This window comes from Desulfosporosinus sp. Sb-LF (assembly GCF_004766055.1).
Lineage (GTDB): Bacteria > Bacillota > Desulfitobacteriia > Desulfitobacteriales > Desulfitobacteriaceae > Desulfosporosinus.
On record NZ_SPQR01000013.1, the window covers coordinates 1 to 57,671 of the forward strand.

Below are 57,671 nucleotides of genomic sequence, written 5' to 3' on the forward strand. Positions count from 1 at the left end.
TCCCATACCGAACACGGAAGTTAAGACCTTCAGGGCCAAGAATACTTGGGGCGCAGGCCCCTGGGAACGTAGGTCATCGCCAGGTAAACAAGCAAAAGGACTATCTCTAACGAGGTAGTCTTTTTGTGTTAGAACGAACAATTTTCAAGCATTTAAACGTCTATGGGGTCGAGGTTCCACCCCTTCGATCCACACGGTAAGTACATTACGAATAAGAGGTGTCTACACATTGGGTAGACACCTCCTTTCTCGCTCCAGTCACGAGATGAATAAGAAACCTTATATCGTCTAATTACTTCTTAGATCGCAAGGCTTGCTCTTTAGAAAGGCCATGGCCATCCCTGGAGTCCATACTCGGTTGATTGTCAGGTGGATGTGGAATTGGTAGGGTGTTTGGATTAGGATTTTTTTCGGAAGGCATCTTCTTAATCAAAGTTGCGTCACATCCTTCTTAGTAATAGCTCATGATAGTCGCAAATATTATTCTGCCCTATTTACAAGCAGGAATACTACGTTAGAATAATCTTAGACTAGGAATAAATGATAATATTTACCATTAAATTAGTGCGACTGATAAAAAATAAGAAAGATAGAGATAGAGTACAGAAATAAGCGGTGGAGAGAAGGATAAGCCTCTAAAGGCCTAAAGGCCGAGTTGACGGCACAACATATAGTGTGGTTAAATTTTAAACATACTATATGTTGGGGGTGAAGCTGTGCACTGTCCATTCTGCGGAAACGGGGATACGAAAGTTCTCGATTCACGTCAGGTTGAGGAAGGGACGGCGGTTCGTAGGCGCAGGGAATGTGATCGTTGTTTGCGTCGGTTTACTACCTTTGAAAAGTTCGAGGATTCTCCGCTTGTTGTTGTAAAAAAAGAAGGGCGACGCGAGGAATTTTCTCGTTCTAAAATGATGGTTGGTATGATAAGGGCTTGCGAAAAGAGGTCAATTTCTACAGAACAAATCGAAGATGCAGCTTACGCAATAGAAAAGATATTGCGTAATAATCATGAACGTGAAGTCTCTAGTGCTGAAGTAGGAGAGGCTGTGCTCCAACAGCTCTTTGGCTTGGATGAAGTGGCCTACATTCGTTTTGCGTCCGTCTATCGTCAATTTGGAGATATACAACGCTTCATGGAAGAGTTACATGAGCTCATCGAAAAGCGAGGGACGATCGAGTAGAAGTGTTAGTTAATAAGTAATGAAGGAAAGTTGGGGATTCACGTTGGGATTCGAAGGACAAGCACCAAAAAACTGGCCGAGGGCTAATGTAACATCTAATGCGCGCGTTGTGTTGGAAAAACGGTATTTAAAACAAGTGGACGGGCAAGTGGTAGAAACTGTTGAGGATATGTTTTTTCGTGTTGCTAGTGTGATTGCGGAAAATGAATCGGATAAATATAGCAAAGGCAAACAAGAAACTCAAAAACTAGCCAAAGAATTCTATACCATGATGGCGAATCTCGAGTTTATGCCGAACTCGCCGACGCTAATGAACGCTGGTCGGGATCTCGGTCAATTGAGTGCTTGCTTTGTCTTGCCAGTTGAAGACAGCATGGAGGAAATTTTCGACGCGATTAAAAATGCGGCGATTATTCATAAATCTGGTGGTGGGACTGGCTTCAGTTTTTCCCGTTTGCGTCCGAAAAACAGCATGGTTCGTTCAACGGGTGGTGTAGCCTCAGGTCCGATTTCCTTTATGAAAGTTTTTAATTCAGCTACAGAAGCTGTTAAGCAGGGTGGAACCCGACGCGGAGCGAATATGGGAATTCTTCGCGTGGACCATCCAGATATTGTGGATTTCATTCAGTGTAAAGAGGATAACAAAGAGATTACGAACTTTAATATTTCCGTTGGGATAACTGAGGAATTTATGCTGGCTGTTCGTGAAGAACGTTCCTATGACCTCGTAGATCCTCATACAGGCGCATCAGCAGGTCAGTTATTTGCACCAGAAATTTTTAATAAGATTGTGGAGCATGCTTGGCAGAACGGGGAACCAGGAATCGTTTTCCTCGACCGTTTAAATAAGGGTAATCCCACTCCTCTGCAGGGAGAGATTGAAGCTACGAATCCTTGTGGTGAGCAACCCTTGCTCCCGAATGAAGCTTGTAACTTAGGCTCTATTAATCTCAAATTAATGGTGACTGAGAAAAATGGAAAAATGGTTATCAACTGGGAACGCTTGAGTTATGTAACCCGATTGTCCGTGCGTTTTCTGGACAACGTGATTGATGCTAATCAGTATCCACTGCAGATTATTAATGATGTAGTTAAAGGGAATCGCAAAATTGGCCTTGGTGTGATGGGCTTTGCGGATATGCTGATCTTACTGCAAGCGTCTTATGCTACGGAAGACGCGGTGGAATATGCGGAAAAAGTTATGAAGTTCATCCAGACTGAAGCTCGTATTGAGTCCCAAAGACTAGCTGAAGAACGGGGAACTTTCCCTAATTTTGAAGGTTCCATTTATGATGGGGTTCTGAAATTGCGTAATGCCACTCTGACTACGATTGCTCCGACTGGAACTATATCCATGATCTGTGCCGCTTCCAGTGGGGTAGAACCCCTCTTTGCGGTTGCTTATACTAAAACCGTCATGGATGGAACATCGTTAGTTGAGGTCAATCCGCTCTTTGAAAGGTTTGCCAATGAATATGGTTTCTACTCCCCGGAACTTATGCAAAAGATTGCCGAGAGGGGGACCGTCCTGGGTTTACCTGAAGTCCCTAACTGGGTTCAAGAAGTCTTTACTACAGCTCAAGAGATCGCGCCTGAATGGCATATTCGGATTCAGGCGGCCTTCCAAAAATTTACGGATAACGCGGTCTCCAAAACGATTAATTTTTCGAATGCTGCGACACGCGAAGATATTGCAGAAGCATATCGCTTGGCGGATGAACTAAACTGCAAAGGATTAACAGTCTATCGTGATGGTAGTCGAGAAGAACAGGTGCTTTCTACAGGGATTGCAGTGGCTGCTCAGGCCGATAAAAATATTGAAGTACAGGTTCCGACGGCATCTGAAAAGGTTATTGTTCCTAAGGCACCATTTGTTCCAGAAGTGAATACTGTCGTTCCTCGTCCACGGCCAACCACTACCATTGGAGTTACGGAGAAAATAAAAATTGGGTGCGGAAACCTCTATGTCAGTGTCAATGCGGATGAAAAAGGAATATGCGAAGTCTTTACTAATACAGGACGCGCAGGAGGATGTTCCTCTCAATCTGAGGCAACCGCTCGCTTGATTTCGATAACCCTACGTTCAGGATTGTCTGTCGATGCTATTACCGAACAGATCAAAGGGATTCGCTGCCCAGCTTGTATGCGGCGTGAAGGAGTCAATGTTACATCTTGCCCGGATGCTATTGCCCGCGTGATTAAGAAGTATAACGAGGTTGGTATTAATTTTTCTAATGTTAAAACCAGTGCGCAGGAAACAGCTCCAATAGCGAAAAGGTCAAGCATGGTCGCAAAAGAGATTGCCGCTGCAGAGAAAGCAACTGTTACGAAAGTGCGAACGGGCGTTGCACCTGCGAATGCTTGCCCAGAGTGTGGCAAACCGATTAATCATGAAAGTGGTTGCGTGGTTTGTACTCATTGCGGATACTCAAAGTGTGGGTAAGATGATGATATTCATCCAGAATAAAGTTGTTGAATTAGGGAATAAAGTTATTGAAAAACTTTGATCTTTGCTTCAGTTGTTCATCAGTCGACGATAAAGTGTTTATGCATCTATTACCCCTCACACGTTTTCAAACGTTTAGAGGGGTTTTTTGATTGAAGGAGGAAATATACCTTTCAACTTCACAGGTCACCCTGGTAACGGTAATATGACTATAACGAATATAGCTCTTTTGTCGTAACAAGGCACGTTAGTGTTACTTTTATTGTGAGTATTTATGGGCTTAGAGTTCAATCAATAATATTTAATGCGTTGGTAGAGAAAATATAAATTTTCACGCCAACGCATTTTGTTTTTGTGTTGAAGAGCGGGATGAGGAAATTATCCTCAAAGTTTTTAATTTTTAATACTAAAGATGTCTCAAATTGGAACTTTAAGCTTTAATTTAAGGGTTCCTCTCGTTTATGGTTTTACCTGTATTGAATACTAAGTAAGTTCGCAATAACTGAGTACGGATTGCAGAATAATAATTTTTTTTTGTTGAAAAAAGAGGAATCAAAAGTCTTTAAGTAGAAAACTGTATAAGACTAATTTATTGGAGTTAAAAGTATGTTTAAAGACTTATTTCTTAATGCAACAACTATTATTGCTTTCTTTAGCCTAGCAAACCGAATTCTTATTAATGAGGAAATAACACCTGATTCACCCTGGAAAATAAGAATATTCTTTAGTTCAATGAGTGGTATATTAGGGATGCTTTTAATGATTTTTAGTGTTCAAGTTATGTCTGGTGTAATTTTAGATTTTCGGAATATGGCGATAATTTTATCTGCAACGTACTGCGGTCTTGCACCTGCGATTATAACAGGCTTAATAATCGGGATATTCCGATTATATTATGCTGGTTTAACCTTTTCATCAATGATATCTGCATTAACAGCAATCATAATTGGTGTTGGTTGCGGATTTATATCTGAAATTAATATAACTAAGTTACACAAATGGTTATTTATGACTTTGGTGGTTTTAATAATTCCATGTATAACTTTGTCTATCCAAATTAATAACCATTTGTTATTAATTAAAACGATATTCACTTACTGGTTTGGACTAGCCAGTGTTTCCGTATTTATTTATTTTTTTGTTGGATATATGGATTTATTGAAATCAGCTTATAAGAAATATCAATTTGATTCTTCAAAAGACCATCGTACTGGTCTTAATAATGTTAGACAGTTTGACAAAGAGTTTAATAAAATTGTTAATAGATTAACTGAAAACAGTATGATTACTATGTTTTTTATTGATATTGACTTTTTCAAGAAGGTTAACGATGTTTATGGGCATCAAAATGGAGATAGAGTTTTAGAGGAATTGGGTAAAACTCTATTAAGTTCCACTAGTTCAACAGACATTGTATCCCGAAATGGAGGAGAAGAATTTTCCGTGATGATGACAGATTGTCCGAAAGATAAAGTCTTGGAAGTAGCAGAGAGGATTAGAAAAGTAGTCCAAGAACATAAGTTCTATTTAATTGATGGTCAGATAATAAATATTACTATTTCAATTGGCGTTGCAATCTATCCCTATACGGTTAAAGATATTCAAGAGATCGTAAAAAAAGCAGATTTAGCACTATACGAAGCAAAAAGAACGGGCAGAAATAAAGTTGTTATAGCTAAATTATAGAAAGAAAGAAGTATAACCGGCTCTTAATCTATCAGTTGTATCCAGCATCCCTTTTGAGTTTTACTTAGGAATCGAAAACTAATTTATAGCTCTTTTTGGCGTGACGATGCACGTTGGAGTTACTTCATTGTAAGTTTGTTTATGCCTAAATGCTCCCACGGTCAGTTTAAAATATTTAATGCGTTGGTTGAGAGATCGAAATTTTTACACAAATGCATTTTGTTTTTTGAGTTAAAGAGTGGGAGGAGGAGAAAATAGAGGAGTTAATCTTCAACTCCCTATATAAAGCAGTCTTAGATGATATGAGGAGAGAACTTGGGGGTGAAAAGTCGATACAAATGTACACTAAAATGCCTCCAAAAAGTATATTTTTAGAGGCATTTTAATTTTAGAATGAGAAATGATTAATGCCTACATCCGTCTGAGACCACGGAATAATACCCGTTGACCTGCGAGACCTTGAGCAGGGAGTGGTTGAGGCTGAAAACCTTGGTTAACTACTACGTTTTCCGTGGTTTGTTGATAATAATGCTGGGGAACATCTATAACATTTTGGCGATTGATATTCACAATTGGATGAATAACAGGGACAAATCGTTGGGTGTAATAATCGTGTACGCAATATTCAGGGGGACAACAAATTGGTTTAACACAACCATACATCACAAAAAACCTCCATACAACTTGAATTTCCTGATAAGAAATCTCTTAGAAGATCACACCTAAAGCGATAAGAATCAGAATTGCAATAGCAATAATTCCTACGCCGACGCAACAACCTGTGCCAACAGGGGCGACAGGAGCTGGACAGCAACTTACTGGGGGATGACAGCATGCTCCACCCATTCCACCATAACCCATTCCATACATAAGAAGTTCCACCTTTCTAAATTTAGAATACGATTCCCAATGCGATCAGAAGAAGAATAATTACTACAACTGCAGCGATTCCTGCACCAAAGCCACGTCCTGTTCCACAACCACAAGCAGCCCCATCAACACCACCGAATGCCATATCGATTTCCTCCTTTGTTAAGAGATAGTGTATAATATGAATATTGTGGTGGAAATGTAACAATATGGAATTAAAAATCAAAATCTATATAGTACAAACACAATATTTTCGCAATACTATATATTATGGATGCTTTTTTTGTACTTTTTGCCGATAAGAGTTGAATTTCCAATTCCTTACGTCTCGGGATTTGTTGGTTTTGCAGTAATGTTAGGGTTTATTCAGCAAAATCCGGGTTATTTAAATTTGGTCATGGTATTACTTAATCTGTGATTTCGCAAATCATAACATTTGGCATATGGTTTTCAGTTTCTGCATTAATTTATTGAATTTATAATAATAAACTTCCTGCTTGAATTAAATTATTCATAATAATTTTAATTTAAGAGATGGCATGGCGGGAAATTAAAATTACATCGCATTGGTACCTATAAAACCCTTGGTCTTAGCCATTAAACTGCTAATTATTCTTGTGCACCCACAGTTTAATTAATTAAAAATGGTAGTAACCATTGCCAAGGCATAAAAATTAACGTTAGCTGTTATCTTCTAAAAAAGAAAAATATAATAGGAATTTCTGTTTGGAAATATACCTGTTTTTGGTAACCCATCATGCCATCGAGAGAGGATCTGTATGCTCAATCCATTTTCCGAACATGATGGTAAAAATGTTCGGTGAGGACATTAACGAAATAAATCAACATGGTTTCAAAGCCACTGATCGGCTTTACTGAATTTTTAACGAGTCCATGCAGAACTCAGAGGTACGTTAAATAACTTTAAAATAACTTACATTGAAGTAAATCAACGCACGTGGAGTGCTTAATAGTGCTATATCAGGGTTGAGTGAAAGCCTTGATATGGCGGGTTTGAGAAGGTATATAGCCTTTTTATAGCGACAGAGTGTGAGTGGGAACATATTAAGCTAGATGGTCCATAAAGGACGATCTAGCTTTTTCTTTTAAGCTTTTTCCAAGACTTTTTGCCCTCTTAAATACCTTTTGAGTGTATCTTTCTTTAGAACATGCGGCAAAACCTGCAAAATATTGATTGTAGTAACTAATGCCAAAGGTGTCGTACGTACTTGTGGGCTGACAAGTTTGTACCTAATTAGATGCAAGAATACTCACATTCTAAAGTGTTAAGTTGTTATACATACGGATAATCATGTGCTTTGCGTAATCTAAAGGTAAACCATGGACCTGTGAAAGGACCTCTTCGTTTGTTACTTCATTATATCCTATTGTGTTCGGTTTACTGTTGGCTTCTAATAACCATAGTTTGCCGTCTTCATCCAAAGACACGTCGAGCCCAACTTCTCCCAAAGTTCCAAAGGTCGCTTCTAAGGCAAGTAACATGTCGTAAGAAAAATCCCTAATCATCTTCCAGCTTAATAAGGAGTGGGGCAGTTAATCATCAGGAGCAAATATAGCCTCTCGGGCCCCTGCAACGTGATTAGTTACTATTGCTCCTTCGGAGGCGATCCTACAATTAATTGTAGATATCACCCAAGAAACAATAGACCCCCTGTGATAGAATGAAATATCTAGCATAGGGAGGTATTCTATGGACACTATTAATTTAACTCTCAAGCTGAAGGAGGTAAGGGCATGGCAGAAGCCTTGAAAGCCATTTACAATAAAGAGTTTCTACGTCACTTTGGCGAGAAGGTACATGCTGTTCACGGCACTTTCGATACGGAGAGCTTCGTCGCAACTGCGATGGATGAGCCATGGGATGGGCTTGAGCTAAAAGCTCGGATGCGGCGAATCGCCGAGACACTCAGGACATATTTACCGATTCGGTACGAAGAGGCTTTGGACGTGCTATTTGCAATAGATGAGACCTGCGTTGGGTTTCCGTACCTTTTCTTTCCGGATTTCGTGGCAGCGTACGGCCAAGAAGAGGAACACTGGGAGCTTTCTATGAAAGCGCTAGAACGGTTTACTCAAAAATCGTCCTCGGAATTTGCCATAAGACCATTTTTGCTACATGATCCGGAGCGGGTGATATGCCAGATGACTATCTGGTCGAAGCATTCAAATGAGCATGTCCGACGGCTTGCGAGCGAGGGCTGCCGCCCCCGTTTGCCGTGGGGGGGAGCGCTTCCGATGTTCAAGCGTGACCCAACTCCGGTGATTGCTGTACTTGAACAATTGAAGGCAGACCCGTCTCTTTACGTGCGCAAGAGTGTTGCCAACAATCTAAACGACATTGCTAAGGATCATCCTTCGGTCGTGCTCGAAACAGCTCGTCGCTGGACAGGTGTGTATCCGCACACGGACTGGATTGTACGGCAGGGTTGCCGAACTTTGATCCGCAAAGCCGATCCCGAGGCCATGGAATTATTCGGCTACACGAAACCGACAGACATTGTGTCACTTACGACCTGTGCCTCATTATCGGTACTACCGTCCAGACTGGTGATCGGCGAGAGTTGCGAGCTGCAATATGAGCTTTGTATCCTTGAAGGGCAGCCGGTACGCATCCGCATCGAATATGGGATCGACTTCGTGAAGGCCAGAGGAAACACATCACGTAAATCGTTCCTGCTGTCTGATAAAACGGTATCTGGCGGTACACGTCTCACTGGCACACGGATGCACAGCTGGGCGGATTTGACGACCCGCCGCCATTATCCGGGCGAGCACAGGATTGCACTGTTGGTGAACGGGTGCGAAGTTGCTTATGTGGTATTGCAGCTTGAGGTTTAGGTAACATTATCGATCATCAAAAAAATGGCAGTTTTTTTTAATAACGGCTAAGGTGCCTTCTATTCGATTTGCCAGTCGATTGGCTTTCTATTCTTAGAAATTAAGAACTTATTTGTTTGAGAAAAAGGTTTACTGCCAAAGAACCCTCTGCTAGCGGATAGGGGACTCGGGTGAGCGGATTCAATCACCATATGATGGGGATTGGTAATGAGTTTCTTCTTGGAACGGGCGTTATTACCCCATAATATAAAGACCACAGGGTCGGGCTTCTTATTAACTAAAGAAATAATCTTATCGGTAAAGATCTCCCAACCCTTGTTTTGATGAGAATTGGGCTTTCCTTCTTCTACGGTGAGTGCGGTATTGAGGAGCAATACTCCTTGTTCTGCCCATTTTCGAAGTGAACCATGTTTAGGTATTGTACAACCCAGGTCGGATTGGAGTTCCTTAAATATATTCTGGAGCGATTTTGGCAAGGGTACTCCAACATTTACGGAAAAACTAAGACCCATTCCTTGGCCTATATTGGGATACGGGTCTTGCCCTAAAATGACGGTCTTAGTATTTTCGTATGAGGTAAATACTAAGGCGTTAAACACATCTTCCTTTTTAGGAAAGATGTGTTTATTTCTATATTCGTTTTTTACCCATTCTAACAGTTTAATATAATATTTCTCTTTTATTTCATCATCAAGAAGTCTTTTCCAATCAGCTTGAACTGCCATGAGAATTCTCCTTTCCTTGGTATTAATTAATATTGTCACAAATTTTGACGTTTGTCCAAGGATAGCTTAGAATTTAAGCTGAGTATAGCAAGGATGAAATATGTTGGTTTTGAGGAAGGATATCCTATCAATATGCCGAACTAATTAATACTCGATATAAGCTTAAAGTGGCATTTGAAAATCAACAGGAGGAACAGAACTTGAACAAGGTTTTTTTTATGAAGGATTCATATCATACTAAGGAAAACACCCCCCGTTTGTTTATTGATAGATTAATGGTCAATGCGCGTTTGTTTTTTATGTCTAAATACTTTTCTATCGTACTGAAATCTCGTAGTTTAGCTCTAAAAGACCAGTATGATACACAGGCTTGGGCACTATCGTCATATGATGTTTTCAAGTTGATTGAGGGCTGTGGGGGTAGGTTTCATATCACGGGGCTAGAGAATTTACATAAGTGCCAAGGCCCTGTTGTTTTCATTAGTAACCATATGAGCACGCTTGAGACAATGGTGTTTCCCTGTATTATCGCTCCACTCATGAATGTAACGTTTGTTGTCAAAGATAGTCTTGTCAAACATCCGTTTTTTGGTCCTATCATGCGTGCACGAAATCCGATTGTTGTAAGCAGGCAAAATTCTAGAGCAGATTTTCAAATAGTCATGAAACAGGGGCAGGAACTATTATCCAATGGAATATCGATTATCGTGTTTCCGCAAAATACACGGACTGTAGAATTTGTACCTAAGGAATTTAACACGTTAGGCGTAAAGCTGGCAAACAACGCTAAGGTTCAGGTTGTCCCCATTGCAATCAAGACCGACTTTTGGGGAAATGGGAAATACTTAAAGGATCTAGGGCCTATCAATCGCAGAAAACCTATTCATATGGCTTTCGGAGAACCCTTATCCATTAACGGTACAGGAAAAGAGGAGAATAAGGCGATTATCGAATTTATTAGCTCTCATCTAGAGAAATGGAATGCTTAGCATATAACACTTTTCCAGAGGATGCGGGCACGGAACAGGAGGGAGATTCTAAATCTGCTGCTCATGCCAGTGCTGTGATGAGTTTTTAAAGCGGGCAGACAAGGCAGTATTTCAATTAAAAGCAATGGTAAAAACAGAATTGAAGTTTACAGAAAGCAATACCCATTAATTGTATAAAATCGTATTTGATGAAAAACCAGACGCCCCTAACGAGTGAGGACATCCTCACTCGTTAGGGGCGACTAACGTGGATTGTATCTTGCCGAACGGAATTTCCACCCACTAAATTACACGACCTATGCTCGGTCCCGCCCAAAAGTTGAATTATTATATTACCCGATTTTGTTTTTGGGGTTCCTAAAAGAATAGAAGAACCAATGTTATTCTTAAAAGTCACAGTCACCTAATATTTGGGCGGTCAAATTTTCAGCTATTTGCTTGCCTGAGTGATTGAGATTCTGCATATGTTCGAGAAACAGTTCATCCCAATGATCATGAAAGTACCGGTAAACCAAAGGATATCTTTTCCGCAGATACGTAATGCCTTCTACGAACATCTCGTCAATTTCTAGATTTGCAAAAGCTGGGTCATTGATAAAAGACAGCATGCCGTCACGAATTAATCGAAGTTCTTCTGGCGACCAAAAGTCGTGGTAAAACCATTCTAAGGCGTGAAACGTTAAGGGTGGAAAGTTATTTTCATCGCATTCCAATTGCTTGATCTCTTTCTGCACCCGCGCCAACTCGTGAGTTTGGCGGTGTTGCTGGTGTATCCGTGGGTTGGCCGAATCAATGTAATATATAAGATCAATAAATAGTTCTGCTTCTCGAAATCGACCTACGTCAAAATATTCTTCGTGTTCATGTTGTAGGGCGTCGATGATCATAAGCTTGTCGTCTTCGTTTGTAACAGACTTTAATAACTTACGAACACGTAGCTGAATCTTGGATTTGAAACTCCATTGTTTCTGGTCGAACATGCTATTAAGCCAGTAAATAAAGATCATGATATCCTCTGGGATTTCATTCCATGGGGCTGGCACAAAGGTCAAAATTAGTTTCCATAAGTCCTCGCCACGGTCTAAATCCTGATAAGCGTCTGTATATAGACTAAGTAACAGGCGAATCTGTTCCGGATAGCAAGATCGAACTTCATCCAAAACCTGAATGGCCTCTTCAGGGTGTCCTTCTTGAAGCAACATTCTGGCTTTTACTACCAATATCATAGGTTTATCGTTATCGGGTGCTATATCCTCGACTATGTCGAATTGTTCTTGAAATGTCACTAGATCGTTCTTTAGTAATGCAATATAAGCTCGGAAGAGATGGAGATTGAGGTTATCCGGCATGAGCGCAAAGGCTTGAATTATCAACGTTTCAGCTTTTCCATAGTGCTCGCTTTCCACATATCCCCACACATCTTCCATAATCTTTTCGAGCTTACCGCTATATTTACGTATTAAGTCATATTCCCGCCGTTTAATCGGATCGCGTAGTGTTTCATAAGCCCGGCAGATTTGTTGGAATTTTTCCGGATGGGTGTCGGGTGGGAAGGACTCGACAGAATCTAGATACTTCTGTTTGATTGAAGCTTGGGTAGCATTGACTCTCACGCCCAAGTTCTTATAAAAATCTTCAGGTTTTGATTTCCGTGATCGACGCTGGGAAGGTTTAGTTGTTTCCATGTCGTTCCTCCTAAACTTATAAATAACCAAAGAGAAACCATTTTAATGGATGCTTGTGTGTTACTATTCGTTACCCTTTGATATTTCGAGATTCGTGAAAATTATCACTAGAAAATAATTTCTAAAGCGCCAAGATCACACCCAATGCTTTGCATGACTCAAAATTAGCTGGCAATATTTAAACGATCCTGGATAGTAACGTCAAAAATGCAATTCTGGACGACTTCATACCAACCATGAAAATTCGCTTAATTCCTCTCCTATCAAAATATATCCATCTTAATAAGCCTCAATCAAAACAGCCGCGCCTAATCCACTCCCCGCACAGCAAACTGCCAGACCTATTCGACCGCCGCGTCGTTTTAATTCATGAGTGAGTCGTACTAACTGGATAGTTCCACTAGCCCCGAAAGGATGCCCGTAGGCAAGTGTTCCGCCATTTACATTAACCTTCTGCCATTCCCAATTGAGCTCTTTTCCTACGGCTAACATTTGGGCTGCAAAACACTCCGTACACTCAATAAGATCAACATCAGCCAAACGATAACCTGTTTGTTTTAAAACTTTTCTAATTGCTCTCACCGAGGCTAGGCCCATTTTCAACGGTTCAACCCCCACCGTTGCATAACCTTTAACTTTTGCCAATGGTTTGACCGCTCCTCTAAGCGCTCGTTTCGAATCCATTAAAATTGCGGACGCCGCACCATCCGCGGGAATGCTCGAATTTCCAGCCGTCACGGTACCACCAGACATAAAGACAGGTTTATAACGAGCTAGGGTTTCTAATTTCATATTATGATGGGGCCCCCCATCACGAACAACCAATTCTTTGGTTTCAGAACCGTCACATTGCAAAGGTTTTATGTTCACAATTTCTTCACCATATCCATCTGTTGCCATGGTTTGAACTGCTTTGCGATGGCTGTTAAGAGCAAATAAATCCTGTTCTTCTCGGGTGAGACTGTAATCTTGTGCTAATTTCTCAACTGTCCAACCAACTCTTTGTTTGAGAATAGGATCTGTTAAAACTACGTCAACCATATCAAGCATCATCGTTCTTCCGTTTACTTTACTGGTCATCATAGGGGTCTGACTGACATTCTCCGAACCACCAACAACGACAACGCTCTCAGCTTCTGCTTGAATAGACTGAGTACCTAAAATAACCGACAACAAACCTGTGCAACAAAGATTGTTGGGGGTGAATGCCGGAACAGATGCAGGAAAACCAGCCATCAGTCCGGCAACCCTAGCTAAATAAGAATGTTCACCTTGTTGTAATACACACCCAATGATAATCTGACCCACTTTACCAGCTTTAATTCCCGCTCTAGTTGTTGCTTCCATAAGTGTTAAAGCAGCTAAGTTCTCAGCGGGAGTGTGCGTGAATTGGTGGTTTACTCGGCACACTGGTGTGCGAACAGCAGATACTAAAACTACTTCCTTCAAGTTTTCTACCCCCTTAAAAACATTATGAGTTCAAAGATGACTTGTTATTACTGCGATATAACCAAAGAATACCGACATTTCCGATGAGTACACAGTCCCTATGAACGTGTTAGTCAACATTCCTTCAAATCACCCGCCTCCAACAGCATTACCGGTGAACATTCACCTCCTATACGATCGGTTAGGTTTATAACCTCTGAGGATGTATAAGTAGGGTAGTTTTAGAATACATTCTGAATATCTTAGTCACATTCAAGCTACCTAATATTTCGATGTCATTTAGCTATTGTTAGCCTTGTTATTGCTTTGCAAGAAGTTTGCAAAAACTCACAAGTGATGTCCGTTTTATTATTCTTTCATTTGCATTACAAAAAAGTGATATATAGCCAAGAGCGAATCAAACACAAAGAGCCAAGTCCTTGTTAAATAGGATTTGGCTCTTTGTGATAAAACGTATTATATGGCACTTTTTGTTTGTAAAAGAAGATCCCTCGTTACTGGTTGATCTCCACGGAGGTCAGCATTGATTAATTGAGCGCTCCCAGGGAGTAAAGGTTACTCTGCGAGATCAAAAATGCATCGATTTGTAGTTTCTTCCCAAGTTAGGCAGAGCCTGGTGATATCTTCTTCCACTAAATTGATTCCAGATTGAACTTCAATGAGCTCTAAATCGGAAACAGCTTTTAAACCATGTTTGGTTCCACCCGGTATATGGAGGACATCACCGGACTTGACGGGATAGATGGTACCATTACAAGCAAAGAGACCATTCCCACTGGTGATAGTCCATACTTCTGTCCGCATGTCATGAGCTTGATAGCTTAAGTTCTTCTCTGGAAGTAAATGAAGTTTCTTAGTCAGTATTTCGTACCCGTCCAATGATTGAGCATAGTCTAAAACGTGATACCACCCCCAGTGCCTTTCTTCGAACATCGGACGTATGTGCCAATCGGTCGTATATTCTTTCAAGTGTGGGCTTGCCTCTTTGTCAGCAACAAGGATTCCGTCGGGGCTAGCGGCTATCACTAGATTCGATGCACCCAGGGTTAGAATGGGTATATCAAGTTCATTAATAATGTGGGTATTCAAAGAGTCGGGACTCATGAGTCCTTTACCAGAGATAGGCTCTAACTTCGTGGCTAAAGTATTCCAGGTACCGAGATCTAGCCAGCTTCCCTCGTACTTAACAGCAACGATGCTTGATGCTTTTTCTAAAACTTCATAATCAAAGCTGGTCTTCGGCAGGGAATTGTAACTACGGCGCAGTTCTTCATACTGGATAGGGAAGCCGTGACCACGTAACCAGTTCAGCATAAAACCTAATTTGAAAGCAAATACACCACTGTTCCACAAAGCCCCTTGCTCGATTATCGCTTCGGCATCTGCGGGTTGGGGCTTTTCCACAAAGCGATCAATTCGTAAAGCGCCTAAAACATTTGATTGTGCAAATGGAACCATATAGCCAAAGGAAGAGGACTGCGTAGTTGGTGAGATACCAATTAAACCGACTTTGCCTAGCCTCCTGGACAAGAAGGATGCCAAGTCTTGGTAACAGTCGTAAAATGCTTCATCGACATAAGAATCTATAGGAGCTACAATAATTACTTCGTCATCATCCAGCTTTTCCCGACTATGAAGGTAGGCGCAAGTTAGAGCAATGGCTGGAAAGGTGTCGCGTTGCTCTGGTTCACTAACACATCTCACTTCTGGGCTTAGCTGCGAAGAAATATTATCTATCTGCGCCTCACAACATGATATCATGGCTAATTCAGCAAGACCGGTGGCCTTTAGTTGACGCCATACACGCTGGGCCATTGACTCGGGTTGGCCTGCCGGATTTTTGAGTATTTTAATGAACTGTTTGGCTCGAGCTTGATTGGAAATAGGCCATAGCCTCTTGCCAGCGCCACCTGAAAGTAGTACTAATCGCATTTCTTTATTCACCATACTTTTTCAATAAACTTATTCAATGACGAATTTATAGCCGACACCTCTTAAAGTTCTAATGAAGGAGGGTTGGCTTTTACTTTGTTCAATTTTCTCTCGTAAGCGACTAATTAAAACAGTAACGGCATCATCATTACCATAATAATCAGTTTGCCAAATCTGATAGAGCAATTGTTTACGGGTAAAGACTTTGTTTGGATGCTTGACGAGAAACCAAAGAAGGTCGAATTCTTTGGCTGTCAGCTCTATCGGAACATCATCAATGAAAATTTCCCTTGTGGCCGGATTGATGCGAAGCCCTCTATGCGAAAAGGTGGGTGAATCTGGATCGAGGGTGCTCTGTTCTTGGCGAGTTCGACGTAAGACGGCCTTTGCTCGCAGACAGAGTTCTACAGGGCTAAAAGGTTTAGATAAATAGTCATCTACACCCAGGTTGAAACCTAATATTTTGTCAAGTTCTTCGTTACGTACGGAAAGAATGATGATAGGGATTGAGGAGGTCTCCCGAATTGTACGACAAACCTGAAAACCATCCACATGGGGGAGCATTAGATCCAGAATGACCAGATCAGGTTCTTGCCGGTGAAATTGCTCGATTGCCTGGCTCCCGTCGAGGGCTGTGATCACTTCATAGCCTTCCCGTATGAAGCAGTGTTCCACAATTTTAAGAATTTTGGGTTCGTCATCGACGACCAAAACCTTTGGCATATTTACCCCTCCATTTCTATTGTGGGTTTAGAGTTTAAGTGAGCAAGAATAGGTAATGTGAAATGGAATGTGCTTCCTTGGCCCAAAACACTTTCAACCCAAATCGTTCCACTATGAAGTTCTATCATCTGTTTTGCTACTGCTAGGCCCAGTCCCAACCCGCCAAATTCCCGGTTGGTACCGGAATCTACTTGAAAGAATTTTTCGAAGACCTTGTCCAATTTACTCGCTTCAATCCCACGTCCGGTGTCGGAGATGGATACCTGGATCGTTTCTTTGTCTTTATTATAAAGTACTTGGAGGTGGATGCTTCCACCCGAGGAAGTGAATTTGATGGCATTGGACAACAGATTCATGAGGGCTTGTTTGATTTTGTTCTTGTCTGCTTCGATCGCAGGTAAATCTGAAGGAACATTAATAGAAAGGTGAAGATTGTTATTTTGAATGAGTGGACGGAAGATATTCACGAGAATCGTAGTAATCTCAGAGAACTCAAAAAATGTAGGATGCAAATTGACTTTGTTTTTTTCTAGGTTGGAAAAATCGAGTAAATCTCTGATCAGATCGAGTAAATGATGGGCACTTTGGTATATATCGAATGAATATTCAGAGGATTCCGAAACACCTATCCCTTGTTGCATCAAAATTTCGCTGTAGGCAATGATGGAAGTCAGAGGAGTCTGCAGTTCGTGGCTCATCAGGGCAATAAACTCTGACTTTACTTCACTTGCCTTTGTTAATTCTTCATTAATTTGACGTAGGTTTTCTTGATGAATATTCAGGGCGTAGTTTGCACTGCGTAATTCTTTCGTCCGCTCGTCAACCCGAGATTCCATTGTCTCGCAAAGAATTTTTAGATTATTAGCCATAGCATGAAGATTATCCTGCAATACTCTAATCTCATAATTATCTGCAATGGTTGTATCGGGAATGTCTAGATCCCCTTTGCCAAAGCGAGTGGCTAAGTCAGCCATGCCTTCAAGCGGTTTGACCACTTTGGAACGAATGGATAGATAGACTGCGACAGTAAGACTTAATAATAGGATCAGAGTAGAAAGAATATCACGTATGAGGCTAGTGCGTAGCTCTTTGTAAGTTTGCTCGAGCGGGGCCGTAATACTGATAGCGCCGGCGAAGTCCCCCAAATGTGCTCCTTCTTTAGGGTATCCTGTAATATCAATGGCCCCTGCGGGCCCGCCATGGCAACTCAAACAATCCTCTTCAAAGTAGAGCGGTACCATATAACGGTAGGATTTATGATCATTTACTGTATCGACGGATGCGTACTCAGCTAAATTGCGATCTAGGGAGAATTTCTCTAAGATTTGTTGCTCGTATTGGTCAGGTGCGTTGACTGAATTTCGGACTTGGAGTCGGGTTTGCTTAAAGGTGTAGCCTAAAGTCCCGTTGAAGATCTGTGAGATACCCCGTATGGCCACTGAAGGATTAAGATGTTTGAAATTGCTGGTACCGTCCCTGTCTAAGTTGATTACGTCTTGCTTTTCAGCGATGAAGATACGGGTAGCAATCAGTTCCTGAGCCAGCATTGACGTGCTATTATGCAAGTCTTTAAAAGCTAACTGATATTGATTGTAACTGCCCCAACCAATATCCACACTCATTAATAAAATTACTGTAATAGCTACGATCAAAATGATTTGCGTATTTAAATGCTTCTGATGGAATGTTTTAAGTAGTTTCAAGATTGCCCTCCTATAAGTCCTAAATAAAGTGAATAAAAGAACAACCTTTGAATTAGAAAGCTTAGATCTAAAGTTAATTTTCTTCATTGTAACCAAGCCCCATAAAACAGTCAACCGTCGCATAACATAGAAGCCTTACACTAGGGCGGAATGATTAAATCTATGATCCAAGAGAAAAACCGCTTGATAAGCGGTTTTTTTGGTCAGTGTGAATACTTTAGGAAGGCGTGTAATCTCTTTGCAAGAATCGAGAAAGATTGATGCAAGAAAAAGGTAGGTAAAAAGTTATCAAAAACAACCCTGCTGCAAGCTAAATTGCAACTTAGCGTCAACGAAAGATAAAGAATTTGTTAGGTAACTAGAATCGAATTGAAATTTTCGAATTATATAATAAATTTGCCCTATAGGGATACCCCATCCTAGGCGGGGTAGAAGTTATTAAAAGGAGGAATTGTGTTGAAGGTTCTGCGTAATGTATTTGATGCACATTCGCACATTGGTCCGATGGCTCCCTGGAAGTATTATGATCTCGAGGAAGCGGTGAACCCTACGGTGCTAGAGTATCCCGATACGGAATCCTACTTGGCCCACATGGACAAGTATGGTATTAAAAAGGCACTTGTTTGCCCGAACTACGGCATTCCTGTTCATGAACAGCCTTTTAGCCTTAATCCCCTAGTAATTGAAGCTGTAAAGAAGTCTGACCGAATCGTCGGTGGTATCTGGGTCTCCAATGTTCCTCGTAATAAAGAACTCACCAGGGCGGCCCTTAAATTTGCGGGTGAACCAGGTATAGCTTGTCTGAAAATGACCTATTTGTTAGGTGGTAATCCTGATCCAGATAAATACGACGCAGAAGCAGAAGAGCTGATGGAAGAAATCGTAAGTACTTGCGAAAAATATGACCTTACGTTACAAACCCACTCCAGTTCGGGCGGAAATTCTGACATAAGTAACTACTATAAGTTTGTCGAAAAATATGGAAAACGCATTCGTCTCCATATCATTCACCTCGGTGGCGGTGTGAGCGGGCACATTAAAATGGTCCCCAAATTCATTAATTGGGTCAAAGAGGGTTATCAAGTCTACACGGATGGCTGCTGGGCAGTCGGCTTTGGCGTACGTTTCTTGTTAGATGAAATTGCGAAAGCCGGTGTTGGTGAAGATCGTATTCTTTGGGGTTCTGATGAGCCATGGAGTGATCTGCCTTCCGAGTATTGGAAATGGGAAGGCGCCGATATCTCCGATGAATTTAAAAACAAGATTTTCTGGGAAAACGCTGAACGCGTGTATGGGTCCAAGAAGAAATAAGGAGGAGAAAGCACATGTCGAAAGTTCAAGTTGGCGATAGTCTTTATACTAAAAACAAAATGTTTCCTGATTATAAGGCCGAACCCGGTCAAAAAGCTTTAGTGCAAATCCACGGAATGTTTACCGAGGCTTCAGTAACCCTGATTGCGCTCTTAACGGCTACCCGTCTCCAGCGTAAGGGATTCGAGACATCAATTCTGCTTTATGGACCGTCCGGTGTACTCGCGGCCAGTGCTACTAAGGGCTATCCAAAAGTTGGGGATGAATTCTATCCTGGTCATCTGGCACATACTCAGCGCCTTCAACAATTCATGAAAGAAGGCGGTAAGGTATATATCTGTCAGTTCGGACTGGGCGCCACCGGTTTCCGTGAAGAAGATCTACTTGAAGGTGTAATCGCTTTCGATCCACTTGATACACTTGATTTGGCACTTGAACACTATAAAGCAGGTGCTTTTATTATGGGAACTTGGATGTAAGCTTTTGTTTTAAATAGCTGAATGACTTTTACATTTCCCTCCCTTACCTTGGCAAAGTTGCCAGGGTAAGGGTTCTATCTCTAAACGATCGCAAAGGAGTAGCGGAACATGGGTAGTTCGTTGAAACCCGAGGAATTAATGGTGGAATTACAGAGCAAAGGAATTAGACTCGAACAAGGCTCGGTGAAGGGCCGTCAAGGTGGCGCAGGCCCAGCCAATGGCAAAGGAATGGTGTTTGGAACATTCCAGATTACTGTTCCCACGACAGGTGAGTGTGCCATGAATTCCCACTATTCTCTACATGAGGATGGGGAGAGAGCATTTATTCTCGAGGATGGTGAAGTCATAAGTGAAGTCGAGTTAATAGGTAAGCCTCAATTTTATGCTTTGCACACTGCGGACGGGGTGCCTTACAACAAAATCGCGCTTCTCCACGGACGCGATTGTTTGGCCAGCACAGTTATTCAAACCTGTTCGCGTTGGCATGGCGGGGAACGTTGTCAATTTTGTGGAATAGGTACAAGCCTAAATGACAATAACACTATGCCTGTAAAAACTCCAAAGCAACTGGCAGAGGTTGCTGAGGCTGCAGTTCGTTTGGACGGGGTAACACATGTGACTCTAACCGCCGGAACAACAGCTAACCCTCTGCATGGTATCAAACACTTGGGAGATTGCGCTCGGGCAATCAAAGAAGCAACAGGGTTACTCGTGCATGTTCAATTTGAGCCTGTCGAGGATCTAAGCATCTATAGTCAGCTGAAAGATTATGGTGTAGATACCGTAGGTATGCACCTCGAGAGTTTTGATCAAAAGGTGAGAGAACGTATTACTCCTGGGAAGGCAAAATTGCCTGTAAGTAAATATTTTGAGAGCTTTGCCAAGGCAGTAGAGGTTTTCGGCCGGAATCAGGTCAGTACCTATATTATTATTGGATTGGGTGAGAGTCTGGCAGATACTCTAGCAGGCTGTGTTCGCTGTATCAAGATGGGAGTCTATCCATTTGTTGTACCCCTTCGGCCAGTGAAAGAGACAGCCTTTGCCAATATGGCTCCGCCGGAGCCGAAAACAATGGTTGAAATATACACTGAAGTTGCAAGGGCTTTAGCAGACAAAGGACTGCGAGCTGCCGACAGTAAAGCAGGCTGTGTTCGATGTGGAGCTTGTTCGGTTTTGCCCGCCTTTGAGAGGTGAGGGTACCATGGCAAAGTTTGTGCTTAAAGTTGCCGAGAGCGAGGATGAACTGAGACAGTATAATTCTGTACGAAGAGAAGTTTTCGTACATGAACAAGGTATTTTTGAGGAAAAAGATGTTGATGAACACGATACTGTAGCATTACCGATCATTGGTTTGGATACTGCGAGTGAGCAGGTTGTCGGAGTGGTACGATGCTATCCTTTAGGAAATGGTGATTGGATGGGTGGACGACTTGCCGTTTTACCTGCCTTTCGCGGGCGATTAGGTGCACTCTTGGTACGCAAAGCAATGGAAGAGGTGCAAAGTCGTGGCTGTCGAAATTTTTATGCCCATATTCAAGAGCAAAACGTTATGTTTTTCCAAAGGCTAGGCTGGTCACTAACTGGGAAAAGTTCTGTATTCAGCAATGTTGTCCACTATGACATGGAAGTGGTTTTTGATAATTGAAAGTAATCAGCATGGAAGGATGAGAGTATGTCTTGGCTCAATGATCTTGTCGAGAATTGGCTTGCGACTGGCGCTTTACATCAGAAGCAGGATATCCAGACCGTCTCAAATAGCTTACCGCTTAACCCTTTGGTGGATGGGCAACCTGTCTTATTAGGGGATGACGCGGCCGCTATCACTGTGGATGGGGGTTATCTGCTTTTAGCGGCCGAGGGAGTGTGGCCACCCTTGTTACGAGCCAATCCTAAATTAGCTGGTAGGTGCTGCGTCTTAACCAATGTTAGCGATATATATGCTATGGGCGGCCGTCCTACGGCAGTTGTGGATGTTCTATTTGCCTCGGACGACGAACTCGCTTCGCAGGTGCTCAGTGGGATGCAGGAAAATGCAGAGCGTTTCGGGGTACCCATCGTTGGCGGGCATTATACCAAGAACAGAGATACCTCAGCTTTGGCTGTAGCGATACTAGGTCAGGCCAAAAGGTTACTTACGAGTCATACAGCCCGACCGGGTGATCAACTTATGCTTGTTTGCAAACTAGAGGGAAGGTTGCACGATACCTTTGATTTTTGGGATTGTTCGAGCATGTGTTCACCGGAGCAACTGAGATCTGATTTGGAGTTACTCCCACTTATAGCGGAAACTGGTCTTTGTGATACGGCTAAAGATGTAAGTATGGCGGGAATTCTGGGGACAACCATCATGCTGTTAGAGACTTCAGGATATGGAGCTAGGGTAAGCTTGGACGAGATTCCTTGTCCACTCGGAGTAAATATCGAAAGGTGGTTGCGTGCCTTTCCGAGTTACGGCTTTATCTTATCTGTACGTCCACAGCAGGTTAACAATGTTCGATTAATATTTGAGGAGCGCGGTTTATGCTGTGCTTCATATGCAACCGTTCTAGAGGGCCCAGCTGTGACTGTGCACGGTCGCGGAGAAAGTAAGGTTATCTGGGATTTAAAAACACCTTTAATGGGTTTTGTCCAATCCTGAGATTTGAGGTGAAGTATGAATAAAGCATTAGAACAGCAATTGGTTGAGCTTCTAGGCTTAGATTCGGTGTCAACTGCTGACATTGAACGAATGCAATATGCCCATGATATGGCCCCAGTGCCGAGAATTTTAGGGTTAGTCTGGAAGTTCATGCCGGATGCGGTTGTACGACCGAGTTCTGCACAGCAGTTACAGCAACTAATGAAATTTGCTACTAAAAATTCTGTGCCAGTAGTTCCCCGAGGTCGATCTACGACCATGATGGGTGGCGCTTATCCAATTTATGGTGGGATATCTGTCGACATGACAGCTCGTCGAGGTATCGTCGAGCTAAATGAGTCTGCTTTAACTATTAAAGTAAAGTCTGGAACGTACTGGGAAACTGTGCTAAAATTCCTTGAAAAACGAGGGCTTACTTTGTATTGTTACCCGACCAGTGCTCCATCCTCTACTATAGGAGGTTGGATGGGCAATAGCGGAGTTGGGCTTGGCAAAGGTGGGTTGGGCATTGGTTCCTCCCAATATGGCTATGCGGCTGAAACGGTAGTTGATCTCAGCGTGGTTTTGCCAACAGGAGAATATCTAGAATCGATAGCAGCGACGCACCTAAAGGTCAAAGATTTCATAGGAAGTGATGGTGTCCTGGGTATCATGGATACAATTACTTTAAAGGTTCGTAAACTTCCGGCACGGCAGGAACCCTTTAGCTTTAATTTTAAGGATATCGAGAAGCTATGCTCAGCAGTAGAAGAGATCGCCTCACTTAAACCCTTCTTCCTGCTTATTGAAGACGAGGTTATGCTTGACTTCAAGAAACTAGCAGGGCTTCATGTGCCACAGGCTCAGAATTTGTTAACAATCATATTTGAGGGTGACGGAGCTCCATTAGAATCGAATATCCAAAAGATGCGCAAGATTATTGGTGTCTATGGAGGTCAGGAATTATCTAAAGAGATTGCTGAGCAAGAGTGGCAGGGACGTTATTATGCCATGCGTCATAAGAAAGCGGGACCAAACCTCTTAGGGGGAGAATTCAGTGCACCTATAAGTAGTTTGAAAGAGGTCATCAGACGAGTCAAGAAACTGGGAACCGCGAAAAATATCCAAATTGCCATACATGGTACGCTTGGGGTAAACGAGGTACTAGTCATGCCCCAAGTACTCAGTGATGAACGGAAAAAATTCCGTTACCTAACCATGATGTCTTTGGTCAAAGAATTAAATGACCTTAGCATTAAGTTAGGTGGTATACCGTATGGAGTAGGTTTATTCAATGCTTTTTACGCCAAAGAGATCCATGGAGCAAAATTGGCCGAACTGGTTCGGCTTAAAAAAATACTTGATCCACGAAATATTATGAACCCCGGCAAGGCTACTCATTGCTCGACCAGATTTAGGATAACTCTTCCTAAGTTTGCTTACGGCATGGGTATGCGGGGGTTAGGCCTTTTTGTAAAGCACGGCAGATAGGGGGAGAACGATTTGCTTCAAGAAAGATTACGGGCAATTGAACACAATATCTATACCTGTGCACAGTGTGCATTTTGTACTGCTACTTGCCCAGTTGCTGAACAAAAAGGGTGGGAGACGTATGGACCGCGGGGGAAAATGTATCTTTTAAAACTTTTAATTCAAAATGATATTCAGGCCAACGAGGAGATTAAAGAACGCTTCTATGCCTGTACCACGTGTAGCCGTTGCGCTAAAGTCTGCCAGACAGACTTGGAACTCGTGGAAATCTGGGAAGACGTGCGTTCTTGGCTTGTTGAAGATAATCTAGGTCCCTTAGAAGTGCACAGGGGAATAGAGGCATCTGTGGCCCAAAGCCACAATACGTACCGTGAATCTGCCGCCAAGAGAGATGCTTGGGCAGGCGATTTAAAATTGAATAGAAAGGGTAAGATTGCATTTTTTGTCGGTTGTACCTCGTCCTATAGAATGCAGCAACTTGCTCAAGATACGATGAAGATTCTACAATCCATGGGCGAAGAGATTGCGGTTTTGGGCGAAGATGAATGGTGCTGTGGTTCAGTGTTATTGAGGACAGGTCAACGACGGCAAATCAAAGAAATTGTCGAGCATAATGTCAAAGCTCTGAAAAACACCGGGGCTGAAATTGTAGTTGCCTCGTGCACGGGATGCTTTAAGACCATAAGTGGCGATTATCCGCCGATCTACGGGAGCGAACTGCCGTTTAAGATGATGCACATTTCACTGTATCTAGCTCAGCAAATCGAAAGCGGCAAGCTCAAATTTACGAAATCAATCAATGAAAAAGTAACTTATCATGATCCTTGTCACCTTGGGCTACACGCAGGGGAATATGAGGCTCCCCGAGCTATTCTAAAGGCAATTCCAGGTTTGGAACTGATTGAGATGGATAATATTCGTGAGGAATCGCGCTGCTGTGGAGCCGGAGGCGGTCTCAAGGCAGGTATGCCTGATGTTGCCTTAGCAATTGGACAAGTTCGGGTTGATGAAGCGGAAGAAACTGGGGCGAGCATTCTAGCGAGCTGCTGTCCATTCTGTAAAACAAATTTATCCCAAGCTATTGAAGCCGGGAACAAAAACTTAGTGCAAAAAGACATCACGGCGCTGGTCGTAGAGGCGATGGGTCTTGATGCTTAGGGAAGAACAACCGGTGCAGGTAAAGGCGATATGGCAGCAAGGGTACCAAGTCGAACTAAAAGCCAGGGAGCATATCTTTATCGTCGATGAACCGACGGATTCGGGCGGTCTAGATCATGGCCCGATGCCTACGGAACTTTTATTGGCCTCTCTGGCGTCATGTCTTACCTTAGCCATTCGTCATGTGTGCCTGAAGAAGCGTCTAGAACTTTTGCAACTTCAGGTTGATGTGCAAGGTGGATTCGACCGCACCAGCTTTAAGTGCGTACAATTAATGGCTGAAGTGACTTCAAGTCTTGCCCCAAAGCTTTTAAAGCAAATAGTGGACAAAGCAATAAAATACTGTTATGTAAGCAACACATTATATGACGGTTGTCAGATTTCATATAGGATTAACAATAATTAACGGATCAAATTATTTAAAAGCTATACCCAAAAAGGAGGCATAATCTTGGCGAATAGTCCAAAAAAGATAGCCGTAGTAGCGTTCGGGGGGAACGCATTATCACCTGAAATGCAAAAAGGAAGTTTTGAAGAACAGCAAGCGAATGCCGATGCTGCTTCCGAGGCAATCCTGGGAATTGCGTGCAGTGGTTATGAAGTTATTTTAGTGCATGGCAATGGACCACAGGTCGGGCAATTATTAGCTCAAAACGAGGAGTCAGCTGCCAAAATACCAATGCTGCCCTTGGATGCCTGCGTAGCAGCGACTCAGGGGACGATTGGTTTCATTCTAACAACCGCTTTACGGCAGACCTGTAAACGGCTCGGGATCGACAAAGATACGGTCACGGTGTTGACTAATGTTGCCGTTGACCCGGCCGATCAAGCCTTTCAAAATCCCACGAAACCGATTGGCGGATTTATGTCAGCGGAAAGAGCTCAGGAAATGAAAGAAAACAAGGGCTGGAAGATTATTGAGGACAGCGGCCGCGGATATCGCAGGGTGGTTCCATCGCCCGAGCCTAGGAGAATTATGGAAAGTAAAGCAATTCGCGAACTTGCTCTGGCTGGCTATATTGTAATGGCCTGTGGTGGGGGTGGAATTCCCGTTGCGAAGGTTAACGATCGATTTACGGGACTAGAAGCGGTAATCGATAAGGATTTGGCCTCCAGCCTGCTGGCAGCAGAAGTTGGCGCAGATCTCTATATTGTGCTTACAGGAGTACCACAAGTTGCCATTAACTTTGGCAAACCGAACATGCAATTGTTAGAAAAGATCACCGTGTCAGAGGCGGAAAAATATATGTCCGAAGGGCATTTTCCACCGGGCAGTATGGGGCCAAAGATTAGTGCGGCCTTAAAGTTTATTTCCTGCAGTGCGAAAGAGGTCTTAATCACTACAGCAGAAAAGCTGGAGGCTGCTTTAGAAGGACAAAGCGGTACTTACATTGTTCCTGATGCAAAATGATCGTAAGGAGGAATAATTAATGGCTACCTATGAGTTGTTTTCTCAAAAATTAAAGACGGTTAACATAGGGTTACCTTCCTTTGGTGAAGACTTAATAACCCAGGAAGTGGAAACAGTTTTAGTCGATTGGCAAATCCCAGCAGGGGGTAGTACCGAATTGGTGAATGCCCTTAAAGTTATCGAGAATGCCGAAGTAGAAGAAGCAAACAAACTGACAGTAGAAAGAATGCTCAGCGGGGAACCTGTTCTGATTGGTATGGAGCGGGCACAGGATGTAATTCTCGGAATGGGCCCCCGGAGTATCTTTCATTCTGGTCCACCATTAACTTGGGAACGGATGTGCCCAGGGGTACAGCGTGCGGTACTGGGAGCTATCATTTTCGAAGGATGGGCCAAGGATCGGGAGTCCGCACTAGAGGTCGTAAAGAATAATGAAGTGGAATTTTCCCCGAATCACTTCCATGGCGCTGTGGGACCTATGACAGGTATTATTTCCCCATCGATGCCTGTATGGGTAGTTGAAAATCGTACATTTGGCAATCGAGCTTATTCCACCCTGAATGAGGGTAAAGGAGTAACCCTGTGGTATGGTGATTTCGATGATAGCACGATTGAAAAGCTTAACTGGTTTAGAGAGGTATTTGGACCCAGTGTGAAAAAGGCCTTAGACAAACAAAGTGGCACTATTAATCCTTTTAATCTGGTTGCTCAAGGGTTGTCAATGGGGGACGAAGTTCACGTACGTTGCCAAGCAACGACCGCCTTGCTCATTAAGGAACTTGTTCCGCTTTTAGCCGACGCTGGAGTCGAAGGTTCAGATATAGCAGCAATGGTGCGTTTCATGGCTAGGAATAACACCTTTAGCTTGAATCTCGCAATGGCCGCATGTAAGTCCGTAATGGATGCAGCTCATGGTGTGCCGAATAGCACGATTGTAACGGCCATGACTCGTAACGGTACCGATTTTGGCCTCAGGGTTGGTGGATTAGGTGATCAATGGTTTATCACAGATGCTCCTGCTTTAGAAGAATGCCTCTATTACGCTGGCTTCAGTGTTGAAGACGCAGTGGCTGATATTGGAGACAGCTCTATTATTGAAACCACCGGTTTTGGTGGGATGACCTTCGCGAGTGCACCAACCATTGCTTCTTTTGTTGGAGGCGGTGTTAAAGACGCTATCGAATTGAATAAACAGATGGCTTCCATAACCTATGGTAAAAATAAAAACTTTGCTATTCCAAACATGGATTTTGCCGGTTCACCTACGGGGTTGGATATTCGTAAAGTTGTAGGCTCGCGGATTGTACCGATTATTGATACTGGAGTCATTCATAAGGATGCAGGTATCGGGCAAATTGGGGCCGGCGTGGCACATGCTCCGATAAACGTTTTTGAACAGGCAGTGCTGGCTATGGCCAAAACGATGTCTACGAAACAATAAGGGGTGGCAACATGAGTGTTAAAAATTTAATTAAAACAAATAGTTATCAAGACTCTGTGCGTTTGATGCGAATTTCTGGGCAATTGAAGAAAGTAGCTGGGGTTGTGAACGCCTCAGTGATGATGGCTACCGATGCAAATAAGCGTGTTTTGGAAATGGCAGGTTTACTAGGCCCTGAGGCAGCTGCGGCTGGAGCCAACGACTTGGTCATCGCAGTTGATGCGAATACAGCCGAGGCGATCGACGAAGCGATCCAAGCGGCTGAAAATGCTTTGGTGGAATCCTCTAGCGGAGGATCGGTTGAAGTCCAGAAGGCTAAGAGCTTAGAACTAGCTCTCGAAGAAATGCCGAGCGCAAACATGGTCACGATATCGGTTCCAGGTGCGTTTGCTAAAATCGAGGTAGCTAAAGCGCTATCTAAGGGTTTGAATGTTTTTCTCTTCAGTGACAATGTCACGATTGAGGAAGAGGTTGAACTGAAAAAAATGGCCCTTGATAAAGGTCTGCTCATGATGGGGCCGGATTGCGGCACATCGATTATTAATGGTGCATGTCTAGGTTTTGCTAATGTAATCAACCGTGGCAATATCGGAATCGTTGGTGCTTCCGGTACAGGTGTCCAGGAAGTGACCTGTCAGATTGAACGCTGGGGTGGCGGCTGTTCTCAGGTTATCGGAGTCGGAGGACGTGACTTAAAGGAAAAAGTAGGCGGACTTATGTTCCTAGAAGTTATGCGCAAACTGGACGAAGATCCAGCTACAGAAGTCATCGTCTTGATCTCTAAACCACCGGCCCCATCCGTTATGACCAAAGTACGTGAAACGCTTAGCCAACTGAAGAAACCAGTGGTTGTCAACCTCTTAGGAGGAGAACCGCCAGCTAATCCAGTTCCTAATGAACATTTTGCTGGAACGTTGGAAGAAGCAGCAGCCATGGCTGTAGCTCTGGCCAATGGCACAAATCCGCTTGCTTGGCTCGATGACGTAGCCAAAGTGGAAATGGATATCGTAATGAAAGCAGAGGATATATCTTATAGCTTTAGCCCTGAACAAAAATATGTGCGTGGGTTATTTTCAGGCGGCACTTTATGCTATGAGGCTATGCTTCTCATGCAAAAGGTCATTGGCCCCATTAACTCCAATGTGCCATTGAAACCAGATCAAAAACTGGCTGATTCTCTTATTAGTGTGGGAAATACTTGTATCGATCTAGGCGAAGACGAGTTTACAGTCGGACGGCCGCACCCGATGATTGATTTTCAATTACGCAACGAATGCATTTTAATCGAAGCTGCTAAACCTGAAACCGCGGTTATTTTACTTGATGTCGTATTAGGTTATGGATCGAATGCCGACCCTGCAGCAGAATTAGTGCCGGTCATTAACGAAGCTCGTTCCAAAGCCCGGGAGAGTGGGCGTAACCTGCAATTTGTAACTTATGTATGTGGGACAGATAAAGATCCACAAGGAATGGAAGAGCAAGTTGAGAAACTTCGGGAGTGTTGCGCGGTGGTGCTTCCTACGAACGCTCACGCTGCATTGTTGGCGGCTTACATTGTAGGCAGAGTAGCCAAAGACGCATCACGCTAGGAGGAAAGTCCAATGCTAAAGATTGCGATCCTCACTTATTCGACCAAACCGCGCGGCGGTGTTGTACATTCCCTTTGCTTGGCTGAGAATCTGGCAAGACGCGGGCACGAGGTACGCATCATAGCCTTGGATAAAAAAGAGGGGAGCGGATTTTTCCGCACCCCGGAGGTACCCTGTGATATTATTCCGTTTGGTTCTCTACCTGAAAATGATTTTGATGCCAAGATAGCTGCCTACATCCAAACCTATACTGACTATTTTGTGGCAGGCAATGCGAAGGGGTTTGACATCTACCATGCAGAGGACTGTATTTCTGCGAACGCCCTGGTTAATTGGCGCCAAAGCGGGGCTGATTTCCCTTTAGTACGTACGGTACATCATTTGGATGATTTCACGTCCCCTGTCTTGGTCAACTGCCAAAATAAGTCTGTTCTTAGTCCAGATTGCCATATCGCAGTAAGCGAATATTGGCAGAAACGACTGGCTGCGGAATATGGCGTGAATGCCCGGGTGATACACAATGGTTTAGATACTAAACGATTTACCCCTGCGAAAAAAGGAGTAAATCCTAAAAAGAAATTTGGGTTGGCTAACAAGTTGGTCTTTTTGACCATTGGCGGGATTGAACCCCGCAAAAATACAAAGAAGCTGCTTGCGGCCTTCGTCCATGTGCGCAAGTATTTCGCAGAATCAGGGAAGCAGGCTGTCTTAGTGATTGGCGGTGGTCAGACCCTGTTTGATTATCGAGATTACCGCCAGGAATTTTTCCAAATGGTTGAAGATTATGACCTCAAAATGGGGGAAGACGTCATCAATCTTGGCGTATTAAAAGAAGAGGAAGTTCCTTTGCTTTATCAGGCAGCAGACTGTTTTGCCTTCCCGTCCGCACAAGAAGGATGGGGCTTGGTGGCCTTGGAAGCCCTTTTGTCGGGTATTCCGACCGTGGTATCAGAAATACCCGTCTTTCATGAATTTCTCACGCCAGGGAAAGACGCTTTGTTCATAGAACCGGACAATGTTCAGCAGTTCGCGGCAGCTATGATCGAGACTATCGTCAATAGGGAACAGCGACGTGGTCTGATTAGCGGAGGGCTCTTGGCGGCCTACAACTTTAGTTGGGAGGATACGGCACGCAAGCATGAACAGTTCTATCTAGAAATTCTAGAAGGGCGGAAAAGCAATATGCCCGATGGTTAACCGCCTGTACCAAGGACGCAGCCGGAGTATAAACTGGCGCCGGACATAATGCCGAGGAGTTGATCAAAACCTGAACTGGCTCCAACAGCTGATAAGTCCACGGCCGCCTGGATAAGGGAACTCTTGGTTTGGGTAGCGCAAAATAAAGCGACTACCATATTTTCCATCAGTTCGCTACCCGTTTCCCTGGCTGCGAATAAAAGCATCTGGTAACTTAAATCGTTCGTAAGTCCAGGGGCTAGTCCGATCACCGTGTTACTCAGTTCGTTTTGAGCTAACGTAAAGGATTCCGGTAATAATTTGGCGGCAGCAGCTAAACTCAGCAAGAGTCCAGCCAAGTAATCGTCACCGGATGGGGTAAGTCCAGGCCCTAGTCCAATGAGAGATGATGCAGATTCTTTGATGCTCGTTCTATCGGCTGTGCGTAAGGCGGGTAACAGGCTATTAATAGCTTGTCCGGCTAGAAATGTCACAGGATCTGTGTTTGAAGGTGGCAAATAAGTTCCACTTCTTAAGGATTCAAGGTGAGGAAAGAGTTTAGTTAGGCCGGAAGACGTTGAGTTTGTTAGGTTTACCCATCTTCCCACTTCCACTAGATTCGCTTTTATCTGACTAAGGGGGAGCGGAGCCCCAAAATGGGCTATGGGAGACTCCCATAAGGTTGCATTCTTTAAGGATACTGAGAGACTCCCGATGTTAAGCATCGTGAGATCTGAATCTAAGCGTACTAAGGTTCCAGGTTCAATACCATAGTGGGTAAAGTCGGAAGTGACTGGAAGACTGGTGACGATATTAGCTGGGCCATTACTGACATCAACTCGTGAAATACTTGATAAGTTACCGTCTGGCCAGACAATGTTAATCACCCGCCGAAATACAGTATGGACTTTACCCTTTTTCATATCGCCGTTTAGGCTTCGAAATGCCGACGGTCCAATGCTCACAGCCTTCAGAGGATTGAGAAACACGTCTACACCTTCCTTACGTTCTAATCAACTTCAGAAAATGGAAAAAAATTTACATGAAGTAATTTCTTCTATGGTACGCCTTTTATAGTCAACGGGCAACTCCAAGTTTGATAACTAAAAGGAGATTAAGCCACTCGTAGAGATAAGAGATTATGCAGTGGTCGTTGGAACCTGCCCAGATAGATGGACTTGGCAGCAGCCAAAGCAATTTCTACTGTGTTTGTAACAAGCGGGCTGATGTTGATCTTTTCGAAATTACCGAATCCTTCGCAGCGCAGAGGTCAGCGGTAGGTATAGAGTTGAATTTGGATTGGCAAAAAGTCTGTGCATGGAGGTACTTTGGCATATGGTCATTCCTTGGGAGCTAGTGAAGCAATTCAGTTAGTCCGTCTCATTCATGCCTTGCATCGATACGGTGGACGATATGGAATCGCGAGCTGTTGAGCAGGGGGGAGTTAGCGCAGCAATCCTGGTTGAGAGGTGTTGACAGACCTTGCCTAGTTATCTGAAGTTATCTGTAATTCCCTTGAATTGTGGCAAGCTGCATATGGAACGAAGTCGTTTTAACGGTAGACCCAACGATTCGATCCTAGAACTGCCGGTATTTTGCTTTCTTATCCTTCATTCCCAAGGGTGTATGTTATTTGATACGGGTCTGCCCGCGGAACTCTGGTCAGGTAGGTCTAGTATGGAATTGAACCCTGGACTGATTGCCACGCACGGGAGCAGCGGCGGACTAGTGAGGGAAATTGAAGGCCAGGGCTACTCTCTCGAGGATATATCTATAATTGTTAATTCACACACCCATCTCGATCATGCTGGGGGGAATAACCTAGTTGCTAGAGCGCGCTGTTACGTGCAAGATGGGGAAGACGTCAAGGGGGATTACGATTTATTTGGAGATGGGTCAATCCATTTGCTGACAACACCGGGACATTCCACTAATCATCAATCGATGCTGGTGAGAGGGAGGAACAGGCAGGTTCTATTAACTGGGGACGCTTGTTTTCGACCCGCTAATTTAATTGATCTTAAGCCACCGCTGATTCTGGAGAACAGAGAACAAGCCTTGCGGTCCTTGAAAAGACTGAGAGATATAAGTAAAGCAAGTGCGACTGTTGTTTTAACGAGCCATGACCCGTTAGCTACAGGGGAGAAGATTGTACTTTAGAAATTGGGGGAATATGAGATGAAAGTGAAAAAACTTTGGCAAGTAACTCTAACATTCGTTTTAGTTACTTTGGTGCTCAGTGGTTGTACGCCCCAAAAACAGGCAGCGCAAACAGAACCAAAAACACAACCAGGTACCATTCACTTCGTTCAAACGAATGCAGCGAATATGTTAACACAGTTGAAGACAGGTGAAATTGATGCCTTCGTGGCTTGGGAACCTGTCAATGCTCAAGCCGTGACAGAAGGAACTGGCCGTTATCTCGTTCAATCAGGGACTTTGGCACCTAATCATCCCTGTAGTATTCTGGCTGTGGCAGGGACTGAAGGGGACGAGGATTTGGCTCTCGCTTTAACTTGGGGCAATGTTCAAGCAGTCAACTTCATTAATAATAAGGACAACCAGGAAAAGCTGATTAAATATGCGATGGATTTTTCAGGCAGGGATCGCAAGGCTGTTGTCGAAGGGTTGGCTCACACTAAATATGTAAGCTTTCCGGACCTTCAGCAGTTCGAGGCATTCTACCGTGGCTTGCGTCAAAATGGTTCCTTGATAAAGGATTCAAAGACCTTGGGTTATCAGGATGATCATGCCTTTTTCCAAGATTTCTTGAATAGCAAATATATCGATCGTGTTAACGCAGAGTTGAAAGAAGATCCATCTTGGATCCCCCCAGCAGTTAATAGCAATCGCCAAGTCATCCTAGGTTATGTCAATCAAGACATGCATCAAATTCAAGGCTATATTGCAGCCCAAGAAGGCTATTATAGCAAGGTTGGGCTGGTGCCTGGGCGTAATCTGCAACTCAAAGGTTATGCTAACGGAGTTGCAGTAATGGAAGCCTTCAAAGTAAAAGAGTTGACAGCATCTTATCTCGGCGGAGCGCCAGCCGTATTGAGACGGCTTAATGATGGAATTGCAATCCGGGCCATCGGTGGCTCTAACAATGAGGGTTCCGCGATTGTAGTAGGTAAGAATTCGCCAATTCAGTCCGTTAGTGATTTAGCAGATAAGACAGTGGCAATTCCCGGCTTGGGGACAGTACAGGGGTATATTTTGGATCTGGCAGCACGCCAGAATAATTTGCGCTTACAAGCAAAGTAAGTACGTGGTTAGTTATAAAGGAGAAAATACTATGAGTCGGCTTACTACGGATCAGAGCACTAAGACTGAATCAAGTATAATCCGGCGAAGTTGGCAAGGCGGACTACATGTCAAGTTACCGGGTTGGGAAAGGTTAGCATCGGGGTTGGTTGGCTTGTTCGTCTGGCAGACCTTTGCTAGCCTTGAAGTCGTTACATCACCCTACATATTGTGGCAAAAATTTATTAATCTATTGATTAAGGGTGATCCGCTTTACAATTTGACATTGATCCAAATGATTTGGACTAGCCTTGCGACCCTCCTTGTAGGGGCAGGATTAGCTTTTGCTATTGCTATTCCATTGGGAATCATGTTGGGCTATTTTCGTGGCTTGAATCGTTTTTTAGGATTATACATCAGTTTATGCCGACCGATTCCTCCGATGGCCTGGATTCCCGTAGGGTATATTTTATTTGCACAACTGCCACGACCAACACTTTGGGTACAAATAATGGTGGTTTTTGTGGGATCTTTTTTTCCGTGTTTTAACGCAACTGCCCATGCAGTCCAAAGCGCTGACCCCGTCCTTATTGAAGCAGCTCAGACACTTGGTGCGAGACGCCAAAGTCAGATTCTCGTTAAAGTACTGCTACCGTCTGTCGTACCTGCTGTAATTTCCGGCGTTCGGAGCGGTCTTGGCGTAGGATGGATGTGTATTATCGGCGCGGAGTTTGTCGGCGGTCGAATGGGGATAGGGGCTTATATCTGGTCGGTTTATAATATCGGGGGTAGGATGAGCGAAATTATGATTGCTATCTTATCCGTTGGCCTCATCGGATATCTAATGAATGAGGGGATAAATCTTATTGGGCGGAGGATAGCACGTTGGTACTCATGGTAGAAAATGTGGATAAAGAAATTAATGGGGAAAATGTGTTGGAGGGAATCTCCTTTAGTCTGGAGGAGGGAGATTTCGCCTGCTTAACTGGACCTAGCGGCTGTGGCAAGACAACATTACTACGCCTTGTCGCTGGTCTTATCCAACCCTCGTTCGGCCGTATTTGCTTGAATGGTAGTCTAGCTGGAACGAAACCGGATAGCGGTTATGTCTTTCAAGAAGGAGCTCTCTTTCCCTGGCTAACCGTTACGCAAAACGTCACTTTCAGTCTAAAATTACGGGGAATATCCCCAAAAGAAACGAGAGATTTAGTTCAAGACGTTCTCAATTTAGTTGAGCTTAGCGGTTTTGAAGATTATTATCCAAAGGAACTTTCCGGAGGTATGCGCATGCGGGTTGCCTTAGCAAGAGTTCTGGTATACCAGCCGAAGCTAATTCTTATGGATGAACCGTTTGCCGCATTGGATTCTCGTACCCGGAATAAATTACAGAGCGATATGGTCGCATTATGGCAGCGACTAAAACCAACAATTCTTATGGTGACACACAATATCGATGAGGCAGTCTATTTAAGCAACAAAATTATCGTTCTCTCTGGACGACCGGGTCGGATACTAGAGCAGATTAATGTTGCGATGGATCGGCCGCGTGAACGAACAGAAAGACCGTTTAGTCTAATTAGAAAGCAGGTTTTATCTTTGTTAGGGGAATAAGAGGTAGCAGGAGTCTTAAGGCAGTTAGTCTAGAGCATCAAAGGAAGTGACGTTGCTTCTGCAATCGTGCGGAAATGACGATAAAATCAAGCAATTGAGCAACAGCAAAACCCAGAAACTGAATATTGTACTGGTAAATACTAAGAAATAAACACATCTTCCCTTTTTGGAAAGATGTGTTTATTTCAATAGTGGCCTTTTACTTTGCTTTACATGAAACCATCCATATTACACCGAATTTATCAACAAATTTACTAAATAAAGGGCTAAAGAACGTTTCTTGCAATTCCATCTCGATCTTGCCACCTTCAGATAGTGCTTCAAAGGTTGCCTTTGTTTCATCTTTAGTATCAAATTCTAAAGAAAACGAAATATTATCTCCAACATTATAGGGTGAATTAGGAAAAGTGTCTGAGAAACGAATGACATGACCGTTCTTTCTTAATTCTGCATGCATAACGAGGTTTTTAACATTCTCAGGTACAGGATAAGCTGGATTTGGTGGTGCGTCGCCAAAATGCATTATTTGACTTTCTCCACCAAGAACTTTCTGATAGAATTTTACGGCTTCTTCACAATTCCCGTTAAATGCAAGATAGGGTACTAACCAATCATTCATGGTAAAGCCTTCTTCCTCTATTTAATGTTGATATTATGTACGATATTCACTTGATTAGACATTCTATAGTTAAAAGATAGTTCTTTCAAGGCCGAATTACTTTTAGGGATTTTTTCATATCGACAGTCGAAGTTGCACGGGGCTTGAGAGAGGTAAGTAGTTTCCCAAATAACCCCACAGCTTTTGTCTAGGACATGCCTTATAATAAAAGTGTAACTCAAGAGTCAAGCTTGAAGGGGGCGAAATTAACTATGCGGATTTTACATACATCAGATTGGCATCTCGGTCGTATGCTCGAGGGGCGAAGCAGGATTAATGAGCAAGCAAGGTTTATCGATGAGCTTTGTGCGATTGTGGAAGAAGAAGAGGTAGATCTTGTCTTGATCGCAGGGGATGTCTTTGATACGGTAAATCCACCCGCCATCGCGGAGGAGTTATTTTATGACGCTTTGAATCGATTGTCTGCCGGAGGAGAGAGGGCGGTCGTGGCCATTGCAGGGAATCACGATAACCCTGAGCGGCTTTGTGCGGCAAGTCCTCTGGCGGTAAGGCACGGGATTACGTTGTACGGCCTTCCGAAAGAAATCTTAGAGCCTAGTCTCCTGGTACAACCGAATCAGAGAAGGGTTGTTAGGGGTGCAGCAGGGCTTGGGTGGGCGGAATTACATATTCCCAATTGCGCAGATCCGGCAATTGTGGCCATGCTCCCATATCCTTCCGAGTCACGGCTCAATGAAGTGTTAAGTCAAAGTTTAGATGAAGAAATCTTACGTCAAGAATATTCAAGGCGCGTACAAGAATTATTCTCCTCGTTTAGTAAGCAGTTTCGCCCGGATGCGGTTAACCTGGCAGTAAGCCATCTCTTCGTACGAGGTGGCCTGGAATCTGAGTCTGAGCGCCCAATCCAATTGGGAAGCGCCCCGACCGTCGAAGTTGAAGCAATGCCGTCGGGCGCCCAATATGTAGCTCTAGGTCATTTGCATCGTGCTCAGGCTGTCAAAGGGGCCGCTGTGCCGACAAGATACTCCGGCTCACCGATCGCTTATAGCTTTTCAGAAACAGGGTATGCCAAATCCGTAATTTTAGTCGAGGCGTTTCCCGGCCAAGCGGTAAGCACTCGAGAAATATTCTTAAATGCGGGTTATCCGCTTGTCAAATGGCAGGCCAAAGAAGGGTTAGCTCAAGTACAGCACTGGATCGATGAGGGGAAGGATCTTCATGCTTGGATTGATCTAGAGGTTTCTTTGACCAAGGCACTTCTACCTCAAGAGATCCATCTCTTACGGCAGCAACGAGAACGTCTCATCAATATTCGCCCTGTTTTTCCTGAAACAGAACAAATCATTGCAGAGTCACGCTCTAAATTGCCAATCGATGTGCTCTTTCGCAAGTTTTATCAGGATAAAACCGGAGGGGCTGAGCCGGAACAGGAATTGGTTTCTCTGTTTTTGTCATTAATTGATCCAGACAAAGATTCTGAGTGTCAAACGGTCCAGGATGAGGAGGCAGAGACTGCATGAGACCGATTCTTTTAAGAATAGCAGGCTTAAACAGCTTTAGAGAAGCTCAAGAGATTGATTTCCAAAAACTTTGTGAAACAGGCGTTTTTGGAATTTTTGGCTCAACCGGAAGTGGGAAATCCACGATTCTTGATGCTATCACGCTCGCACTTTACGGTACAGTCGAACGAGCTGCCAACAATACGCAGGGGATCCTAAATCATGCGGAAGCACAGCTCACGGTGGAATATTCGTTTTCCTTAGCTTTAGGGGGCAAACGGGTAATTTACCGGGCCGAACGCGCGTATCGACGCTCAGGGGATCGGACGGTAAAGGCTTCCACCTGCCGCCTGGTTGAAATATCTGATGGCATAGAAAGCGTCTTAGCTTCAAAGGCCGATGAGATGACGAAGAAAATAGAGGGAGTATTGGGACTTACTGTGGAAGACTTTACCCGAGCAGTTGTTCTTCCCCAAGGAAAATTCGCAGAGTTTCTAACCATAAAACCCAAGGATCGGCGGCTTATGCTTGAACGCTTGTTTTCCCTTGAAGCTTATGGGAGAGAACTTTCAGCTCGACTATCAGACCAACTAGGGAGTACAGAATACGACTTACATGGTGTAGATCAACGGCAACAGGGCTTGGGGGATGCTTCTGAAGGGCGGGTCAAAGCCGCCGAAACGGACTTACTAGCGGCTAATGTAACATCCGCAAGTCTTGCTGAGGAATTGAAAGACCTTAAACAACAGTATGATGTGGCGAAGGAACTATGGGGTCTTCAAGAACAGTTACGTCAAATACAAGAAAAAGAGACTCAGCTGTCAGGGGCACAAGCTAAGATGGACAGTATGGCTGAGCGTTTAAATCGAGCAGAACGTGCGGAGACGATTCGTGCGTACCTGGATGAACTACGCCTTTCAGAAGAACGATTCAAGGGAGCCAAAGAGCATGTTGAAGAGGCAGATAAGAATCTCAAAGTGGCGAGGCTCGCTAAAGAAACGGCTGAAGGGAAATGGTCTACGGGAAACCAAGAACGACTAGAGGTCGAGCCTCACTGTTTACGCAGATTAGAACAGCTCGAACAAGCTAAGAGCTTAGAAGTCGATATTCAGGTGCGTCAAGAACGTTTGAACAATTCACGTCTCAAATATGGCGAGCTTGATCGAACTCGCAAGGAATTGGAGAAGAAGATTGAAGTTGCCAAGGCGCAAAAGGTGGAAATTCAAAATCAACAGCTCGATGTGAAAATCGATTTAACCAAAGTCACAATAGATCCTGCGCAGCGGACGCGGGTCAATGCCTCGGCCCAAGCTTTAGAGGGGTTTGAGATGGTCTCCAAGCAAGTGGACGATTTACAAAGAGACCTAGCAAAGAACGCGGCGGAAAGGGAAAATCTGAAAGATCGGATGAATTCCTCGGCGGCAGAAGTACAGACCGCACGGGGATCTGTGGAACAGTTGAAAGAGACCTTGGCAGATAGGTTGCAAAATCCACCGCTTCGAGAGGAACTATTGAGTGATCAAGCTCAGAAACTTGAACGCTATCGTCATAGGATTGCCAATGTTGGCCGGGCTGAGCAAGAAATGATAGAGGAGCAAGCTCGCCTATTAAAACTTTCGGCGGATCGCCAAAGGGTTCAAGTCAGCGTGGAAAGCGGGGAGATGCAACAAAACGAGATTTTGGCCGCTGTTCAAAAGACCCTTGATTCTGTCGAGAGGAAAACGTCGGAAGTTAGGTCTCTAGAGCAAAAAAATCTTGCCGGATTACTTGTTGCAACTCTGGTAGAGGGGAAAGCTTGCCCAGTCTGTGGCTCTTCCCATCATCCTGAGCCTGCTCAAAGTTTAACTGATGCCTATTTAGATAGGGCAAGGCAGGAACTGGAGCAGGCCTCCCAAGAACTCCAATCATGGGAGGGGAAAAGGGCTAATAGCTCGACCAGTTTGGCCGTGGCTAAGGCTCAGCTAGTTTCAATTCAGGAGTCCGAGCAAACCCAGTTCGATATTTTGGAAGTTAAGAAACATGCCATCGTGAATTATCGCAGGGAATTACCTGAACTTGATCGTGGCAAGGATATTCAGACATTAAATGCCCAATTAGCCGAACAAGAATCCAATTTGACAAAGGATAGACGACGATTAAGCCAATGGCATACCCATCAAGAGGAGTTGAATCGTCAGTTAGAGGATGCTCTGCAAAAATTAGCAGACGTGGACAAAAAACTGCAAAGCACTCATGCCCAAATAGCTTCTACAGAGGGCGTTGGAAAAGAAATCCTTCATCGCCTCAATCAACTGTTGGAAGAAAAAACCCGACGAAAAGAACACTTGGATACTTTGCGCGGAGAGATTCCCTCTACGGAAATTCCTGTAATGCAAAAACAATACGCAACCTGGGATCAGACGATGACAACCTTAAATCTGAAGTTAACCAGACTTGAAGAAGGTTTGAAAGGATCGGATGAGGCCCAGCAACGACTCCTTCAGCAGAAGACGGAGTGCGAGTTGGAACTCCAAAATCTAAAGACGGTTGGAAGTGAGGCTGCTCGTGATCTAGCAGAGCTGAAGATTAAATGTGACGTACTGACCGAGGGGAAACCAGCACTAGAACGGATTGAGAAGGTTCAACAAACTTTAGAGCTAGTAACGAGAACTGAGGAAACATTGAAAGCCGCCTATGAAGTGTCCAAAGAGGTATGGATTCAGGCAGAACAGACTCTAGCCATTAACCATAAGACGCTAGAACTATCGCGAGAAGGATTTGAAGTGGCCCAGTTCAAACTGGACCAGGGTCTAAAAACAGCACAATTCTTGACAGTGTCTGAGGCACAGAACGCTTTATGTAACGCCGCCGAACGGCAAACTATGGACCAGAACCTCTTGGCTTTTCGGCAAGACGTTCTCATCACTAAGCAAAAACGTGAAGCGGCGGAAGAGCGACTTATGGGACGCAGCCTTCGTCCGGAGGAATGGCTAGCTTGGCCGGTTCTGATTAAGAAAGTGGAAAACTCCTATACTGAAGCGATGGAGAGTCGTGGTGCTGCACAACAAAGGGTGGAGAAACTGAAGGAGGAGCATGAAGAGTGGGTGCGTCTGGAGCGGCAAAGACAAGTCTTAAGCCACCGCCGAGGCCTGCTTAAACGCTTGCAAACCGTTTTCAAAGGGAATGCTTTCATTGAGTTTATGGCCCAAGAACAGTTGACTAACGTATCCTTAGATGCCTCCGAACGCTTGCGGCAGTTAACGAACCAGCGTTATGCCCTGGAAGTAGATGCAGAAGGTGGTTTCATCATGCGCGATGATGCCAACGGTGGGGTTCGCCGACCCGTGAGCAGTCTATCCGGAGGGGAAACCTTCCTTACCGCATTAGCACTCGCATTAGCCTTGTCCACTCAAATCCAGCTCCGTGGAGAATCCCCGCTGGAGTTCTTCTTTCTGGATGAAGGATTTGGAACACTTGATGCCAATCTTCTCGAAACAGTGATGAACACACTAGAGGTACTTCATCTTCAAAATTTATCAATCGGAATTATAAGCCATGTTCCTGAGTTGAAAAATCGCCTCGCCCGTCGATTGGTGGTTACTCCCGCCGAAGCGGGCGGTGCAGGAAGCAAGGTTCAGTTAGAAATGGCGTAACAATCGTTTCAATAATGTGAAGTAAAAATGAATTAAAGATACTTGATTTGGGGATAGCTAGGCTATTCCTTTTTTAAGATCTTTTTAGCGAAAATTAGCATTTTTAATTTGGAATATGCAAAAAAGGATTTGATTTTGAAACATAAAGACTTGACTAAATATTTCAAAAAAGTCATACTGTTTAATATAGACACTTCTGAAACGTAGTTTTGGTTGCCGAAACTGTGGTTCTTAATTAAAGATCGTTGTTGTTAACTAAGAAAGTAAGCATTTAAAATGAATAACCTATATCCGGGTGGTTCATAAAATGTTGTCAGAATGGAGAATTATTTGTGGCAGAGAAGAATGTACAAACGCTTGAACGCTCACTTGATGTACTAGAGGTATTGGCTCAGGCGGAGGAACCGTTAGGGGTTACGGAAATTGGAAATCGAATTTGTTTGCACAAAAGTACAGTCCATCGGATTTTGCAAACGTTATGCTACCGTGGCTATGTCGAGAAGGACAGAGAAAATGAACGTTATCAATTGGGCATCAAAATTGTGGAATTAGGAATTCGTTTTTTCAATGATTTGGAAATTCGTAAAGTAGCAGCCCCTGTCTTAAATGATTTAGCAAAACTATTGAATGAAGTGGTTCACCTAGTGCTTCCTGATGATGGAGAGATCGTTTATATCGATAAGGCAGAAAGCTCTCATGTAGTGAGCATGCATTCCAAAGTAGGTCGTAGGGCCCCCATGCACTGTACAGCCGTGGGGAAAGCGCTGCTTTCAACCTTGCCGGAAGAGGAAGTTCGGCATATTCTGGAGACAAAGGGGATGACCCGCTATACTCCTCATACAATTGTCGACCCGGATGCCTTGCTGATGGAGCTAGGAACAATCAAGGAAAGCAAGATATCGGTTGAAACTGAAGAAAACGAGATAGGAATTATTTGCCTTGGAACTCCTGTCTTCGATTATTCCGGACGGGCGATAGGGGCAATCAGTGTCTCTGGGCCAGCTAGTAGGATCGAAGAGAAGGGGATTGAGCGGATTGGCCAAGAAATGAAAAAATCTGGTGAAGAGATCTCGGGCAAATTGGGATTTAGTTTCTTTCAAAAGCCTTAGTCATTTATCCTTACTCCAGATTATTCTGAAAAAAAATTGTCTAAATTAAAATTTTCAGTGAATTTTAACTTGACGATTTAGTCACTTCAGGGGATAATAGAGTCAGAAAATAGTGAAACGTTGTTTCATTTAAAAACGGTTGAAATTTCAGGGGTTACTGAATTTATGAAATTCGTTTCATTAGAGTAATTTGTCAATTACTTAAAGGAGAGTGACGCAAATCTTTTGATAAAAGATTAACAAGTGAACTATCCTAGGATAGTTTCGAAAAAAAAGGCATAGGTAGTCAATTCATTGAATTTAAATAAGTAGAAATTGGCGAAATATTTGGTCTATCAATTCACGAAAATGCGAGCTATAATAGAAGTATGAAATTATAGTTACGCATTTAAACTGTCTATCAGGTGGTCTGACAATCTGGCAGTGAAGGAGGAAATAGCAGTGAGTGTTTTATCGGAAGTATATGAAATGTTAAACACATGTAACAAGTGTGGTGGTTGCCATACAGCTTGTAAGACCTATAAATTGACTGGGTCAGAGGAAATGTCTACACGCGGAAGAATCCAACTCATCAAAGCTGTCGCCGATGGGAAATTAGAGCCTAATCAAGAGTATGAAGATGCTATCATGAGCTGTCTGTTGTGTGGAGAATGTGCAGTAACTTGCCCAAACGGTGTACATGGCAATGAACTTGTCATGGCTGCACGACGAGATCTAAAACTAAGAAAAGGAATCAAGCCATTTGCTAAGTCTTTTGCTTTAAATACTTTAGCAAGTCCGAAGAGGTTGGGCATGGGATTCAGTCTTTTCAAAGGAGTGGGCAAAAGTGTCCTCAATAAAATTGATGGACTGGACTTTTTTCGAGGTATTGATATTCGAAACTTCCCTACTGCCCAAAGACCATTTTTGGAGCAGGTCCCAGAGAAGATTACCGTGCAACATCCGAAGCATAAAGTCGGATTTTATGTAGGCTGTTTTCTCAATTACTCCTTAGACCAAACCGCTCATTCTGTTGTTAAAGTGTTAACCAAAAATGACTGTGAAGTTATTATTCCAAAAGAACAAGTGTGCTGCGGTCTTCCGCAATATGCCTATGGAGACTTCGAAACAGCGAAAAGAAACGCCCGCAAAACTATTGATACCTTTTTAGATAAGTATAGAGATGCCGAAGTTGTTCTTACTGCATGCGCGTCTTGTGCTGCGATGCTTAGACATGATTATCTAACGCTCTTTGCCGATGAGCCGTCGTATCTGTCAAAAGTAAAATTATTTTCTGAAAAGGTGGTAGAGTTTTCGGAATATATGGCAAAGATTGGTGTTGATCAGAGCAAACTTCATAATCCAAGTCCTCTGATAGTCACTTATCATGATCCTTGCCACATGGTTCGGGGCCTTAAGGTAACAAAGCAGCCTAGGCAATTGTTGCAAATGATTCCTCGGGTTGAATATAAGGAAATGTTTGAAGCCAACCGTTGTTGCGGGGCAGCCGGTTTAATACAAGCCTTCTATCATGAGGTATCAACAGATATCACAGTTCAGAAGACACAAAACATAAAGGATACCAATGCGGATTTGGTGGCTACAAGTTGCCCGGCTTGCATGTTGAGACTTCAAGGAGGTATAAACAAGGCCGGTCAAAAACAAAAGGTTATGCATGTAGCCGATTTAATGGCCAACGCTTACGAAGACTAATTGAACGTAAGTTAGTAACTTTGTATATGATCTGTGGTCTGACCATCACAACTCATCACGGTCTGGAAGATAATTAAAAATTTCCCTTTGCGGAACATGCTGACCGCAAGTTCTAGTAAATGAGTGGAAGGGCGGGTAGTCATGAGTAACGTCAATATCAGTAAGTTAAAGGGGATTGTCGGTGATGCCAATGTCATCGATTCCCCTTCCGAAATGGCTCAATATTTAAAAGGTCAAAGTAAGCCTGCAGTCGTCATCTTACCTGGGAATACCTCAGAAGTTTCGAAAATCGTTAAACAGGCAAATGAGCAGAATGTGAAGTTAGCGGTAGGTGGGTCAGTCGTCGATACCCAGGGGATTACGGGTGGGATCGCGATGGTTATGTCCCGGATGAACCGAATTTTAGAAATGGATCATCTAAACCTTGTGGCGGTCGTCGAACCAGGACTCCTTCATAAAGAATTTCTTCTTAAAGTTGCGGAAGCCGGATTAAACTTCCCTCCGGAGCCCTATGAAATCGAAAACAGTTCCGTTGGTGGCTGCTTTGCAATCGGAGATTCCGATTCTAAATCCTTTGAATATGGTCCTACCCGGGGTTTCCTTTTGGGGTTTGAAATGGTTCTCCCGACAGGGGAAATCCTGGATATTGGGAATAAATGTATTAAGAACGTTTCCGGTTTAGATTTCATCCACTTCGCTGTTGGAAGCCAAGGAACATTTGGGGTTTTCACCAAACTTCTGGTGAAGCTCTTACCTGCACCGGAAGCTAAAAAGGCAGTGGTTGGAACGTTCGCATCCATGCATAAGGCGAATGCGACCTTTAATACCCTGATTAAGCGAAATGTGCATCCGACCCGGATGAATCTCATCAATGCATCCCTGGCAAAAAGCGCAAAACCCGGTACGGAAGGGCAATTTGTGATTATTGATTTGCAGGGATTTAAAGAGTCGGGCAAAAACATCGCTAATGAAGTTGCAGCAGTTCTTACCTTGGGTGGAGGCTCTGATGTAAAGATCATCGAGGACGGGGTTGAGTATGATCAAGTGATCAATGGTTGGCTTAAAGTTCGCGCCGACCTCAATGCAAAACCAGAGCAAACCGTGGAGTTTACGACTGGCCCGATGAAAATGCCTCAAGCCTTGGCTCAGCTCGAAGCGCTTACAGGAGATCTAGGGGCTTATCCTGGCGTAATTGTCGAAGGACTTCTTGGATATGTGTGTTTGGCTCTACCCGAGGGAACCGATAAACTTGATTTAGCCAGGAAAGTGAATAAACTGGCGATGTCCCTAGGTGGGAGCGTGAAGGGCCTCTTGGGTCATAAGCTCAAAGCTGAAGTTTACAATGATGCGGAAATGTGGAAGCAAACCACAAGTTTGCTCCGTGAACTGCGTCAACAATTTGACCCCAAAGGGATTCTCAACCCTGGGGTAAGTCTAGAGGCTTAAGAAGAAGGAGGTCTTAATATGTTAAGCCAAACGGTTGTTAAGCGGTTGAAGGAAATTGTTGGGGCGAAAAACGTGGTTACAGACAAAGTTGGTCTGTTGACCTATGGTTATGACGGAACGTTATTAGCTGGTGAAGCATTAGGAGTCGTTTCTCCGCAAACAACGGAACAAGTCGTTGAAATCGTCAAATTGATGAACGAGCACAATATTAAACTTGTTCCCCGGGGTGCTGGTACGAATGAGAGTGGTGGAACCATTCCTTCTCAAGATTCTGTGGTGATTAGCTTTACCAAAATGACTAAAATTCATGAAATAGACACTGAAAACTTTGTGGCAGTCGTTGAGCCTGGAGTGATCAATTTTGACCTTCAAGTTGAACTCGAAAAGAAAAAATTCTATTTTCCTCCCGATCCATCCTCCTTTAAAGCCTCAACAATAGGAGGGAATGTCGGTGAATGCTCCGGTGGACCGAAATGTTTCAAATATGGCGTTACCCGCGATTATATCTTGGGTCTAGAAGTCGTTCTCCCGAATGGCAAAGTCATTCAAACGGGTGGGCGTAATTTCCAAAGTGAGCCAGGTTATGATTTGACTCGAATTATTGTTGGCGCGGAAGGAACCCTAGGATTGGTCACCAAAGTTTTCGTTCGCATCATACCGATACCCAGAGCCAAGAAAACAATGCTTGCTATTTACGACAAAGTTGAAGATGCTTCTCAAACGGTTGCCGATATAGTTGCTGCCGGTATTATTCCGACGACCCTGGAATTGATGGATAACTTGCTTATCAATACGACTGAGGATTTTACCCATGCCGGGATTCCCCGTGACGCTGGAGCTGTCCTTATTATCGAGGTTGATGGATATCCAGAAGATATGGACGGGCAAGTCAAGACGATTGGTGAAATCGCCAAAACAATTGCCAAGGAATTTAAAGTTGCTCAATCGGCAGTTGAAGTGGATCAAATTTGGACTTCAAGGCGCAGTGCTTTTGGATCTGTTGCTCGCGTTAGACCATCGTATGGTGTTAATGATATTACGGTTCCGAGGAGTAATTTCCCAAAAGCGATTGGGGGAGTCCTTAAAGTAGCTAAAGATTTTGGTGTGACGATCGGAGTTGTGGCCCATGCCGGTGACGGAAATCTTCATCCGCTAATTCTTTTCGATCAACGGAATAAAGAGGAAACTGAAACTGTCCATGCGGCTGAACAGGCGCTCTGTATGATGGCCCTTGATCTCGAGGGTACAATAAGTGGTGAGCACGGAATCGGGCTCGTCAAGAAGAAGTATCTTGATAAGGAGTTTACACCCGCTGCTATGGAAGCTTTTAGAAAGATTAAGAGAAGCTTTGATCCGAGCAATCGCTTTAACCCAGGTAAGGTCATCGACCTATAGGCTAAATAGACTTTTTACCCTTGTTGTGGCTTTAAGACACTGCTCTGGTGTTCAGACACTGGAGCAGTTTTTTTGAACTACCTAAAAGTGAGTATAGAAGAACTGTTTTGGGTAAATTAATCCCATTAAGCCATCAATAAGACTTCTCTATGATGAGGAATTGGCAAGTCAAAAAAAGACACCAAATGACGAAAAACTTGCTAATTATACTGTTGACTAATTAGAGAATAAGATGGATAATGATGTAGAGGATAATGAAACCTAGTTTTACATATTGAAACGAAGGAAACTTGTCCTGATACAAAGGAAGCATGCAGTATTTGATAGGTCAGAAAATATCAGTGCAAATATCTGAGTAGAGGGGAGGGAGAATTCGCTTTTAACTTGTTATTTAGTAACTATTCAGATTTGCTTGTTTCGACGTCGTTTAGACTATCTTGAGGCAGGTTCCAGAATCATCACAGAGGGCTACTTGAATAGGTACAGAAAATTTCATTATGGAAGTGATAACGCATGGCAAAATTTCTAGAATACCAAGGAAAAGAATGGCTGAGAAAAGCGGGTCTGCCGGTACCACAAGGCCGCGTCGCTTCAACCTCAGAAGAAGCCAAACAGATTGCTGAGGAGATCGGCAAGGGTGTAGCAGTTAAGGGACAGGTTCAAGCTGGAGGACGTGGTAAAGCAGGTATTGTTAAATTAGTGAACACGCCGGACGAAGCAGCAGCTGCTGCTACCGAAATTTTCGCTAAATCCGTTAAAGGATTACCTGTACGCAAGGTACTCGTCGAGGAAAAGCTCGATATTAAAAAAGAGTATTATTGTTCGTTCGTTGTCAACGGAGCTAGAGAAGCTCGTTCCCCCATGTTGATGTTCAGCACCGAGGGTGGAATGGATATCGAAAGTGTTCCTGAGGAATTGCTTTTCAAAGTAAATATCGATCCTATCAATGGGTTACAGTCTTATGACGCATTAGATGTGTGTGCACGAGCTGGTATCCCGGCTCATGAGCTCAGTAAGTTTGCAAGTTTTCTCTCCAAACTCTCAAAGGCTTATAAAAAATATGACTGTCAAACACTTGAGATCAACCCGTTTATCATGACCGGAAGTGGCGAGCTGATTTGTGCGGATTGTAAGATGGAAATTGATAACAGTTCAGTAGGACGACATCCGGAATTCGGAATTGCTATTGCTCGTGACTTGCCTGGCGAGCCCACAGAGCTAGATCTTATTGGTTGGAGCATTGAAGAAACTGATGCTCGTGGCACAGGCTTCCTTATGAATATGGGCTATGATGAAGTGAGCCCAGGCCATATTGGTTACCATCCTATTGGTGGTGGCTCAGCAATGATGGGTCTGGATGCTTTGAATCAAGTAGGCCTCAAACCGGCAAACTATGCTGACACCAGTGGTAACCCAGTAGGATCAAAGATTTACCGTGTAGCCAAGAGCGTTCTTTCCCAGCCCAATATTGATGGTTATCTGCTTGGCGGATTCATGATGGCCAATCAGGAACAGTGGCATCATGCTCATGCGATCGTCAAGGTACTCAGAGAAGTACTTCCCACTCAAAAGCCCGGATTGCCCTGTGTCCTGCTCCTCTGTGGTAACAGGGAAGACGAATCTCTAGAAATTCTCAAGAAGGGTCTAGAAGACCTTATGACATCCGATGGACCTGGCAAGAGAATCGAGATTTATGGCAAAGAACATGTAACAGATACAAAATTTATTGGACAAAGACTCTTGGCGCTGAGCAAAGACTATCGCGCTGAGAAAGATGCACAAGGAAAGTAGGGAACAGCCAATGCTGGAATTCGCGGAAAAAACTCTTCTAGTCAAAATCGATACCAGCAAGTGTGATACATGCGAAACTAAGGCATGTGCCGACGCGTGCAAGAAATATGCCAGGGGATTGCTTGGCATTGACGATCATGGTAGAGCTTCTATTGCACATCGAACCACGGAAGAAACGTTGCGTCTCGGAACTGAGTGTCTAGCATGTGAGTTCGCTTGTAGGTCCTTTGGTAACAACGCAATTACCATTGAAATTCCTGTAGCAGGTTTGGATGAGTACCTTGAGAAGCGAGCTTCAAAATAAGCTTTTAGTTCGTAGGTTACAAACCTAGCAAAATGTTAAATGAGGGATAATGATGGGCATTTTGATCAATAAAAATACCAAGGTAATCGTCCAAGGGATCACCGGTCGGGAAGGATCCGTACGGACAAAGTACATGAAAGAATACGGTACCAAAGTAATCGGTGGAACTAGTCCAGGAAAAGCTGGAGAATTGGTTCATGAGATTCCGGTTTACAACACCGTAAGAGAAATCGTCCGTGAGCAAGGGGATATCGACTTCAGTGTTATCTTTGTACCTGGTCGAGCCTTGAAAACAGCTGTTTACGAAGCAGCCGACGCAGGCGTCAAAAATATTATTCCTTGCGTTGAAGGTACTCCAATTCATGACATTATGGATATGATTGCTTATGCTAAATCTAAAGGATCGAGGATCCTAGGACCTGGGTCCATCGGAATTATTACACCAGGAGAAGCGGTTGTTGGCTGGCTCGGTGGGAATAAAGAATGGGCTAATAAATTCTTCCAAAAAGGCAACATTGGCGTATTTTCACGGAGTGGTGGTCAATCTGGAACCATTCCCTGGCTTCTCAGAGAAGGCGGATTTGGTGTAAGTACGGTCATTCATACGGGCACTGAACCTGTACTCGGTAGTTCCATGGCAGATCTGTTGCCCATGTTTGAAGCAGATCCGGAAACCGCGGGAGTTGCGGTCTATGCTGAAATTGGCGGAACTCAAGAAGAGGAATGTGCTGAAGTTATCGCTGCAGGTCAATTCACGAAGCCTTTCGTGGTCTATGTAGCAGGTGCTTGGGCTCCAGAAGGCCAGCGCTTCTCCCATGCTTCAAACATTGTTGAACGTGGACGTGGATCCGCAAAGAGCAAGATGGAAGCCATCACAAAAGCTGGCGGATTTGTTGCTGAAACTCCAACGGATATTCCGATCATCTTAAAAGAGAAGATCAAAGCTTAAGTAACATGGTTAATCTTTCCCTAGGCTACTTGTCTAGGATTAAATGTAAAAAATAATTAGGGGGTAGAAAAATGACAATTATGAGATCAGTTATGTATATTCCTGGTAACAATCCTAAAATGGTGGCAAAGGCTCCTGAGTTCCCTGCCGACATCGTGACTCTTGACCTCGAAGATTCCGTCCCACCAGCAGAGAAAGAAGCTGCTCGTCAAATCGTGCGCGAAAACCTGATCTATGCTGGCACTGGTGGAGCTGAAGTCTATGTTCGTATCAACAACTGGGAAACAGAATTGACCAACGATGACCTCGAAGCAATTGTCTATGAAGGTCTTAGCGGAGTAACCTTGGCTAAAACCGGTTGTGCCGCGGACGTACAACGCCTCGATTGGAAACTGGAAGAACTCGAACGCCGTCGTGGATTAAAAGTAGGGACCGTTAAGATCTCCATGCTTCTAGAAACTGCTAAAGGAATTATTAACGCTGCAGAGTGCTGCTTGGCCAGCCCACGTAACGTTAACGCTATCTTTGGTGCAGTAGACTATTGCCGGGATATGCGCGTTAAATTAACCAATGCCGCCGTTGAACAACAATATGGTCGTGCACATGTAGCGGTTGCTTGCCGTGCAGCAAGAATTGTAGCGATTGATGCACCTTTCGTTGACTTCAAAAACATTGAAGCCTTCGAAAACAACGTTGCTGAAGGACGTCAAATGGGTTATGAAGGCCGCATGATTATCCATCCAGGACAAATCGAGCCTTCCAACCGTATGTACGCTCCAGATCCTGCTGATGTTGAATGGGCTACTGGCGTTGTTAAAGTCTTTGAAGAAGAGGGTATTGCTAAAGGTAAAGCATCTGTTTCTTACAACGGCAAAATGGTTGACACACCAGTTTACCTTAATGCTCAAGATATCATTGCTGCTCAAGCTGAAATTGATGCTAAAATGGCAAAAGCTTAATTTAAGTGTGACCTGGCCACTTATTTAAGTGACCAGGTCTTGTTTTTTATCATCTTAAAAATTTAAGATTTGATAGGCGTGTGAAGGGATAGCCCTCACAAAGGCATGGCTAATAAATGGCAAGGTAGTAGAGAAAGGAATGGTGTACTCATGGGTCTACGTGAAGATGCGCTGAAACTCCATAAAGATAATAAAGGCAAGATTGCTGTAGTCAGTAAAGTGCCAGTTCGTAACGGTGATGATTTGAGCTTAGCTTACTCTCCAGGTGTAGCAGAGCCTTGTCTGGATATTGCCAAAGACCCTGCTTTGGTAAACGTCTATACTAACCGTGCAAACTTAGTGGCTGTTGTATCCACAGGTTCCGCAGTGTTAGGTCTCGGAAACATCGGCGCTCGTGCTGCCATGCCTGTTATGGAAGGGAAAGGGATTCTCTTTAAAACGTTTGGCAATGTTGATGCTTTCCCAATTTGTCTAGAAACCAAAGATAGTGACAAAGTGGTTGAAGTGGTTAAATTAATGGAGCCTACCTTTGGCGGAATCAATCTAGAAGATATCAAGGCTCCTGAGTGCTTCTATATTGAGGAAAAACTCAAAGAGATTTATGACGGACCTGTCTTCCATGATGATCAACACGGCACAGCTGTTGTTACGATGGCGGGTTTGGTTAATGCTTTGAAAGTGGTTAAAAAGGACCTGAAAGACGTAAAAATTGTTGTCAACGGTGCAGGCGCCGCTGGTATGGCAATTGTTAAACTCTTGATGAGTATGGGACTTCAAAACGTTATTATGTTGGATACCAAAGGTACGATCTATGAAGGACGTCCTGAAGGTATGAATAAGTACAAAGATGAGATTGCCCTCAAAACCAACCGTGAATTACTTAAAGGTAATTTAGCGGATGCTTTAAAAGGCGCTGACGTTTTTGTTGGCGTTTCTGGTGCTAATCTTGTTTCGCAAGAAATGGTTAAATCTATGGCTGAGAACCCAATCGTCTTCGCGCAAGCCAATCCTGTTCCAGAAATCTGGCCAGCAGAAGCTAAAGAAGCCGGGGCTGAAGTCGTTGGCACTGGGCGGTCTGACTATCCGAATCAGGTCAACAACGTTTTGGCATTCCCGGGGATTTTCCGTGGAACAATTGATGCCGGCGCGACCGCGATCAATGAAGAGATGAAAGTGGCTGCTGCTTATGCTATTGCTAACATTGTAAGTGATGCTGAGCTGAATGCAGACTATGTTATCCCTGCAGCCTTTGACTTGCGTGTAGGTCCTGCGGTAGCAGCTGCAGTTGCAAAAGCTGCTATGGATACGGGGGTTGCTACTCTTACAGTGGATCCTGCGGAAGTTGCAGAAAACCTACGTAAATTTTACGAAGGAAAGTAAGCCAATACATTTGGTTTAAATTAGGAAGAGGGGTGCTTACTGGCTAGTAAGTACCCCTTTTCTGCATACCCTCTGACAGTTTTCGAGACCTTTAAATAAGAAGCAGGGTAAAGAAGATGGCGCCTCAAATAACTTTAGGGCAGAGAAGTTTATTGACCAGCATCTTGGTAACTGGTAAAATTGGGATTAATTTATGTGAGTTAAATTTGGGGTTTTTCTAAAAGTGAGTTTAATTATGAAGGGTGCTCACGGATGCTTTGGGTCTAGTAAAAGAATGGAGGGGGATTACCATGAACCTAGCACAAGCAGTAGAGATTGCTCCCTTTATGGAAAACTTCTATGATGAGGCTATTTCTGTATATGTCTTTAGTCCTGAAGAGGTGATTTTCGCTCTTAATCATGAAACTCTTAATTTAGGTTTGCAGGATGGTGAACCTGCATTAAAGTATGAAAATACGATAAGTGTGAGGTGCATGAGAGAGAAGAGGAGACTTGTGGCGCGAGTACCGCTGGAAAAATCTCAGTTTGGCATCTCATATGTTGCAATCACGAATCCTCTGTGGAACGACGGCGAGCTTGAAGGGGTAATATCCGTGGCTATTTCCGATAAGCGATATGATGCCTTGAAAAAGGTTGGCATAGAATTATCAGAACTTGTAAAGAGTAGTCATAATGCGTCTGAAGAACTTTCTGCTACAAGTGAGGAATTGGCGGCTACGGCAAGGAATATGGAGGGAAACACTTCCGTTGCGAAGGAAGGATTAGAAAAGATCAATGGAATATCCCAAGATATCCGGAGAATCTCTGCTCAAACCAGTATTTTGGGATTGAATGCATCGATTGAAGCAGCAAGAGCGGGAGATAAGGGCAGGGGATTTGCAGTGGTTGCGGAGGAAGTCCGAAAACTATCTGAGGGCGCAAAACAGTCCGCGTTGGCCATTTCTGAGGATATAATTGAGGTTAATGATACGGTGAGTCACTTAATTGAGTACATCATGCAGTTGGCGATTGTAAGTGAGAATCAAGCAATGGATGTCGTGAATCTGACAAAATCGCTGGGCGAGATATCCAAGCTGGCTGAAGACCTTGTGTCCCATGGAGAGGCAAAATAAAGCTAAAGCCTTAATCTGATTAAGAAGCTTTTTGAAGATAATGTTTAATAGATGTTAGGGGTAAATAGAATGCATACACCAAGTAGTGAGCTAAGAACCAAGATTGGAAAGGTTAAACAAACATGCCTCGAAGTGACGGAACCAGCCGAGCTGATGAAGTTTATGCTTGCTGAGATTCCCAGTAAAAGTCGTAATGAACTTAAGTCTCTGTTGGCCCATCATCAGATCTCGGTGGATGGCGAAGTTGTGACAAAATATAATCATCCGTTGGAAATCGGTCAACAGCTGGTCGTTACTTGGACTAAAGTGTTGATGGAGAAACAACCTGAAGGGCTAACGATTGTGTTTGAAGATCCCCATATCATCATTGTTGAAAAACGGGCCGGTTTGCTCTCGATTGCTACCGCTACAGAAAAGGAACAAACGGCCTATAGTATTTTAAGTGATCATGTAAAAAAGAGAGATCCTAAGAATAAGATCTTTGTTTTGCATCGTCTCGATCGGGAAACATCTGGGGTCATGATGTTTGCCAAGAGCGAGAAAATACAACAGTTGTTGCAAAATGCCTGGAAGGACGCGGTCTTGGAGAGAAGTTACGTCGTGGTTGTGGAAGGGGCAGTAACCAAGGAGCAAGGAACGATCACCTCTTGGCTAACCGAAAGTAAAGCCTATATTATGTATTCTAGTCGCACTCCGAATGACGGTCAAAAAGCTGTGACACACTATAAGGTTCTCAAGAAAAACAAAAACTACTCTCTCTTAGAAGTGAAACTTGAGACTGGTCGAAAGAATCAAATTCGCGTACATATGCAAGACATTGGACACAGTGTAATTGGGGATAAGAAATATGGAGCGATCAAGCACCCTATTGGTCGATTAGGACTTCATGCTCGTGTCCTTGCCTTTAAACATCCTATAACGGGTGAAGAAGTACGTTATGAGACGGATATTCCTAAGGAATTTCTTAACTTATTTAGCTAATAGCTACCGTCAATTTAAAAAAAAGAACCGGGTTTACACCCGGTCTTTTGATCCATCTTTTCCAATTTTATCAGAGTCAAAAGGAAAGGGAATCTTCTCTGTGTTATCAGGCTTGCGCGATCTATTGTTCGTTTTCTTAGTTTTCTTAGCCATTGGCAATTTACCCCCTTTAAAAAGTGTTGTGTCGTATGTAAATAGAATGCCCTGATTAATAAATAACAATGTAATTGGGGCTAAAGTATATTACGACTGGGGTGGAATGGAGTTATGCAAAATGTCGAATAGGTTAGAGCGTGAAAAGACGACGGTGCAAATGATGCTCAGGTTATATTGCAAAAATCATCACCACACTGCCGATGGATTGTGTTCGGAATGCCAAGGATTATCTGATTATGCTATGACCCGCCTTGCCCATTGTAAGTTTGGTGATCGTAAACCGACCTGTGGTAAATGTATAGTACATTGTTATAAGCCGGAAATGCGTATGAGAATTATTGAGGTTATGCGATATTCAGGCCCTAAGATGCTTTTTGTCCATCCGATTGCTTCGATTCGGCATTTAATAGACGGACGTAGAAATGGGCATCGATAGTGCCCATCATGTTTGAGAGAAAGTACGGTAATACATTAGTAAAAAAGAGGGACTAGTGAGCATGACAATAGAAGAGCATTCGCTTGAAATGCGAGGGATGCCCCATAGAGATTTGGAAGAGTACTTTCTCTCAATTGGAGGAAAGTGTCTCGAAAAGGGAACTTATCGGGGCCCTCACTGGGAAGTAGAATTGAGTGACGAGTGGACATGTACTCTTGGGTCAATCCATGTTCCAGCAACGCTAGTGACCTTTCGAGTGAATGAGGAGGACTGGCCGCAAATGGTGAATGCCTTTCGACTACGCTTCCTTTCAGCAGGGGGATAACTCAAGAGCTGGAAAATCAAAAAGAAGCAGTAAGGATATGAGAACGTCAGATGAAACAGAACAAGTGGGAGATTTATTTAGCCTTGGGGCTTGGTGTTACCTCGTTTACAATTTATTTAATTCAGGATCTTATTTTTGATAATTTGTCGGTCATTTTTAACGATATTTTATCTCAGATTGCCTATCTCCCTATTTATATCCTTTTGTCAACCATCGTGTTTGATCGCCTTTTGAGCCGACGTGAAAAGGGCGAGAGATTGAAAAAACTGAATATGATTATCGGGACCTTTTTTAGTGAGAGTGGCGTCACGATGCTTCATTGCCTCTCTAGATTTGATATGAAGCGTGAGGAGACGGCAAAAATAATCTTATCAAAAGATTGGATCAACAAGCCCGAAATGATGAGACGATGGCTTGGGCAAAATGGAATTAAAATTAACAGTCGAGCAGATGGGCTGGAAGAGCTGAAAATGACTCTCTTAGGGAAACGAGAGTTTCTCCTGAGGATGCTAGAAAACCCTAATTTGCTTGAGCATGAATCGTTCACAGAACTTCTGTGGGCTGTTTTCCATTTAACGGAGGAGTTGGCAAGTCGAGCAGATTTGAACCATCTTAGTGAGGCTGACTATCACCACTTCTCGGGAGATATCGAACGTGCCTATAGCTTATTAATGGTGGAATGGTTGACGTATATGGTTCATCTCAAAGAAGATTATCCATATCTGTTTTCTTTTTCATCCAGAACAAATCCTTTCGATCCAGAAGCCCGAGTGGAAATTTCAGACTGACTAGAGAATTTGATAGAGTTCGGATAACGTGCCGATTAGTTTAACGTCAGGATTTATAACGAGCCCTTGAGAAACGGAGTGAGAGGCTTGGAGAGCACTTAAGGTAAGTGAGGGGATAGGAAGGGCATGACATTCTTCCAAGGAAAAAAAGCCCAGATCACTGACTTCCTCTGGTTGTGATTGAAGGTTCCCTCCTAGGAATTGCATAAGGAAAATGATATAGGCATCATGTTTATCAGCAGGTTGATCTCGCAAGGCAATAATCGAGAGTGGTTTGGCTTTAATTCCAGTTTCCTCTTGAATTTCGCGCGTGACTGCATTTCCAATAGATTCTCCATGATCCACATATCCTCCTGGAATTGTCCACATTCCTTTACCAGGATTATATCCACGTTGTACGAGAAGGACTTTATCCTTGTGCCAAATCACCCCCCCAACGCCGAGGGAAAAATCTCCCCAGTGGATATAGGAACAGTTAGGACATGTGCTTCGAAGGTGGTCATCAAGGATCGATTCTTGAAGGGGTTTACCACAAAACGGGCAAAAACGATAGGGACCAGTTTTGTAAGACATGCATGGTTGTTCCTTTCAATGAGTTTGATTCATTTATGATTCCGCTACAGAAACCTCTAGTTTCACCTCTGCTATGCCGTAATAGCGTGATGTTATTCAACAGAAGGGTACCTTTCACAGCAGACTATTCATGATTAGTGAGTCTGTTGAAGCAAATGAAAGCGTTGGATGACTTTGCCATAAATAATGAACATAAGCAAAGACGCTCCCATGAAAACGAGGGCAAGCGCCCATACGCTAGTTCCTCCGCCATTGTCATACATCATACCCCCTAGTAAGGGGCCAATCACCCGACCACCCGATGTTGCACCGCCAATAATCCCTTGATAAGCCCCTGCTTTTCCTGGAGGAGCAAGTTGAGCAGCCGCTGCGGGAACCGCCGGTAGAATCAGCATCTCACCCAAGGTGAGGATGAGCATAGCAAAGATATAAGAAACATACGGAAGTTTTCCTAGTAAAATGACGTAGCCAATGCTTAAGAGAATGGATGCGAGGTAAAATTGCCGCGTAAAAGACTTCGCCCAAGTATGGATCACCCAAGTGATAAGAGGTTGTAAGGTGACGATGAATACGCCGTTGAGGGTCCATAGCACGCTGTAAGAAAAAAGAGAAAATCCAAGTTGGTTCATAACAACAGGTAAGATTGTAACGAGCTGAATATAAGCACCCCAGGCAAAGAATATCCCTCCCCCTAAGACCAGAAGTACTGTAAAGCCCTTGTCTTTCATCAGCCGCTCGGCTTTCTGC

52 protein-coding genes and 1 rRNA gene (1 of these 53 running past the window's edge) are annotated in these 57,671 nt (G+C 43.6%); 39 read left to right on the top strand and 14 right to left on the bottom strand.

The features are described from left to right. The 4 genes from rrf to E4K68_RS16550 all read left to right on the top strand — a co-directional run. Positions 1-85: ribosomal RNA gene (gene rrf, locus E4K68_RS16535) — 5S ribosomal RNA — on the top strand; the annotation flags it as partial. 631 nt (positions 86-716) lie between these two features. After that, positions 717-1,184 carry a transcriptional regulator NrdR gene (gene nrdR, locus E4K68_RS16540; protein WP_135380029.1) on the top strand — a complete coding sequence of 156 codons (468 nt, stop codon included), beginning with the start codon at positions 717-719 and terminating at the stop codon, positions 1,182-1,184. A 19-nt stretch (positions 1,185-1,203) separates the two neighbouring features. Next, positions 1,204-3,627: a vitamin B12-dependent ribonucleotide reductase gene (locus tag E4K68_RS16545; protein WP_199241807.1), complete on the top strand. Its 2,424-nt coding sequence runs from the start codon at positions 1,204-1,206 to the stop codon at positions 3,625-3,627. Between the two features lie 609 nt (positions 3,628-4,236). After that, the gene (locus E4K68_RS16550; RefSeq protein WP_135380030.1) at positions 4,237-5,316 is read left to right on the top strand and encodes a diguanylate cyclase; all 1,080 of its coding nucleotides are present in this window, start codon (positions 4,237-4,239) and stop codon (positions 5,314-5,316) included. Between the two features lie 411 nt (positions 5,317-5,727). On the opposite strand, the gene E4K68_RS16555 is transcribed toward E4K68_RS16550, so the two are convergent. The 4 genes from E4K68_RS16555 to E4K68_RS16560 all read right to left on the bottom strand — a co-directional run bounded on the left by E4K68_RS16555 (position 5,728) and on the right by E4K68_RS16560 (position 7,713). Next, positions 5,728-5,979, bottom strand: coding sequence for a spore coat protein D (locus E4K68_RS16555; RefSeq protein ID WP_135380106.1), 252 nt, complete (start codon positions 5,977-5,979; stop codon positions 5,728-5,730). 45 nt (positions 5,980-6,024) lie between these two features. Then, the gene (locus E4K68_RS20705) at positions 6,025-6,186 is read right to left on the bottom strand and encodes a hypothetical protein (RefSeq protein ID WP_199241808.1); all 162 of its coding nucleotides are present in this window, start codon (positions 6,184-6,186) and stop codon (positions 6,025-6,027) included. Between the two features lie 22 nt (positions 6,187-6,208). Next, a complete protein-coding gene (locus E4K68_RS21500) occupies positions 6,209-6,331 on the bottom strand; it encodes a hypothetical protein (protein WP_282433000.1) in 123 nt (40 codons plus the stop codon). 1,133 nt (positions 6,332-7,464) lie between these two features. Beyond that, the gene (locus tag E4K68_RS16560) at positions 7,465-7,713 is read right to left on the bottom strand and encodes a YheC/YheD family protein (RefSeq protein ID WP_348982869.1); all 249 of its coding nucleotides are present in this window, start codon (positions 7,711-7,713) and stop codon (positions 7,465-7,467) included. Positions 7,714-7,941: 228 nt separating this feature from the next. On the opposite strand from E4K68_RS16560, the gene E4K68_RS16565 reads away from it, so the two are divergent. Beyond that, on the top strand, positions 7,942-9,045 hold the full coding sequence (locus tag E4K68_RS16565; RefSeq protein WP_135380032.1) for a hypothetical protein: 1,104 nt from the start codon (positions 7,942-7,944) through the stop codon (positions 9,043-9,045). A gap of 59 nt (positions 9,046-9,104) precedes the next feature. Here the strand turns inward: E4K68_RS16565 and E4K68_RS16570 are convergent, their stop codons facing one another. Beyond that, positions 9,105-9,770: a uracil-DNA glycosylase gene (locus E4K68_RS16570; protein WP_135380033.1), complete on the bottom strand. Its 666-nt coding sequence runs from the start codon at positions 9,768-9,770 to the stop codon at positions 9,105-9,107. Between the two features lie 200 nt (positions 9,771-9,970). On the opposite strand from E4K68_RS16570, the gene E4K68_RS16575 reads away from it, so the two are divergent. Next, positions 9,971-10,759: a lysophospholipid acyltransferase family protein gene (locus E4K68_RS16575; protein WP_199241809.1), complete on the top strand. Its 789-nt coding sequence runs from the start codon at positions 9,971-9,973 to the stop codon at positions 10,757-10,759. 386 nt (positions 10,760-11,145) lie between these two features. Here the strand turns inward: E4K68_RS16575 and E4K68_RS16580 are convergent, their stop codons facing one another. The 5 genes from E4K68_RS16580 to E4K68_RS16600 all read right to left on the bottom strand — a co-directional run bounded on the left by E4K68_RS16580 (position 11,146) and on the right by E4K68_RS16600 (position 18,251). Then, on the bottom strand, positions 11,146-12,444 hold the full coding sequence (locus E4K68_RS16580; RefSeq protein ID WP_135380034.1) for a J domain-containing protein: 1,299 nt from the start codon (positions 12,442-12,444) through the stop codon (positions 11,146-11,148). A gap of 279 nt (positions 12,445-12,723) precedes the next feature. After that, on the bottom strand, positions 12,724-13,893 hold the full coding sequence (locus tag E4K68_RS16585) for a thiolase family protein (RefSeq protein ID WP_135380035.1): 1,170 nt from the start codon (positions 13,891-13,893) through the stop codon (positions 12,724-12,726). Between the two features lie 555 nt (positions 13,894-14,448). Then, positions 14,449-15,825 carry a sugar phosphate nucleotidyltransferase gene (locus E4K68_RS16590; RefSeq protein WP_135380036.1) on the bottom strand — a complete coding sequence of 459 codons (1,377 nt, stop codon included), beginning with the start codon at positions 15,823-15,825 and terminating at the stop codon, positions 14,449-14,451. A gap of 30 nt (positions 15,826-15,855) precedes the next feature. Beyond that, on the bottom strand, positions 15,856-16,548 hold the full coding sequence (locus tag E4K68_RS16595) for a response regulator transcription factor (RefSeq protein WP_135380037.1): 693 nt from the start codon (positions 16,546-16,548) through the stop codon (positions 15,856-15,858). A 2-nt stretch (positions 16,549-16,550) separates the two neighbouring features. Beyond that, entirely contained in the window at positions 16,551-18,251 is a 1,701-nt protein-coding gene (locus tag E4K68_RS16600; RefSeq protein ID WP_135380038.1) for an ATP-binding protein, read from the bottom strand. 453 nt (positions 18,252-18,704) lie between these two features. On the opposite strand from E4K68_RS16600, the gene E4K68_RS16605 reads away from it, so the two are divergent. The 12 genes from E4K68_RS16605 (at position 18,705) to E4K68_RS16660 (ending at position 30,945) form a co-directional block, all read left to right on the top strand. Next, the gene (locus tag E4K68_RS16605; RefSeq protein WP_243450412.1) at positions 18,705-19,562 is read left to right on the top strand and encodes an amidohydrolase family protein; all 858 of its coding nucleotides are present in this window, start codon (positions 18,705-18,707) and stop codon (positions 19,560-19,562) included. Positions 19,563-19,576: 14 nt separating this feature from the next. Next, positions 19,577-20,041, top strand: coding sequence for an MSMEG_0572/Sll0783 family nitrogen starvation response protein (locus E4K68_RS16610; RefSeq protein ID WP_135380040.1), 465 nt, complete (start codon positions 19,577-19,579; stop codon positions 20,039-20,041). Between the two features lie 108 nt (positions 20,042-20,149). Continuing rightward, positions 20,150-21,235: an MSMEG_0568 family radical SAM protein gene (locus E4K68_RS16615; protein ID WP_135380041.1), complete on the top strand. Its 1,086-nt coding sequence runs from the start codon at positions 20,150-20,152 to the stop codon at positions 21,233-21,235. Positions 21,236-21,242: 7 nt separating this feature from the next. Then, the gene (locus E4K68_RS16620; protein WP_135380042.1) at positions 21,243-21,686 is read left to right on the top strand and encodes an MSMEG_0567/Sll0786 family nitrogen starvation N-acetyltransferase; all 444 of its coding nucleotides are present in this window, start codon (positions 21,243-21,245) and stop codon (positions 21,684-21,686) included. Between the two features lie 27 nt (positions 21,687-21,713). Continuing rightward, entirely contained in the window at positions 21,714-22,679 is a 966-nt protein-coding gene (locus tag E4K68_RS16625; RefSeq protein WP_135380043.1) for a sll0787 family AIR synthase-like protein, read from the top strand. A 15-nt stretch (positions 22,680-22,694) separates the two neighbouring features. After that, a complete protein-coding gene (locus E4K68_RS16630; RefSeq protein WP_135380044.1) occupies positions 22,695-24,149 on the top strand; it encodes an FAD-binding oxidoreductase in 1,455 nt (484 codons plus the stop codon). A gap of 12 nt (positions 24,150-24,161) precedes the next feature. Then, positions 24,162-25,307, top strand: a complete 1,146-nt coding sequence (locus E4K68_RS16635; RefSeq protein WP_135380045.1) for a (Fe-S)-binding protein — start codon at positions 24,162-24,164, stop codon at positions 25,305-25,307. After that, positions 25,300-25,713: an OsmC family protein gene (locus tag E4K68_RS16640; protein WP_135380046.1), complete on the top strand. Its 414-nt coding sequence runs from the start codon at positions 25,300-25,302 to the stop codon at positions 25,711-25,713. The genes E4K68_RS16635 and E4K68_RS16640 overlap by 8 nt, the downstream gene beginning before the upstream one ends. Positions 25,714-25,758: 45 nt before the next feature. After that, positions 25,759-26,718: a carbamate kinase gene (arcC, locus tag E4K68_RS16645; protein ID WP_135380047.1), complete on the top strand. Its 960-nt coding sequence runs from the start codon at positions 25,759-25,761 to the stop codon at positions 26,716-26,718. Between the two features lie 19 nt (positions 26,719-26,737). Further along, positions 26,738-28,159 carry a DUF1116 domain-containing protein gene (locus E4K68_RS16650; protein ID WP_135380048.1) on the top strand — a complete coding sequence of 474 codons (1,422 nt, stop codon included), beginning with the start codon at positions 26,738-26,740 and terminating at the stop codon, positions 28,157-28,159. 11 nt (positions 28,160-28,170) lie between these two features. Further along, a complete protein-coding gene (gene fdrA, locus E4K68_RS16655; RefSeq protein WP_135380049.1) occupies positions 28,171-29,748 on the top strand; it encodes an acyl-CoA synthetase FdrA in 1,578 nt (525 codons plus the stop codon). Between the two features lie 12 nt (positions 29,749-29,760). After that, on the top strand, positions 29,761-30,945 hold the full coding sequence (locus E4K68_RS16660; protein WP_135380050.1) for an MSMEG_0565 family glycosyltransferase: 1,185 nt from the start codon (positions 29,761-29,763) through the stop codon (positions 30,943-30,945). Here the strand turns inward: E4K68_RS16660 and E4K68_RS16665 are convergent. Further along, on the bottom strand, positions 30,942-31,913 hold the full coding sequence (locus tag E4K68_RS16665; RefSeq protein WP_135380051.1) for a DUF2877 domain-containing protein: 972 nt from the start codon (positions 31,911-31,913) through the stop codon (positions 30,942-30,944). The two genes, E4K68_RS16660 and E4K68_RS16665, sit on opposite strands and share 4 nt — an antisense overlap. Positions 31,914-32,065: 152 nt before the next feature. Here E4K68_RS16665 and E4K68_RS16670 point away from each other — a divergent pair, with 152 nt between their 5' ends. From E4K68_RS16670 to E4K68_RS16695, 5 genes are all read left to right on the top strand, one after another. After that, positions 32,066-32,281, top strand: a complete 216-nt coding sequence (locus E4K68_RS16670) for a hypothetical protein (protein WP_135380052.1) — start codon at positions 32,066-32,068, stop codon at positions 32,279-32,281. A gap of 125 nt (positions 32,282-32,406) precedes the next feature. Further along, a complete protein-coding gene (locus E4K68_RS16680) occupies positions 32,407-33,084 on the top strand; it encodes an N-acyl homoserine lactonase family protein (protein WP_243450413.1) in 678 nt (225 codons plus the stop codon). A gap of 18 nt (positions 33,085-33,102) precedes the next feature. Continuing rightward, entirely contained in the window at positions 33,103-34,188 is a 1,086-nt protein-coding gene (locus E4K68_RS16685; protein WP_135380053.1) for an ABC transporter substrate-binding protein, read from the top strand. A gap of 31 nt (positions 34,189-34,219) precedes the next feature. Further along, entirely contained in the window at positions 34,220-35,068 is an 849-nt protein-coding gene (locus E4K68_RS16690; protein WP_135380054.1) for an ABC transporter permease, read from the top strand. After that, positions 35,062-35,778: an ABC transporter ATP-binding protein gene (locus tag E4K68_RS16695; RefSeq protein WP_243450418.1), complete on the top strand. Its 717-nt coding sequence runs from the start codon at positions 35,062-35,064 to the stop codon at positions 35,776-35,778. Before E4K68_RS16690 ends, E4K68_RS16695 begins: the two co-directional genes overlap by 7 nt. 199 nt (positions 35,779-35,977) lie before the next feature. Here E4K68_RS16695 and E4K68_RS16700 read toward each other — a convergent pair whose 3' ends face one another. Then, positions 35,978-36,397, bottom strand: coding sequence for a VOC family protein (locus tag E4K68_RS16700; protein WP_135380056.1), 420 nt, complete (start codon positions 36,395-36,397; stop codon positions 35,978-35,980). A gap of 251 nt (positions 36,398-36,648) precedes the next feature. Between E4K68_RS16700 and sbcD the strand changes: the two genes are divergently transcribed. The 16 genes from sbcD (at position 36,649) to E4K68_RS16780 (ending at position 56,351) form a co-directional block, all read left to right on the top strand. Then, complete coding sequence (gene sbcD / locus E4K68_RS16705) at positions 36,649-37,917, top strand: exonuclease subunit SbcD (protein WP_135380057.1); 1,269 nt, start codon at positions 36,649-36,651, stop codon at positions 37,915-37,917. Beyond that, positions 37,914-41,528: an AAA family ATPase gene (locus E4K68_RS16710; protein WP_135380058.1), complete on the top strand. Its 3,615-nt coding sequence runs from the start codon at positions 37,914-37,916 to the stop codon at positions 41,526-41,528. Before sbcD ends, E4K68_RS16710 begins: the two co-directional genes overlap by 4 nt. Positions 41,529-41,860: 332 nt before the next feature. Then, positions 41,861-42,637, top strand: a complete 777-nt coding sequence (locus E4K68_RS16715; protein ID WP_135380059.1) for an IclR family transcriptional regulator — start codon at positions 41,861-41,863, stop codon at positions 42,635-42,637. 441 nt (positions 42,638-43,078) lie between these two features. Further along, positions 43,079-44,329 carry a (Fe-S)-binding protein gene (locus tag E4K68_RS16720; protein ID WP_135380060.1) on the top strand — a complete coding sequence of 417 codons (1,251 nt, stop codon included), beginning with the start codon at positions 43,079-43,081 and terminating at the stop codon, positions 44,327-44,329. A gap of 141 nt (positions 44,330-44,470) precedes the next feature. Continuing rightward, positions 44,471-45,775, top strand: a complete 1,305-nt coding sequence (locus E4K68_RS16725) for an FAD-binding oxidoreductase (protein WP_135380061.1) — start codon at positions 44,471-44,473, stop codon at positions 45,773-45,775. Between the two features lie 18 nt (positions 45,776-45,793). Further along, a complete protein-coding gene (locus E4K68_RS16730; RefSeq protein ID WP_135380062.1) occupies positions 45,794-47,170 on the top strand; it encodes an FAD-linked oxidase C-terminal domain-containing protein in 1,377 nt (458 codons plus the stop codon). A gap of 513 nt (positions 47,171-47,683) precedes the next feature. After that, positions 47,684-48,961 (top strand): ATP-grasp domain-containing protein, encoded by a 1,278-nt coding sequence (locus tag E4K68_RS16735; RefSeq protein WP_135380063.1) that lies wholly within the window; start codon positions 47,684-47,686, stop codon positions 48,959-48,961. 10 nt (positions 48,962-48,971) lie between these two features. Next, a complete protein-coding gene (locus E4K68_RS16740) occupies positions 48,972-49,265 on the top strand; it encodes a hypothetical protein (protein WP_135380064.1) in 294 nt (97 codons plus the stop codon). A gap of 52 nt (positions 49,266-49,317) precedes the next feature. Further along, on the top strand, positions 49,318-50,214 hold the full coding sequence (locus E4K68_RS16745) for a CoA-binding protein (protein ID WP_135380110.1): 897 nt from the start codon (positions 49,318-49,320) through the stop codon (positions 50,212-50,214). Between the two features lie 71 nt (positions 50,215-50,285). Continuing rightward, positions 50,286-51,173, top strand: a complete 888-nt coding sequence (locus E4K68_RS16750) for a CoA ester lyase (RefSeq protein ID WP_135380065.1) — start codon at positions 50,286-50,288, stop codon at positions 51,171-51,173. 150 nt (positions 51,174-51,323) lie between these two features. Beyond that, on the top strand, positions 51,324-52,553 hold the full coding sequence (locus E4K68_RS16755) for a malic enzyme-like NAD(P)-binding protein (protein ID WP_135380111.1): 1,230 nt from the start codon (positions 51,324-51,326) through the stop codon (positions 52,551-52,553). Positions 52,554-52,843: 290 nt separating this feature from the next. Continuing rightward, on the top strand, positions 52,844-53,665 hold the full coding sequence (locus E4K68_RS21505; protein ID WP_135380066.1) for a methyl-accepting chemotaxis protein: 822 nt from the start codon (positions 52,844-52,846) through the stop codon (positions 53,663-53,665). A 69-nt stretch (positions 53,666-53,734) separates the two neighbouring features. Further along, positions 53,735-54,646, top strand: a complete 912-nt coding sequence (locus tag E4K68_RS16765; RefSeq protein WP_135380067.1) for an RluA family pseudouridine synthase — start codon at positions 53,735-53,737, stop codon at positions 54,644-54,646. A gap of 274 nt (positions 54,647-54,920) precedes the next feature. After that, positions 54,921-55,238, top strand: coding sequence for a nitrous oxide-stimulated promoter family protein (locus tag E4K68_RS16770; protein WP_135380068.1), 318 nt, complete (start codon positions 54,921-54,923; stop codon positions 55,236-55,238). A 61-nt stretch (positions 55,239-55,299) separates the two neighbouring features. Then, on the top strand, positions 55,300-55,563 hold the full coding sequence (locus E4K68_RS16775; RefSeq protein WP_135380112.1) for a hypothetical protein: 264 nt from the start codon (positions 55,300-55,302) through the stop codon (positions 55,561-55,563). 50 nt (positions 55,564-55,613) lie between these two features. Further along, on the top strand, positions 55,614-56,351 hold the full coding sequence (locus E4K68_RS16780; RefSeq protein ID WP_135380069.1) for a hypothetical protein: 738 nt from the start codon (positions 55,614-55,616) through the stop codon (positions 56,349-56,351). Here E4K68_RS16780 and E4K68_RS16785 read toward each other — a convergent pair whose 3' ends face one another. Together E4K68_RS16785 and E4K68_RS16790 are read right to left on the bottom strand one after the other, a co-directional pair. Further along, a complete protein-coding gene (locus E4K68_RS16785) occupies positions 56,352-56,924 on the bottom strand; it encodes an NUDIX hydrolase (RefSeq protein WP_135380070.1) in 573 nt (190 codons plus the stop codon). It lies immediately after the preceding gene. Positions 56,925-57,058: 134 nt separating this feature from the next. Continuing rightward, positions 57,059-57,671, bottom strand: partial view of an MFS transporter gene (locus tag E4K68_RS16790; protein ID WP_135380071.1) — the 3' portion only. 593 nt of this gene lie beyond the right edge of the window; the window shows 613 of its 1,206 coding nt (coding positions 594-1,206); the start codon falls outside the window, past its right edge; its stop codon occupies positions 57,059-57,061.

Bases quoted from the DNA above. Each gene is read 5' to 3' on its own strand.
- E4K68_RS16650 (WP_135380048.1), top strand. From the start codon at position 26,738: ATGGCTACCTATGAGTTGTTTTCTCAAAAATTAAAGACGGTTAACATA.
- sbcD (WP_135380057.1), top strand. From the start codon at position 36,649: ATGCGGATTTTACATACATCAGATTGGCATCTCGGTCGTATGCTCGAG.
- E4K68_RS16625 (WP_135380043.1), top strand. From the start codon at position 21,714: ATGTCTTGGCTCAATGATCTTGTCGAGAATTGGCTTGCGACTGGCGCT.
- fdrA (WP_135380049.1), top strand. From the start codon at position 28,171: ATGAGTGTTAAAAATTTAATTAAAACAAATAGTTATCAAGACTCTGTG.
- E4K68_RS16710 (WP_135380058.1), top strand. From the start codon at position 37,914: ATGAGACCGATTCTTTTAAGAATAGCAGGCTTAAACAGCTTTAGAGAA.
- E4K68_RS16560 (WP_348982869.1), bottom strand. From the start codon at position 7,713: ATGATTAGGGATTTTTCTTACGACATGTTACTTGCCTTAGAAGCGACC.
- E4K68_RS16620 (WP_135380042.1), top strand. From the start codon at position 21,243: ATGGCAAAGTTTGTGCTTAAAGTTGCCGAGAGCGAGGATGAACTGAGA.
- E4K68_RS16700 (WP_135380056.1), bottom strand. From the start codon at position 36,397: ATGAATGATTGGTTAGTACCCTATCTTGCATTTAACGGGAATTGTGAA.
- E4K68_RS16775 (WP_135380112.1), top strand. From the start codon at position 55,300: ATGACAATAGAAGAGCATTCGCTTGAAATGCGAGGGATGCCCCATAGA.
- E4K68_RS16730 (WP_135380062.1), top strand. From the start codon at position 45,794: ATGTTAAGCCAAACGGTTGTTAAGCGGTTGAAGGAAATTGTTGGGGCG.
- E4K68_RS16755 (WP_135380111.1), top strand. From the start codon at position 51,324: ATGGGTCTACGTGAAGATGCGCTGAAACTCCATAAAGATAATAAAGGC.
- E4K68_RS16550 (WP_135380030.1), top strand. From the start codon at position 4,237: ATGTTTAAAGACTTATTTCTTAATGCAACAACTATTATTGCTTTCTTT.
- E4K68_RS16565 (WP_135380032.1), top strand. From the start codon at position 7,942: ATGGCAGAAGCCTTGAAAGCCATTTACAATAAAGAGTTTCTACGTCAC.
- E4K68_RS16765 (WP_135380067.1), top strand. From the start codon at position 53,735: ATGCATACACCAAGTAGTGAGCTAAGAACCAAGATTGGAAAGGTTAAA.
- E4K68_RS16780 (WP_135380069.1), top strand. From the start codon at position 55,614: ATGAAACAGAACAAGTGGGAGATTTATTTAGCCTTGGGGCTTGGTGTT.
- E4K68_RS16545 (WP_199241807.1), top strand. From the start codon at position 1,204: ATGAAGGAAAGTTGGGGATTCACGTTGGGATTCGAAGGACAAGCACCA.
- E4K68_RS21505 (WP_135380066.1), top strand. From the start codon at position 52,844: ATGAACCTAGCACAAGCAGTAGAGATTGCTCCCTTTATGGAAAACTTC.
- E4K68_RS16725 (WP_135380061.1), top strand. From the start codon at position 44,471: ATGAGTAACGTCAATATCAGTAAGTTAAAGGGGATTGTCGGTGATGCC.
- E4K68_RS16595 (WP_135380037.1), bottom strand. From the start codon at position 16,548: ATGCCAAAGGTTTTGGTCGTCGATGACGAACCCAAAATTCTTAAAATT.
- E4K68_RS16745 (WP_135380110.1), top strand. From the start codon at position 49,318: ATGGGCATTTTGATCAATAAAAATACCAAGGTAATCGTCCAAGGGATC.
- E4K68_RS16785 (WP_135380070.1), bottom strand. From the start codon at position 56,924: ATGTCTTACAAAACTGGTCCCTATCGTTTTTGCCCGTTTTGTGGTAAA.
- E4K68_RS16670 (WP_135380052.1), top strand. From the start codon at position 32,066: ATGCAGTGGTCGTTGGAACCTGCCCAGATAGATGGACTTGGCAGCAGC.
- E4K68_RS16690 (WP_135380054.1), top strand. From the start codon at position 34,220: ATGAGTCGGCTTACTACGGATCAGAGCACTAAGACTGAATCAAGTATA.
- E4K68_RS16570 (WP_135380033.1), bottom strand. From the start codon at position 9,770: ATGGCAGTTCAAGCTGATTGGAAAAGACTTCTTGATGATGAAATAAAA.
- E4K68_RS21500 (WP_282433000.1), bottom strand. From the start codon at position 6,331: ATGGCATTCGGTGGTGTTGATGGGGCTGCTTGTGGTTGTGGAACAGGA.
- E4K68_RS16695 (WP_243450418.1), top strand. From the start codon at position 35,062: ATGGTAGAAAATGTGGATAAAGAAATTAATGGGGAAAATGTGTTGGAG.
- E4K68_RS16590 (WP_135380036.1), bottom strand. From the start codon at position 15,825: ATGCGATTAGTACTACTTTCAGGTGGCGCTGGCAAGAGGCTATGGCCT.
- E4K68_RS16555 (WP_135380106.1), bottom strand. From the start codon at position 5,979: ATGTATGGTTGTGTTAAACCAATTTGTTGTCCCCCTGAATATTGCGTA.
- E4K68_RS16740 (WP_135380064.1), top strand. From the start codon at position 48,972: ATGCTGGAATTCGCGGAAAAAACTCTTCTAGTCAAAATCGATACCAGC.
- E4K68_RS16580 (WP_135380034.1), bottom strand. From the start codon at position 12,444: ATGGAAACAACTAAACCTTCCCAGCGTCGATCACGGAAATCAAAACCT.
- E4K68_RS20705 (WP_199241808.1), bottom strand. From the start codon at position 6,186: ATGTATGGAATGGGTTATGGTGGAATGGGTGGAGCATGCTGTCATCCC.
- E4K68_RS16615 (WP_135380041.1), top strand. From the start codon at position 20,150: ATGGGTAGTTCGTTGAAACCCGAGGAATTAATGGTGGAATTACAGAGC.
- E4K68_RS16750 (WP_135380065.1), top strand. From the start codon at position 50,286: ATGACAATTATGAGATCAGTTATGTATATTCCTGGTAACAATCCTAAA.
- E4K68_RS16770 (WP_135380068.1), top strand. From the start codon at position 54,921: ATGTCGAATAGGTTAGAGCGTGAAAAGACGACGGTGCAAATGATGCTC.
- E4K68_RS16735 (WP_135380063.1), top strand. From the start codon at position 47,684: ATGGCAAAATTTCTAGAATACCAAGGAAAAGAATGGCTGAGAAAAGCG.
- E4K68_RS16610 (WP_135380040.1), top strand. From the start codon at position 19,577: ATGTCGAAAGTTCAAGTTGGCGATAGTCTTTATACTAAAAACAAAATG.
- E4K68_RS16685 (WP_135380053.1), top strand. From the start codon at position 33,103: ATGAAAGTGAAAAAACTTTGGCAAGTAACTCTAACATTCGTTTTAGTT.
- E4K68_RS16640 (WP_135380046.1), top strand. From the start codon at position 25,300: ATGCTTAGGGAAGAACAACCGGTGCAGGTAAAGGCGATATGGCAGCAA.
- E4K68_RS16630 (WP_135380044.1), top strand. From the start codon at position 22,695: ATGAATAAAGCATTAGAACAGCAATTGGTTGAGCTTCTAGGCTTAGAT.
- E4K68_RS16660 (WP_135380050.1), top strand. From the start codon at position 29,761: ATGCTAAAGATTGCGATCCTCACTTATTCGACCAAACCGCGCGGCGGT.